48 protein-coding genes, 1 other RNA gene and 7 pseudogenes (1 of these 56 only partly in view) are annotated in these 56805 nt (G+C 60.1%); 31 read left to right on the forward strand and 25 right to left on the reverse strand.

Features of this window, described 5'->3' with window-relative positions; all coding sequences use genetic code 11:
- Nucleotides 1-253: 253 nt before the first annotated feature.
- Nucleotides 254-718, reverse strand: a complete 465-nt coding sequence (locus tag F0169_RS21535; RefSeq protein ID WP_152747571.1) for a TIGR02444 family protein — start codon at nucleotides 716-718, stop codon at nucleotides 254-256.
- A 50-nt stretch (nucleotides 719-768) separates the two neighbouring features.
- On the opposite strand from F0169_RS21535, the gene F0169_RS21540 reads away from it, so the two are divergent.
- The 5 genes and pseudogenes from F0169_RS21540 to F0169_RS21560 all read left to right on the forward strand — a co-directional run bounded on the left by F0169_RS21540 (nucleotide 769) and on the right by F0169_RS21560 (nucleotide 6576).
- Nucleotides 769-2679: an ATP-binding cassette domain-containing protein gene (locus F0169_RS21540; protein ID WP_099234939.1), complete on the forward strand. Its 1911-nt coding sequence runs from the start codon at nucleotides 769-771 to the stop codon at nucleotides 2677-2679.
- Complete coding sequence (locus F0169_RS21545) at nucleotides 2679-3251, forward strand: mechanosensitive ion channel family protein (RefSeq protein ID WP_152747572.1); 573 nt, start codon at nucleotides 2679-2681, stop codon at nucleotides 3249-3251. The genes F0169_RS21540 and F0169_RS21545 overlap by 1 nt, the downstream gene beginning before the upstream one ends.
- Nucleotides 3252-3339: 88 nt before the next feature.
- On the forward strand, nucleotides 3340-3972 hold the full coding sequence (locus F0169_RS21550; RefSeq protein ID WP_058413788.1) for a LysE family transporter: 633 nt from the start codon (nucleotides 3340-3342) through the stop codon (nucleotides 3970-3972).
- Between the two features lie 219 nt (nucleotides 3973-4191).
- Nucleotides 4192-6086, forward strand: a pseudogene (locus tag F0169_RS21555) (FTR1 family protein).
- Nucleotides 6087-6120: 34 nt separating this feature from the next.
- Nucleotides 6121-6576, forward strand: a complete 456-nt coding sequence (locus F0169_RS21560) for a YaiI/YqxD family protein (protein ID WP_058413786.1) — start codon at nucleotides 6121-6123, stop codon at nucleotides 6574-6576.
- Between the two features lie 38 nt (nucleotides 6577-6614).
- On the opposite strand, the gene elbB is transcribed toward F0169_RS21560, so the two are convergent.
- Together elbB and F0169_RS21570 are read right to left on the reverse strand one after the other, a co-directional pair.
- Nucleotides 6615-7280, reverse strand: a complete 666-nt coding sequence (gene elbB / locus F0169_RS21565) for an isoprenoid biosynthesis glyoxalase ElbB (RefSeq protein WP_058413785.1) — start codon at nucleotides 7278-7280, stop codon at nucleotides 6615-6617.
- A 350-nt stretch (nucleotides 7281-7630) separates the two neighbouring features.
- Nucleotides 7631-8278 (reverse strand): DedA family protein, encoded by a 648-nt coding sequence (locus F0169_RS21570; RefSeq protein WP_152747573.1) that lies wholly within the window; start codon nucleotides 8276-8278, stop codon nucleotides 7631-7633.
- A 207-nt stretch (nucleotides 8279-8485) separates the two neighbouring features.
- Here F0169_RS21570 and hemB point away from each other — a divergent pair, with 207 nt between their 5' ends.
- A complete protein-coding gene (hemB, locus tag F0169_RS21575; RefSeq protein ID WP_172979511.1) occupies nucleotides 8486-9499 on the forward strand; it encodes a porphobilinogen synthase in 1014 nt (337 codons plus the stop codon).
- A gap of 18 nt (nucleotides 9500-9517) precedes the next feature.
- Entirely contained in the window at nucleotides 9518-11740 is a 2223-nt protein-coding gene (ppk1, locus tag F0169_RS21580; RefSeq protein ID WP_058413782.1) for a polyphosphate kinase 1, read from the forward strand.
- A 77-nt stretch (nucleotides 11741-11817) separates the two neighbouring features.
- Here ppk1 and ppx read toward each other — a convergent pair whose 3' ends face one another.
- Nucleotides 11818-13320 (reverse strand): exopolyphosphatase, encoded by a 1503-nt coding sequence (gene ppx / locus F0169_RS21585; protein ID WP_058413781.1) that lies wholly within the window; start codon nucleotides 13318-13320, stop codon nucleotides 11818-11820.
- A 481-nt stretch (nucleotides 13321-13801) separates the two neighbouring features.
- Here ppx and F0169_RS21590 point away from each other — a divergent pair, with 481 nt between their 5' ends.
- The 4 genes from F0169_RS21590 to F0169_RS21605 all read left to right on the forward strand — a co-directional run bounded on the left by F0169_RS21590 (nucleotide 13802) and on the right by F0169_RS21605 (nucleotide 18319).
- Entirely contained in the window at nucleotides 13802-14449 is a 648-nt protein-coding gene (locus F0169_RS21590; protein WP_122250767.1) for a DUF1120 domain-containing protein, read from the forward strand.
- A gap of 121 nt (nucleotides 14450-14570) precedes the next feature.
- On the forward strand, nucleotides 14571-15269 hold the full coding sequence (locus F0169_RS21595; RefSeq protein ID WP_421555932.1) for a fimbria/pilus chaperone family protein: 699 nt from the start codon (nucleotides 14571-14573) through the stop codon (nucleotides 15267-15269).
- A gap of 7 nt (nucleotides 15270-15276) precedes the next feature.
- Nucleotides 15277-17778 carry a fimbria/pilus outer membrane usher protein gene (locus tag F0169_RS21600; protein ID WP_152747575.1) on the forward strand — a complete coding sequence of 834 codons (2502 nt, stop codon included), beginning with the start codon at nucleotides 15277-15279 and terminating at the stop codon, nucleotides 17776-17778.
- Complete coding sequence (locus F0169_RS21605; RefSeq protein WP_152747576.1) at nucleotides 17768-18319, forward strand: DUF1120 domain-containing protein; 552 nt, start codon at nucleotides 17768-17770, stop codon at nucleotides 18317-18319. The genes F0169_RS21600 and F0169_RS21605 overlap by 11 nt, the downstream gene beginning before the upstream one ends.
- On the opposite strand, the gene F0169_RS21610 is transcribed toward F0169_RS21605, so the two are convergent.
- The 4 genes from F0169_RS21610 to F0169_RS21625 are packed head-to-tail and all read right to left on the reverse strand — an operon-like array spanning nucleotide 18291 to nucleotide 21133.
- Nucleotides 18291-19028 carry an amino acid ABC transporter ATP-binding protein gene (locus tag F0169_RS21610; protein WP_058413776.1) on the reverse strand — a complete coding sequence of 246 codons (738 nt, stop codon included), beginning with the start codon at nucleotides 19026-19028 and terminating at the stop codon, nucleotides 18291-18293. The genes F0169_RS21605 and F0169_RS21610 overlap by 29 nt on opposite strands.
- On the reverse strand, nucleotides 19015-19665 hold the full coding sequence (locus F0169_RS21615) for an amino acid ABC transporter permease (RefSeq protein ID WP_058413775.1): 651 nt from the start codon (nucleotides 19663-19665) through the stop codon (nucleotides 19015-19017). Before F0169_RS21615 ends, F0169_RS21610 begins: the two co-directional genes overlap by 14 nt.
- Nucleotides 19662-20330: an amino acid ABC transporter permease gene (locus tag F0169_RS21620; protein WP_122250762.1), complete on the reverse strand. Its 669-nt coding sequence runs from the start codon at nucleotides 20328-20330 to the stop codon at nucleotides 19662-19664. The genes F0169_RS21615 and F0169_RS21620 overlap by 4 nt, the downstream gene beginning before the upstream one ends.
- A gap of 17 nt (nucleotides 20331-20347) precedes the next feature.
- Complete coding sequence (locus tag F0169_RS21625) at nucleotides 20348-21133, reverse strand: transporter substrate-binding domain-containing protein (RefSeq protein WP_058413773.1); 786 nt, start codon at nucleotides 21131-21133, stop codon at nucleotides 20348-20350.
- A 261-nt stretch (nucleotides 21134-21394) separates the two neighbouring features.
- On the opposite strand from F0169_RS21625, the gene F0169_RS21630 reads away from it, so the two are divergent.
- From F0169_RS21630 to F0169_RS21655, 6 genes and pseudogenes are all read left to right on the forward strand, one after another.
- Nucleotides 21395-22090: a FadR/GntR family transcriptional regulator gene (locus tag F0169_RS21630; protein WP_152747577.1), complete on the forward strand. Its 696-nt coding sequence runs from the start codon at nucleotides 21395-21397 to the stop codon at nucleotides 22088-22090.
- 120 nt (nucleotides 22091-22210) lie between these two features.
- Nucleotides 22211-22540: a thioredoxin TrxA gene (trxA, locus tag F0169_RS21635; RefSeq protein WP_058413771.1), complete on the forward strand. Its 330-nt coding sequence runs from the start codon at nucleotides 22211-22213 to the stop codon at nucleotides 22538-22540.
- A gap of 235 nt (nucleotides 22541-22775) precedes the next feature.
- Nucleotides 22776-24035: a transcription termination factor Rho gene (gene rho, locus F0169_RS21640; protein ID WP_058413770.1), complete on the forward strand. Its 1260-nt coding sequence runs from the start codon at nucleotides 22776-22778 to the stop codon at nucleotides 24033-24035.
- Nucleotides 24036-24191: 156 nt separating this feature from the next.
- Nucleotides 24192-26173 (forward strand): annotated as a pseudogene (locus F0169_RS21645) (acyltransferase family protein).
- Between the two features lie 59 nt (nucleotides 26174-26232).
- Complete coding sequence (gene ubiD / locus F0169_RS21650) at nucleotides 26233-27699, forward strand: 4-hydroxy-3-polyprenylbenzoate decarboxylase (protein ID WP_058413768.1); 1467 nt, start codon at nucleotides 26233-26235, stop codon at nucleotides 27697-27699.
- Nucleotides 27699-28666, forward strand: a pseudogene (locus tag F0169_RS21655) (CDP-6-deoxy-delta-3,4-glucoseen reductase). The gene ubiD and the pseudogene F0169_RS21655 overlap by 1 nt, the downstream one beginning before the upstream one ends.
- A 36-nt stretch (nucleotides 28667-28702) precedes the next feature.
- Here the strand turns inward: F0169_RS21655 and F0169_RS21660 are convergent.
- Nucleotides 28703-29179, reverse strand: a complete 477-nt coding sequence (locus tag F0169_RS21660) for a sn-glycerol-3-phosphate transporter (RefSeq protein WP_152747578.1) — start codon at nucleotides 29177-29179, stop codon at nucleotides 28703-28705.
- A 298-nt stretch (nucleotides 29180-29477) separates the two neighbouring features.
- Between F0169_RS21660 and F0169_RS21665 the strand changes: the two genes are divergently transcribed.
- A complete protein-coding gene (locus tag F0169_RS21665) occupies nucleotides 29478-31865 on the forward strand; it encodes a TonB-dependent receptor plug domain-containing protein (RefSeq protein ID WP_152747579.1) in 2388 nt (795 codons plus the stop codon).
- Nucleotides 31866-31892: 27 nt separating this feature from the next.
- Nucleotides 31893-32547: pseudogene (locus F0169_RS21670) on the forward strand (gamma-glutamylcyclotransferase).
- Here F0169_RS21670 and glpT read toward each other — a convergent pair.
- Both glpT and F0169_RS21680 read right to left on the reverse strand, forming a co-directional pair.
- On the reverse strand, nucleotides 32544-33881 hold the full coding sequence (gene glpT / locus F0169_RS21675) for a glycerol-3-phosphate transporter (RefSeq protein ID WP_152747580.1): 1338 nt from the start codon (nucleotides 33879-33881) through the stop codon (nucleotides 32544-32546). The pseudogene F0169_RS21670 and the gene glpT sit on opposite strands and share 4 nt — an antisense overlap.
- Nucleotides 33882-34100: 219 nt before the next feature.
- Entirely contained in the window at nucleotides 34101-35078 is a 978-nt protein-coding gene (locus F0169_RS21680) for an NADPH:quinone oxidoreductase family protein (RefSeq protein ID WP_152747581.1), read from the reverse strand.
- 149 nt (nucleotides 35079-35227) lie between these two features.
- Here F0169_RS21680 and F0169_RS21685 point away from each other — a divergent pair, with 149 nt between their 5' ends.
- Nucleotides 35228-35635, forward strand: coding sequence for a flagellar basal body-associated protein FliL (locus tag F0169_RS21685; protein ID WP_058413761.1), 408 nt, complete (start codon nucleotides 35228-35230; stop codon nucleotides 35633-35635).
- Here the strand turns inward: F0169_RS21685 and F0169_RS27950 are convergent.
- The 3 genes and pseudogenes from F0169_RS27950 to F0169_RS21695 all read right to left on the reverse strand — a co-directional run bounded on the left by F0169_RS27950 (nucleotide 35625) and on the right by F0169_RS21695 (nucleotide 38195).
- Complete coding sequence (locus tag F0169_RS27950; protein ID WP_341869110.1) at nucleotides 35625-36956, reverse strand: acyltransferase family protein; 1332 nt, start codon at nucleotides 36954-36956, stop codon at nucleotides 35625-35627. The two genes, F0169_RS21685 and F0169_RS27950, sit on opposite strands and share 11 nt — an antisense overlap.
- Nucleotides 36957-37032: 76 nt before the next feature.
- Nucleotides 37033-37620: pseudogene (locus F0169_RS27955) on the reverse strand (acyltransferase family protein); the annotation flags it as partial.
- Between the two features lie 122 nt (nucleotides 37621-37742).
- Complete coding sequence (locus F0169_RS21695; RefSeq protein WP_122250755.1) at nucleotides 37743-38195, reverse strand: EVE domain-containing protein; 453 nt, start codon at nucleotides 38193-38195, stop codon at nucleotides 37743-37745.
- A gap of 194 nt (nucleotides 38196-38389) precedes the next feature.
- On the opposite strand from F0169_RS21695, the gene F0169_RS27455 reads away from it, so the two are divergent.
- The gene (locus F0169_RS27455; protein ID WP_099234915.1) at nucleotides 38390-38539 is read left to right on the forward strand and encodes a hypothetical protein; all 150 of its coding nucleotides are present in this window, start codon (nucleotides 38390-38392) and stop codon (nucleotides 38537-38539) included.
- Nucleotides 38540-38546: 7 nt separating this feature from the next.
- Here F0169_RS27455 and F0169_RS21700 read toward each other — a convergent pair whose 3' ends face one another.
- The 4 genes from F0169_RS21700 to F0169_RS21715 form a co-directional block, all read right to left on the reverse strand.
- Nucleotides 38547-39176 carry a 5-formyltetrahydrofolate cyclo-ligase gene (locus tag F0169_RS21700; protein WP_122250754.1) on the reverse strand — a complete coding sequence of 210 codons (630 nt, stop codon included), beginning with the start codon at nucleotides 39174-39176 and terminating at the stop codon, nucleotides 38547-38549.
- A gap of 58 nt (nucleotides 39177-39234) precedes the next feature.
- A non-coding RNA gene (gene ssrS / locus F0169_RS21705) (6S RNA) lies at nucleotides 39235-39413 on the reverse strand.
- Nucleotides 39414-39443: 30 nt separating this feature from the next.
- Nucleotides 39444-39761 carry a cell division protein ZapA gene (locus F0169_RS21710; protein ID WP_029289530.1) on the reverse strand — a complete coding sequence of 106 codons (318 nt, stop codon included), beginning with the start codon at nucleotides 39759-39761 and terminating at the stop codon, nucleotides 39444-39446.
- Nucleotides 39758-39967: a TIGR02449 family protein gene (locus tag F0169_RS21715; protein WP_058413757.1), complete on the reverse strand. Its 210-nt coding sequence runs from the start codon at nucleotides 39965-39967 to the stop codon at nucleotides 39758-39760. Before F0169_RS21715 ends, F0169_RS21710 begins: the two co-directional genes overlap by 4 nt.
- A gap of 138 nt (nucleotides 39968-40105) precedes the next feature.
- On the opposite strand from F0169_RS21715, the gene F0169_RS21720 reads away from it, so the two are divergent.
- The 9 genes and pseudogenes from F0169_RS21720 to gcvH all read left to right on the forward strand — a co-directional run bounded on the left by F0169_RS21720 (nucleotide 40106) and on the right by gcvH (nucleotide 49592).
- Nucleotides 40106-40663 carry a YecA/YgfB family protein gene (locus tag F0169_RS21720; RefSeq protein ID WP_058413756.1) on the forward strand — a complete coding sequence of 186 codons (558 nt, stop codon included), beginning with the start codon at nucleotides 40106-40108 and terminating at the stop codon, nucleotides 40661-40663.
- Between the two features lie 20 nt (nucleotides 40664-40683).
- A complete protein-coding gene (gene pepP, locus F0169_RS21725; protein ID WP_152747582.1) occupies nucleotides 40684-42006 on the forward strand; it encodes a Xaa-Pro aminopeptidase in 1323 nt (440 codons plus the stop codon).
- Nucleotides 42003-43190, forward strand: coding sequence for a 2-octaprenyl-6-methoxyphenyl hydroxylase (ubiH, locus tag F0169_RS21730; RefSeq protein ID WP_152747583.1), 1188 nt, complete (start codon nucleotides 42003-42005; stop codon nucleotides 43188-43190). Before pepP ends, ubiH begins: the two co-directional genes overlap by 4 nt.
- Nucleotides 43183-43668 carry a DUF4442 domain-containing protein gene (locus F0169_RS21735; RefSeq protein WP_058413753.1) on the forward strand — a complete coding sequence of 162 codons (486 nt, stop codon included), beginning with the start codon at nucleotides 43183-43185 and terminating at the stop codon, nucleotides 43666-43668. The genes ubiH and F0169_RS21735 overlap by 8 nt, the downstream gene beginning before the upstream one ends.
- A 9-nt stretch (nucleotides 43669-43677) precedes the next feature.
- The gene (locus tag F0169_RS21740) at nucleotides 43678-44895 is read left to right on the forward strand and encodes a 2-octaprenyl-3-methyl-6-methoxy-1,4-benzoquinol hydroxylase (protein WP_172979512.1); all 1218 of its coding nucleotides are present in this window, start codon (nucleotides 43678-43680) and stop codon (nucleotides 44893-44895) included.
- Nucleotides 44896-45056: 161 nt separating this feature from the next.
- The gene (locus tag F0169_RS21745; protein ID WP_058413751.1) at nucleotides 45057-46061 is read left to right on the forward strand and encodes an extracellular solute-binding protein; all 1005 of its coding nucleotides are present in this window, start codon (nucleotides 45057-45059) and stop codon (nucleotides 46059-46061) included.
- Between the two features lie 240 nt (nucleotides 46062-46301).
- On the forward strand, nucleotides 46302-47918 hold the full coding sequence (locus F0169_RS21750; protein ID WP_152747585.1) for an ABC transporter permease: 1617 nt from the start codon (nucleotides 46302-46304) through the stop codon (nucleotides 47916-47918).
- 156 nt (nucleotides 47919-48074) lie between these two features.
- Nucleotides 48075-49156 (forward strand): annotated as a pseudogene (gcvT, locus tag F0169_RS21755) (glycine cleavage system aminomethyltransferase GcvT).
- A gap of 52 nt (nucleotides 49157-49208) precedes the next feature.
- The gene (gene gcvH / locus F0169_RS21760; protein ID WP_152747586.1) at nucleotides 49209-49592 is read left to right on the forward strand and encodes a glycine cleavage system protein GcvH; all 384 of its coding nucleotides are present in this window, start codon (nucleotides 49209-49211) and stop codon (nucleotides 49590-49592) included.
- A gap of 125 nt (nucleotides 49593-49717) precedes the next feature.
- Here gcvH and F0169_RS21765 read toward each other — a convergent pair whose 3' ends face one another.
- From F0169_RS21765 to F0169_RS21790, 6 genes and pseudogenes are all read right to left on the reverse strand, one after another.
- Complete coding sequence (locus tag F0169_RS21765; RefSeq protein ID WP_152747587.1) at nucleotides 49718-50860, reverse strand: DegT/DnrJ/EryC1/StrS family aminotransferase; 1143 nt, start codon at nucleotides 50858-50860, stop codon at nucleotides 49718-49720.
- A 164-nt stretch (nucleotides 50861-51024) separates the two neighbouring features.
- Nucleotides 51025-51339, reverse strand: a complete 315-nt coding sequence (locus F0169_RS21770) for a DUF2388 domain-containing protein (protein ID WP_152747588.1) — start codon at nucleotides 51337-51339, stop codon at nucleotides 51025-51027.
- 68 nt (nucleotides 51340-51407) lie between these two features.
- Nucleotides 51408-51854, reverse strand: coding sequence for an NfeD family protein (locus tag F0169_RS21775; RefSeq protein ID WP_058413745.1), 447 nt, complete (start codon nucleotides 51852-51854; stop codon nucleotides 51408-51410).
- A gap of 10 nt (nucleotides 51855-51864) precedes the next feature.
- A pseudogene (locus F0169_RS21780) lies at nucleotides 51865-52784 on the reverse strand (SPFH domain-containing protein).
- Between the two features lie 77 nt (nucleotides 52785-52861).
- Nucleotides 52862-54553: a GspE/PulE family protein gene (locus F0169_RS21785; RefSeq protein ID WP_152747589.1), complete on the reverse strand. Its 1692-nt coding sequence runs from the start codon at nucleotides 54551-54553 to the stop codon at nucleotides 52862-52864.
- 83 nt (nucleotides 54554-54636) lie between these two features.
- Nucleotides 54637-54975 carry a hypothetical protein gene (locus F0169_RS21790; protein WP_058413743.1) on the reverse strand — a complete coding sequence of 113 codons (339 nt, stop codon included), beginning with the start codon at nucleotides 54973-54975 and terminating at the stop codon, nucleotides 54637-54639.
- A gap of 126 nt (nucleotides 54976-55101) precedes the next feature.
- On the opposite strand from F0169_RS21790, the gene F0169_RS21795 reads away from it, so the two are divergent.
- Complete coding sequence (locus tag F0169_RS21795) at nucleotides 55102-55572, forward strand: Lrp/AsnC family transcriptional regulator (RefSeq protein WP_122250746.1); 471 nt, start codon at nucleotides 55102-55104, stop codon at nucleotides 55570-55572.
- A gap of 63 nt (nucleotides 55573-55635) precedes the next feature.
- Here the strand turns inward: F0169_RS21795 and F0169_RS21800 are convergent, their stop codons facing one another.
- Nucleotides 55636-56805 carry the 3' portion of a CYTH domain-containing protein gene (locus tag F0169_RS21800; RefSeq protein WP_122250745.1) on the reverse strand. Its footprint extends 198 nt past the window's final position, so the window shows 1170 of its 1368 coding nt (coding positions 199-1368); its start codon lies off the right edge, out of view; the stop codon is at nucleotides 55636-55638.

Consider the following 56805-nt stretch of genomic DNA (forward strand, 5'->3'; position numbering starts at 1 on the left):
CAAGCCAGCTGCAAAACCGCTGCTGCCAAGCCAGCCGCGAAGCAGTTGCTAAAACAACTGCTGCCAAACCAGCCGCTAAGCCAGTTGCTAAAACCGTTGCTGCCAAACCAGTCGCCAAGCCTGCTGCTGCAAAACCAGCTGCCCAGCCGGCCGCCGCCAAGCCAACTACCCCCGCAGCGTCCACCGCTGCAACTGCGCCGGCGAGCACCACGCCAGCACCGGCAGCGCCAAGCACTACCCCAACCAGCGCTTCCTAAGTGCTGGTGGTCACGACGCGCAGCGACAGCAGCGCGTCGTGGTGAAGGTTGGCGGCTTCGGCCGCCAAGCCTTCGAGCCATCTGTGTTGCCCCCTCGACTCACCTGTCTGCCATACCTGCGCCATTGCCTCCAGGCGCGCCAACAACGCTCGCTCGGCGTCCAGCTCCAGGGCTTTGACCCGCTCGCGTAACGTCGCCAATTGTTCATCCTGCTGCGCCATGGCCCGCCATTGCAGGCGTACCTGCCGCAAGGGTTCGACCACGTCTGCCTGCCAAGGCTCGGCGAGCTGTTTAAGCGCCTGCATGCGCTCGGCTGTCGGCGCCACACCTCGCTGCTCCAGCCACGCGCCACACAGCAACAGGCACACATTCGCGCCGTTTTCCTGCAGGCGCAGGCAAGCAGCCTCGACGCCCGGGCGAGCGTAAGTCGAAAGGGCAAAGCTCCACAGGTCAGCGCACATATTCACACCCAAGCCAGCGGCCAACGAAGCTGGTAGACTCCGCCGCCATTATGATCCGACTTCAAAGCCTAACATTACAGCGTGGCCCGCAACGTCTTCTTGAAGACGCCGAGCTGACCCTGCACGCCGGTCACAAAGCCGGCCTGATCGGTGCCAATGGCGCCGGCAAATCCACGTTGTTCGCCTTGTTGCTGGGTGAGCTGACCCCGGATTCCGGGGACTGCTTGCTGCCTGCCGACTGGCGCATTGCGCATATGCGCCAGGAGATCGATACGCTGGACCGCATTGCGGTCGACTACGTGCTCGACGGCGACCTGCGTTTGCGCCAGGTACAACGTGATCTGGCCGAGGCCGAGAACGCACAGGACGGCGCCGCCCAAGCCCGCCTGCACTCGGAACTCGACAGTGCCGACGGCTACACCGCCGACGCGCGTGCGCGCAAAATGCTTGCCGGCCTTGGTTTTACCAACGAACAGATGGACCGCCCGGTCGCCGACTTCTCCGGCGGCTGGCGCATGCGCCTGAATCTGGCGCAGGCGCTGATGTGCCCCTCCGACCTGTTGCTGCTCGACGAACCGACCAACCACTTGGACCTCGATGCGATCCTGTGGCTGGAAGACTTCCTCAAGAGCTACCCCGGCACGTTGCTGCTGATTTCCCACGACCGGGATTTTCTCGACGCAGTGGTCGATAACATCGCCCACGTTGAACAGAAGAAAATCACCCTTTACCGTGGCGGCTACACTGCCTTCGAGCGCGCGCGCGCCGAGCGTCTGGCCCAGCAACAGCAAGCGTTCGAGAAGCAGCAGGCGCAGCGTGCGCACATGGAAAGCTACATCGCCCGTTTCAAGGCCCAAGCCACCAAGGCGCGTCAGGCCCAGAGCCGGATCAAAGCCCTGGAGCGCATGGAAGAACTGTCGGCGGCCCACGTTGATTCGCCGTTCGACTTTGTATTCCGCGAGTCGGTAAAAATCTCCAGCCCGCTGCTGGACCTCTCGGATGCACGCCTCGGTTATGGCGAAAAAACCATCCTGGAGAAGGTCAAGCTGCAGCTCACACCGGGCGCACGCATCGGTTTGCTCGGGCCTAACGGCGCGGGCAAGTCCACGCTGATCAAGAACCTCTCGGGCGAATTGCAACCGCTGGCCGGCCGCCTGACCCGTGGCGAAAACCTGGTGGTGGGCTACTTTGCCCAGCATCAGTTGGATTCGCTCGATTCCAAAGCGAGCCCGCTGCTGCACCTGCAACGCTTGGCGCCGACCGAGCGTGAACAGGTACTGCGCGACTTCCTTGGCGGTTTTGACTTCCGTGGCGCGCGCATTGATGAGCCCGTGTTGAATTTCTCGGGCGGTGAAAAAGCCCGCCTGGCCTTGGCGTTGATCGCTTGGGACCGGCCGAACCTGCTGTTGCTCGACGAACCGACCAACCACCTGGACCTGGAAATGCGCCTGGCGCTGACCATGGCGCTGCAGGAGTTCAGCGGCGCGGTACTGGTGGTGTCTCACGATCGCCACTTGCTCAAGAGCACGACCGACAATTTCCTGCTGGTGGCTGACGGCAAGGTCGAAGAGTTCGACGGCGACCTCGACGACTACGCCCGCTGGCTGACGGATTACCGCCTGCGTAATGCACCGACCAGCAACACCCCGGTCAACCCGGACAAAACCGACAAAAAAGCCCAGCGCCAGGCCGCCGCCGCACTGCGCCAGCAGTTGGCGCCGCACAAGCGTGAAGCCGACAAGCTGGAAGCCGAGCTGGGCAAGCTGCATGAGCGCTTGGCCAAGATCGAAACCAGCCTGGGCGACAGCGCCGTGTACGAGGCCGCGCGCAAGGACGAGCTGCGCGACCTGCTGGCCGAACAGGCCAGGCTCAAGGTGCGCGAAGGGCAATTGGAGGAAACCTGGATGGAGGCCCTCGAGCTGCTGGAAACCCTGCAAGCGGAGCTGGAGGCGCTGTCCTGATGGAAGCGCTGCAACTGCCGTTGCCGACTCAGTGGGTCGAGCCATTGTGGGTCGGCGTGCAAATCCTGCTGATCCTGTTGGCCGGGTACTTCGCCCAGCGTTTCGTCGCCAAAGGCCTCAACCGCTTGGGTGAGCGCTACCCGTTCCCGCCGCAACTGCTGATGCCCCTGCGCGGCGGCTTGCGCTGGCTGATCATGGGCAGCGCGCTGATCTTCGTGCTGGGCCGCCTTGGCGTATCGGCCACGGTGTTATGGACGGCGCTGTCGGGGTTTGTCGCAGTTGCCGCCGTGGCGTTCTTCGCCATGTGGTCGGTGCTGTCCAACCTGCTGTGCGCCATCTTGATCTTCACCGTCGGGCCGTTTCGCCTCGGTGACATCGTCGAGCTGGTGGACACCGTCGACAAACCCGGCGTAAAAGGCCGCGTGGTGGCAATTAACCTGCTCTACACCACGCTGATTGAAGTGGCAGACGCCGGCACCGACAGCGCGATGGTGCAAGTGCCCAATAGCCTGTTCTTCCAGCGTTCGGTAAGGCGTTGGCCGGGCACTCACGTGTTCCCCGGCGATCACTAGCCTTTACGGCCGGTAAAAATAGATAGCCAGCCTTTGGTCGGCGGAGTTAGCTTTAGGCATAACCGCTGACTTCCCCCTGAGGTGTGTAATGGCACTCGACACATGGCTGGCATTTTTCCTGGCCAGTTGGATCATCTCCCTTTCCCCTGGCGCAGGCGCTATCGCTTCGATGTCCAGCGGCCTGCAATACGGTTTCCTGCGCGGTTACTGGAACGCCATTGGCCTGCAATTGGGCCTGGCGATGCAGATCGCCGTGGTAGCGGGCGGGCTGGGTGCCATTCTGGCGGCGTCTTCTACCGCGTTCTATGTGATCAAGTGGTTTGGTGTGGCGTACCTGGTGTACCTGGCGATCAAGCAATGGCGAGCGCTGCCCATGGACATGAGCGACAGCGCGGCGGTGCGCCCTATCGGCAAGCCGCTGGCGATGATGTTTCGCGGTTTTCTGGTCAACGCCAGCAACCCCAAGGCCTTGGTGTTCATGCTGGCGGTGCTGCCGCAGTTCGTGAACCCGCAAGCGCCTTTGTTGAGCCAATACCTGATGCTGGGCGCGACGATGATCTGCGTCGACATGATCGTCATGGCCGGTTACACGGGGCTCGCGTCGAAAGTCTTGCGGCTGCTGCGCACGCCCAAGCAGCAAAGGCGCATGAACCGTACATTTGCCGGGTTGTTCGTGGGGGCTGCGGGTTTTCTCGCCAGCTTGCACCGCGCAACGGCATAAGCCTCGATTTGGAGCCCGCTACGGGTTAGATCAAAAGCGCTTATTTGTGGGAGCGGGCTTGCTCGCGATGCAGACACCTCGGGCCATCAGGTACCCCGGGTTGATGCCATCGCGAGCAAGCCCGCTCCCGCATTGGTTTCGGCGCTGCAACATTCGCTTGGTGTTTTTCGCTTAACGTTCAACAATGTGTTACTTCTTATTTCCCCTTGAGATTGATTGATGATTGCGCCGTTCCGTTTTCTTGCATGGTTGCTGTTGCCGGCCCTTATGGCGTGCAGCAACACTCTGCTGGCCGCAACTGCTGAGGGGGCTCCGCAAGCCCTGCATTTACTGGACTACATTGGCGCTGACTACCCGCCGACGGTAGAGGCGGGCAAGGTTATCGATGAAACTGAATACCGCGAGCAACTGGAGTTCCTCCGTGTGTTGCAGAGCTTGGTGGCTGAACTGCCGCAAAGGCCGCAACGTGCAGAGTTGATCCAGGGCGTCGATGACCTGTTAGCGGCGGTGACGGCGCGCCAGGACGGCGCAACAGTTGCGCGCCAAGCCCGTCAACTGGGCGCCAGGCTGGCGGTGGCGTATGAAGTCAGCCAGGCCCCGGCGATCACCCCCGACCCACGCGTGGTGCCCCGCTTTACGCACAGCATTGCTCGGTGTGCCATGGCGCTGCCGGCGCCGGTGATGGCCCTGCCAGCGTGGGCATGACGCCAGCGCCCGCCAACCTGCGCGATGCTGCGCGGATGGACCGCCTGAGCCTTTACGCGATCTACAGCACCCTTGGTCTTGGCGTCGAAGGCACTGATATGCCGTCCTTCGCCGACCAATTGGATGACCGTCAGCGTTGGGACCTGGCCACCTACATCGCCAGCTTCACGGCGGACCCGGCTGCCGCAAAAACCGAACAACCGTTCAACCTCGCCGACCTGGCCCGCCAGACGCCTAATGAAGTGCTGGCTGCAAATGGCCCTGCCGCCGCTGCGACCTTCCGCGCACAGCGCGCGCAACCGCCGCAGGTCAAACGTGGCCCGGCGCAGTTGCTCGATTACACTGCCAGCACCTTGGACAAGAGCCTCGCCGCCTTCCGTAGCGGTGATCACGAGCAGGCCTACGACCTGTCGGTGGCGGCGTACCTGGAAGGTTTTGAGCTGGTCGAAAGCTCTCTGGACAACGTCGACGCGAACGTACGCAAGGACACCGAGAAAGCCCTGATGGCTTATCGGCAGTCGTTGCAGGACGGCCTGCCGGTCGAGCAGGTGCAATTGCGCCTGGACGTGGCCAAGGCCAAGCTCACTGAATCCGCCGGCTTGCTGGGCAGTGATGGCCTGAGCTGGTCGTTGAGCTACATCTCGGGCCTGTTGATTCTGCTGCGCGAAGGCCTGGAAGCGATTCTGGTGCTGGCGGCGATTCTCGCGTTCCTGCGTAACACCGGCCAGCAATCGGCGGTGCGCAGTGTAAACGTCGGCTGGGGCCTGGCGCTGTTGGCCGGTTTGGCGACGTGGGCGCTGGCGGCGTATGTGATTGACGTCAGCGGTGCCCAGCGCGAATTGCTCGAAGGCTGCACGGCGTTGTTCGCCAGCGTGATGGTGCTGTGGCTGGGCGTGTGGATGCACGACCGGCGGCACGCAGCGGCCTGGCAGGACTACATCAAGAGCAGCCTGGTGGGCGGTGGTGGGCGCTTCGGTTTTGCGATGCTGGCGTTCTTCTCGGTGTATCGCGAACTGTTCGAAGTGATCCTGTTTTACGAAACACTGTGGCTGCAAGCCGGCCCCGCCGGGCACAACGCGGTGCTGGCGGGTGGCGCCACGGCGTTGGTGCTGCTGGTGGGCCTTGCATGGGTGATCCTGCGGGGTTCGGCGAAGCTGCCATTGGCGTTGTTCTTCGGCATCAACGCGGCGCTGTTGTGCGCGCTGTCGGTGGTGTTCGCAGGCCATGGCGTCAAGGCACTGCAGGAAGCGGGCATCTTCGGCACGCGGCCGGTGGCGTTCTTTGACTTCGACTGGCTGGGCATTCATGCCGATGCGTACTCGCTGAGTGCGCAGGCCGTGGCGATCCTGGCGATTGTGCTGCTGTATGGCCGCAGCCGGCTGGCCGAGAAACGCCGCGTGACCGCTTAAGCGGGTACGGACCGTGTCGATGTGAGGAGTGTATATGCGCGTGTGGATCGATGCGGACGCCTGCCCTCGGGCGGCCAAGGACCAAGTGGTGAAGTTTGCCCTCAAGCGCCAGTTCGAGGTGGTGCTGGTGGCGGGGCAAAGCCAGATCAAGCCGAGCTTTGCTTGTGTGAAGCTGATCGTGGTGCCCAGCGGCCCGGACGCGGCAGATGATTACCTGGTAGAACACGCGGTGCCCGGTGAGCTGGTCATCTGCAGTGATGTGCCATTGGCTGACCGGCTGGTGAAGAAGGGCGTGACCGCGCTAGACCCGCGCGGCAAGGAGTTCAGCCCGGCGAACATGAGCGAGCGGCTGGCGGTGCGTAACTTGTTCACGGACCTGCGCGAGCAGGGGCAAATGGGCGGCGGGCCACCGCCGCATGGGGAAAAGGACAAGCAAGCGTTTGCCAATGCCCTGGACCGAATTCTTACCAAGTTGATGCGCCAGGCCTGAGCTGTGGCCATCAGCCACAGAAGGCCTTGTCACGCGGGTCAGTCGTTCTCGTGGGTCAGCTCCAACACGCGATCTACGAGTTTGTTAATGCCCGACGCAACCTCGCTGATGCTCTTGCCCACCATATACGCCGGGGTGCTTACCAATTTGCGTGCCGTGTCTTCGACAATATCCTCAACCGAGCATTCGCGGTGGGTGGCGCCCATCTTGTCGAGCGCGGCCGCAGTGTCGGCGTCATTGCCGATGGTGCAGGTGACGCCTGGGCCGTAGATCTTCGCGGCGAGCGCCGGGGAGATGCAGATCAGCCCCACTGGCTTGCCGGCTTCGGCAAAGGCTTCAGCCAGTTCCAGCACCTGTGGGTTAACGCTGCAACCGGCGCCTTCGACGGCAAAGTTCGACAGGTTTTTTGCTGCGCCAAACCCGCCAGGCACGATCAGCGCATCGAACGCGTCGGCGTTGGCCTGCGCAATGTCCTTCACCTCACCGCGGGCAATGCGTGCCGACTCCACCAGCACGTTGCGAGACTCGGGCATTTCTTCACCGGTGAGGTGGTTGATCACGTGCAGTTGCGCGATATTTGGCGCAAAACATTGGACCTGAGCACCGCGCTGATCCAGGCGCAGCAGCGTGATCACGCTTTCGTGGATCTCGGCGCCGTCATACACGCCACAGCCGGAAAGGATCACCGCAATTTTTTTGCTCATGAGTATGTCTCCCTATTTCTTGGCGTTAAATGTCTACTAATTTGTCATCGGTTGCCATTGGGATCTGCTGCCACTACCCCTAATTTGATGTAACAAAAAACATCGGGCTCAGCCCTGCACAGAACGCTCTTTACATGGATCGCAATGATGGCGGGGTGTTCATTATTTGCGGCTGACGGTTTGGCGTCGGCGCGGGGTCGCCCACCACAGCACTGGCCCGCGGGTGGGGCGTGATGGCGTTTGGACGGCTTACGTTGGGTGTGGCGCTGAATAGCCACGGGTGTGGCTGGCTGCGCTGTTGAGTGGCAGCCTGCTCTGCAGGGTCGGTCTCTACGGCTGCAGAGACCGGCTTACTCCACAGGTGTTTTGGGTGCGTCGCCCGCGGCAGGCTCGGTGGCAGGCTCGGCGGCGAGCCGGGCCTTGGCATCCGCGCAGGCCTGGCGGGCAATGCGCGCGTTCTTGAAACGGCGGCGCAACCACAGGCCCAAGCCCAACAGCACCAGGACGCCCAACACCCACAGCTCGTATTTCTTGACGCTGCCGAGCATGCCTTCCAGCACCGCGCCAAAGTGGTAAGCCGCAGCGCCCAGCGCTGCGGCCCAGACCGCTGCGCCGATACCGTTGAGGATCAAATAGCGCACCGGCGGATAGCCCGACAAGCCGATCGCCACGGGCATCACCGTGCGCAACCCGTAGACGAACCGGAAGCTCAGCACCCAGATGTCGGGATGCTTGCGGATATGCTCCAGGGCCTTGTCGCCCATCAATTGCCAGCGCGGTTTGCGCGCCAACAATTTGCGGCCGTGTTTGCGCCCCATGAAGTACCAAAGCTGGTCGCCGGCGTAGCTGCCAAAAAAGGCAACGACCACCACAAAATTGATGTCCATGTACCCACGGAACGCCAGGAAGCCTGCGAGCACCAGAATGGTCTCGCCTTCGAAGAACGTCCCGAGGAAGAGGGCAAAGTAGCCGAAGTCATGCAGAAATTGTTGAAGCATGGTCTAGGGTGCTGGCGAAATGAACGCGCAGCCTACGCCTTCACGAACATTCATGAAAGTATCGAGATGTGTCACGAAGTGAACAATTCTTACAGAAATGACGAATGCACCTACAGGTTGCGTCGATAAGCACAACTGTCATTCGTTCGTCATAATGGCCGCTTATAACTGCAACGCTCGCCCGTAACGCGGGCTCAGGAGTCTGTCGTGAGCTTTACCCCTGCCAATCGGCTATTCCCGGCCACGCGTCTGCGGCGCAATCGGCGTGATGATTTTTCTCGTCGCCTGGTGCGTGAAAACGTGTTGACGACGGATGACCTGATTTTGCCGGTGTTTGTGCTGGACGGCGAAAATCGTCGGGAAGCTGTGGCGTCGATGCCGGGTGTGGAGCGCTTGACGATTGATCTGCTGCTGATCGAGGCGGCGAAGTGGGTTGAGCTTGGCATTCCGGCGCTGGCGTTGTTTCCGGTAACGCCGCCTGAACTCAAGTCCCTCGATGCTGCCGAAGCCTGGAACCCGCAAGGCATCGCCCAGCGCGCTACCCGTGCGTTGCGTGAGCGTTTCCCTGAGTTGGGTGTGATCACCGACGTGGCGCTGGACCCGTTCACCACGCACGGCCAGGATGGCATTCTTGACGAAGACGGCTATGTTCAAAACGACATTACCGTTGATGCGCTGGTCAGGCAGGCGTTGTCCCACGCGGCGGCAGGTGCACAGGTGGTTGCGCCGTCGGACATGATGGACGGTCGTATCCAGGCAATTCGTGAAGCGTTGGAACTGGCCGATCACGTTAACGTAAGAATCATGGCCTATTCGGCCAAGTACGCCAGCGCCTACTACGGCCCGTTCCGCGACGCGGTCGGTTCGGCGCTGAACCTGGGCAAAGCCAACAAGGCGTCGTACCAGATGGACCCGGCCAACAGCCATGAAGCCCTGCACGAAGTGGCCGCCGACTTGGCCGAAGGTGCCGACATGGTGATGGTCAAACCCGGAATGCCCTACCTGGACATCCTTTACCGGGTTAAAGAGGAATTCAAAGTGCCGACCTTTGTCTATCAGGTCAGCGGTGAATACGCCATGCACATGGCCGCGATCCAGAATGGTTGGTTGAGTGAAGGGGTGATCCTGGAATCCCTAACTGCCTTTAAACGTGCTGGCGCTGATGGCATTCTGACCTACTTCGCCGCCCGCGCCGCCCAATTGCTTAGAGAGCAACAATAGCCCTCACAGGAACACTCGATGAATACCGAAGGCCTTTCAGAAGTTGCCGTAAAAGACGCTCACCCGGTGGTGGAAAAAGTCACTGAAACCCCACCGGAGCTGGAGCCGGCCCCGCCTGTAGTGGTGGCCGAAGCGCCCGCGCCGGCCCCGGTTGCCGCCGTCACCAACCTGGATGACAGTAGCCTGTACATCCACCGCGAGCTGTCACAACTGCAATTCAATATCCGCGTGCTGGAACAGGCACTGGATGAGTCCTATCCGCTGCTGGAACGGCTGAAATTCCTGCTGATTTTCTCCAGCAACCTGGACGAGTTTTTCGAGATTCGCGTTGCCGGCCTCAAGAAACAAATTACTTTTGCCCGCGAGCAAGCCGGGGCCGACGGCCTGCAGCCGCATCAAGCGCTGGCACGTATCAGCGAGCTGGTGCACGGCCATGTGGATCGCCAATACGCGATCCTCAATGACATCCTGCTGCCGGAGCTGGAAAAACATCAGGTCCGCTTCATTCGTCGTCGCCAATGGACCACCAAGATCAAAACCTGGGTGCGCCGCTATTTCCGCGATGAGATCGCGCCGATCATCACCCCGATCGGCCTCGACCCGACGCACCCGTTCCCGCTGCTGGTGAACAAGAGCCTGAACTTCATCGTCGAACTGGAAGGTATTGATGCCTTCGGCCGCGACTCCGGCCTTGCGATCATCCCGGCACCGCGTCTGTTGCCACGCATCATCAAGTTACCGGAAGAGGTAGGGGGTGCTGGCGACAACTATGTATTCCTTTCGTCGATGATCCACGCGCATGCCGATGACTTGTTCCAGGGCATGAAGGTGAAAGGCTGCTACCAGTTCCGCCTGACCCGTAACGCCGACCTGGCGCTGGATTCCGAAGACGTCGAAGACTTGGCCCGTGCACTGCGCGGCGAGCTGTTCTCGCGCCGTTACGGCGATGCGGTGCGCCTTGAAGTGGCGGACACTTGCCCCAAACACCTGTCGGACTACCTGCTCAAGCAGTTCAACCTGAGCGAAAGCGAGCTGTACACGGTGAATGGTCCGGTGAACTTGACGCGTCTGTTCAGCATTACCGGCCTGGACAGCCACCCGGAGCTGCAATACACGCCGTTCACCCCGCAGATCCCGAAACTGCTGCAAAACAGCGAGAACATCTTCAGCGTGGTGAGCAAGCAGGACATCCTGCTGCTGCACCCGTTCGAGTCGTTTACGCCGGTGGTCGACCTGCTGCGCCAGGCTGCCAAGGACCCGCACGTGTTGGCCGTACGCCAGACCCTGTATCGCAGCGGCGCCAACTCGGAAATCGTCGATGCCCTGGTAGACGCCGCGCGTAACGGCAAAGAAGTTACGGCAGTGATCGAGCTGCGTGCGCGGTTTGATGAAGAGTCCAACCTGCAACTCGCCAGCCGCCTGCAAGCCGCCGGTGCGGTGGTGATCTACGGCGTGGTCGGCTTCAAGACCCACGCCAAGATGATGCTGATCCTGCGCCGCGAAGCCGGTGAGATCGTGCGTTACGCACACTTGGGCACCGGCAACTATCACGCCGGCAACGCCAAGCTCTACACCGACTACAGCCTGCTGACGTCCGACGCCGCCTTGTGCGAAGACGTCGGCAAGTTGTTCAGCCAGTTGATCGGCATGGGCAAGACCTTGCGCATGAAGAAGCTGCTGCACGCGCCGTTCACCCTGAAGAAGGGCATGCTCGACATGATTGCCCGCGAGACCCAGTTCGCCCTCGACGGCAAACCGGCGCACATCATCGCCAAGTTCAACTCGCTGACCGATCCGAAGATCATCCGCGCGCTGTACAAGGCCAGCCAGTCCGGCGTGCGCATCGACTTGGTGGTGCGTGGCATGTGCTGCTTGCGGCCAGGCATTGTCGGGGTCTCGCACAACATCCACGTGCGCTCGATTATCGGCCGCTTCCTGGAACACACGCGGGTGTTCTACTTCCTCAACGGCGGCGAAGAACAGATGTTCCTCTCCAGTGCCGATTGGATGGAGCGCAACCTCGATAAGCGCGTCGAGACGTGCTTCCCGGTAGAAGGCAAGAAGTTGATCATGCGGGTCAAGAAGGAGCTGGAAAGCTACCTCACCGACAACACGCACAGCTGGAGCCTGCAGTCGGACGGCCGTTACGTGCGCAACACGCCGACCGGCAACCAAAACCCGCGCAGTGCCCAGGCAACCTTGCTGGAGAAGCTTGGCAGCCCGATTCTGTCGGTGAACTAAACGCCTGTTGGGTCTCAAAAATGTGGGAGGGGGCTTGCTCCCTCCCACATTTTTTTTGCAGTGTGTTTTAGATCGGCTTAACGCAAGTTCAGGCTGAACCCCACCCGCGTCAGCCAGTCGGCTTCCTGGGCGAAGTCTGCCTGGGTCAGTTGGTTCTCATCCAGCCAGCCTTTCGGGAACACCACGTCCAGGCTGTCGCCGTTGGCACGCAATGTCACTTGGGGCATTTCCTGGGTGCCACGGATGTGGTGGAACAGAATCGCAAAACGCAGCAGCACGCACAGGCGAATCAGCTTGATGCCTTCGTCGCCGAAGTCGGCAAACTTGTCCCTGGGGATGTTGCGGCGATGGCCGCGCACCAGCAACGCCAGCATCTGTTGGTCTTCGCGGGAGAAACCAGCCAGGTCCGAGTGCTCGATCAGGTAAGCGCCGTGCTTGTGATAATGGTAGTGGGCGATGTCCAGGCCCACTTCATGCACCTTGGCGGCCCAGCCGAGCAGCTCGCGCCACACGCCGTCTTCCAGGTCCCAGTCTGCGGCCACTTGGTCAAAGGCATGCAGGGCTTTGCGCTCCACACGGGCAGCTTGTTCCAGGTCAACGTGGTAACGCTCCATCAGCGAGCTGAGGGTGCGCTCACGCACGTCTTCGTGGTGATGACGGCCGAGCAGGTCGTAGAGCACGCCTTCGCGCAAAGCACCATCACAGTGGTCCATGCGTTGCAGTTCGAGGGCGTCGAAGATCGCTTCGAGAATCGCCAGGCCGGCCGGGAAAATGGCGCGACGGTCGGGCTTGATGCCGTCGAAGTCGATTTTCTCTGCATCGCCCAGCTTGAACAGTTTGCGCTTGAGCCACGCGAGGCCTTCGGCGTTGACCTCACCAGCGCCATGGCCACCCGCCTTCAAGGCCAGGCCGATGGCGCGAATGGTGCCGGACGAGCCGATGGCTTCATCCCACGTCAGGCGGTGCAGGGCGTGCTCGATGCTCATGATTTCCAGCCGCGCCGCGGTGTAGGCCTGGGCATAACGAGCCGGGGTGATCTTGCCGTCCTTGAAATAACGTTGGGTATAACTGACGCAACCCATTTGCAGGCTTTCGCGCAGGAGGGGTTCGAAGCGCTGGCCGATGATGAACTCGGTACTGCCGCCGCCGATGTCCGCCACCAGGCGTTTGCCGGGGGTATCGGCGAGTGTGTGGGATACGCCGAGGTAGATCAGGCGCGCTTCTTCACGGCCGGAGATGACTTCTACAGGGTGCCCGAGGATCTGCTCGGCGCGGCGGATGAATTCGCCGCGGTTGCGCGCTTCACGCAAGGCGTTGGTGCCGACGATTCGCACGGCGCCCAAGGGCATGCCATTGATCAGTTGGGCAAAACGCTTAAGGCAATCGAGCCCGCGTTGCATGGATTCTTCGTTGAGCTGGCGCGCGTCGTCGATCCCGGCAGCCAGTTGCACTTTTTCGCCGAGCCGCTCAAGGATGCGGATCTCGCCGTTCTGGGCCTTGGCCACGACCATATGAAAGCTGTTGGAGCCCAGGTCGATGGCGGCTATCAGGGACAGATTCTTGGCTTGGGATTGCGGCATGGTTTGGGGGTCTCGGTCGATAACCCGACCATCGTGCCACGATCGACCGCTGCCGCCAACGCGTAGTGCTTCAGTAATTTCGCTGACGCTCTCTATGGGGAATTCTTGTGGGAAGTGTAGGCGCGTTTTGTAAGTTGCCGACGAATAGAGCCTTCGCAGGTGTAGGGAGTTTTAACTCTGCACTGTTGTAAAGCGGTTTGTGAATTCTCCTACAGCGATGGAGTACAAGTTACCTTTGTTATTTTGTTAAGGACTACCTGGTAATTGAGTTAGAGCGACTGTTTATTTTTACAACTCCCACAGCGACTGGCGTGTTGTCTGATTCTTTAATGAAGTGCCAAAGCGGCAGACTTGCACCCGGCAATTTTGCCAGGGTGTTATTTATTTATCGTTGTGTATGTCCGGGAAGATAGACAGTGGGGCGATGGAGTCGCCAACACACAAATAAACAACGCCTGATAACTTTAGTGACAGGACCAACATGAAAAAAATCATCGGCTTGACTCTCGGTATTACATGTTTGGCTGCGGCCATGGGTGCGCAAGCCTCCACCAGTGCCCAGTTAGTGGTCAGGGGCACGATCACACCGGCCGCCTGTAACCTCAGCCTGGCGGGTAGCGGCGTGATCGACTACGGCACGATTCGCTCCGGCGAATTGTCCCAGACGGCGTTCAACCCGCGCGAGGAAAGGAGCACTGCCTTGACCGTCAGTTGCGGCACCACAGCGGCAAGGTTCGGGCTGACCTTTACCGACCTGCAAGCCGGTAGCAAGGTTACCGGGGTGCTTGGCGCAGGGTTTACCGAAGCGCAGAACTTTGGTTTGGGAGCGGTAGGCACCCGGCGTACCGGTGGTTATTCGGTCACCCTCAAGGACCTCAGAGCGGCGGGTACTACCTTGTTGCCCATCACGCGCACTGGCACCGGCGCCTGGCAGAGCAGTGATGGCAAAGTCGCCCAATCGCCTAGCCAATACTCGTGGCGCAATGGCAGCGCGGTTACACCTGCCTCGATTACGCACTTGACCGGTACTGTTGCGGTCAAGGCTGTGATCAACAGGGCACAGGACCTGGACCTGAGCCGCGACATTTCCATTGATGGGCGCGCCACGCTTGTATTGAGCTACCTCTAAAAAGCTGAAAACAGCCGACCAACAAACTAACGTTTTTGGTCGGCTGTTTTTTGTGGGCGCTTGACGGTCAATTATGAACTTCATCAAACGCGAGGAATACTGAGTGCCTGGGTTTTCAATAATAAGCAGCGCGTTATTGTGTTGTGCAAGTTTTTGTCTTTTTTTTAGTGCTGTTACTACGGCAGACGGCATGCTGCCGGAAACCACGGTGGTAGTACTGTATGAAGAAGAGGGCGAAGCCACCATCAATATCAAGAACACTGATGCCGGGCCGGCGCTGCTTCATTCAGTGGTCGAAAATGTGCCCGAGGACCTGGAACCCTTAGTCATTGTCACGCCGCCCATTACGCGCGTAGAGGCGGGCGACACACAACTGGTGCGCTTCATCAGCACCTTGAAGGCGCCGCTCAAGACTCAACGGCTCAAGCGCGTGTCCTTTGAAGGCATTCCGCAAGCGCGGGCTGCCGGCGGCGCAACCATCGGTATCACCCTTCGGCAGAACCTGCCGCTGATCCTGCACCCGCAAGGCTTGCCTCGGCATCACACGCCTTGGGAGTTGCTGAAGTGGAAGCGCGTGGGGGAGCGCCTTACGGTTCATAACGACAGCGCTTATGTCGTGCGCATGGCGCCAGAGGTGCAGCTCTTGCCACACAGCATCCCGGCCACGTTGCCGCGTACCTATATCTTGCCGGGTGAGGCGTTGACGTTGAAGGTTGATCGCCCCTTGGGCGCTGTAGCCGAGGTCGAGATTCAGCCGGCCACGGTCTATGGGTTTTCGGTGGATAACTACCGGGCACCGATCAGCACCGATGAGGGCTGATCGATTGATGATCAACCCATCGAGTCACAGCACTACGGCATCGTTCTGGCTCTGCAACCGCACGTTGCTCATAGGGTTTGCGACGCTATGTAGCTCGCCGGGTCTCGTATCTGCGCTGGAGCTTGGTGAGGGCTTCGACCTTGCGGCACTGGCAGCCCACGGGATTGACCCGAAGGTCTCCGAGTACTTTCGCAGCGCGGCGCGTTTTCGCGAAGGTATGCAGGTGGTCGGGTTGCGAGTCAATGGAAACCCGTTGGGGCTGGTGGATGCACGGTTCGACGCGCAGGGGCGATTGTGTTTCACCGCAGGGCTGCTGGACAAAGCCGGGCTGGTAAAGCCCAGCGCGATCATTCGCGAAGACGCCTTGCCGGACCAGGCCTGCCATGATTTTCTGGGTGCGTTCCCGACAACCAATGTGAGGTTGCGCCCTGGCACAGACGAGGTGGCGCTGGTGGTGCCGACCCAGTCACTGCGTGAGCCGCAGTGGGCCGCGGGGCAATTTACCAAGGGCGGAGCGGCGGCGTTATTCAATTATGACGTACTGGGTTTCGACAGCCGCTCGCGCAGTGGGCCCAGCCGGTTTATCTCGGCCTACACCGAGGCAGGTTTCAACCTGGAGGACTGGATTGTTCGCAGCCGCCAGTTCTATGTGTCCGACAACGGCAAGGCGCGCACCGAGCATCTGTACGCGTTTGCCCAACGTGATATTGCCACGCTGCAATCGACTTTCCAGGTGGGCCAGCTCTCCAGCAATAACCCGGTGTTTGGCGGCGTCCAACTGTCGGGCCTGCAGTTTTTCCCCGATGGCCAATCACGCGCTTCAGCGGGCGGCAACAGTGCGGTGGTCGAAGGCCTGGCCCAAAGCCAGTCGCGGATTGAAGTTCGCCAGTCCGGCGTGTTGATCCACAGCACGTTGGTGCCTGAAGGGCCCTTTCGGCTGACCGGTTTGCCGTTGCTCAATGGCACCAGTGACCTTGAAGTCAGCGTGATTGATGTGCGTGGCGCCAGGCGCAGTTTCGTGGTGCCGGCGGCATCGTTTGCAGGCGCAGCACCGGCGGCGCCGGGTTATTACTTCTCGGCGGGCAAGCTGCGCAAAGATAACGGCGAGGAGGGGCCGTCACCGGTGGTTGCCATGGGCAGCGGCACCTGGGGGCTTGGGCAGGATTCGTCTGCGGGTTTTGGGTTGTTGGGCACCGATGAGTATTGGTCGGCAGGCGGCACCCTGAGCAGCGTGTTTTTCCAGCGGGTTTCCGTGAGCGCACGTCATAACCTCTCGCGTGACGGCAAAAACGCAGTGTCCGGCGCGCGCAGCAGCGTGTCCGTGAGCAGCCCTGTATACGCCAATATCGACGTTAACCTCAGTGCAACCACGCAGACCCTGGGTTATCGCGAGGTCACTGAAGCCGGACGGTCAACCAGGGCCAATGAACTGGATTCGCGCTTCAAAAACCAATACACCGCTGGCATGAGTTGGGCCGATCCTGTGGCGGGTGTGTTTTCCCTGGGGTATACGCGCAGTTCGCAATTTGACGGGCGCGCGTCCGAACACGTATTTGCCTCGTGGAACAAGTCATTCAGCCGCGCCGACGTTGCGTTGATCGCTGATTCGCAAGTAGGCGGCACGCGAAGTCGCCGTGATGCCACGCCCGTTGACAGCCAGCGTGAGCGTGCCCTGGACAACGACCTGTCGGTGCGGCTGCAGGTCAGCGTGCCGCTGGGCAGCGATCGGCGTGTGACCAGTTACACCAGCCGCCGTGGCGACCAGTTCACGGCGGGCACAGCGCTCAGTGAACGCGTCAACGACTATGTGAATTACGAAGTGGGGGTCGAGCGCGACCTCAATGCCCGCGACCAATCATTTCGCGGGCAGGTCGGGCTGTTGCCACGTTATACACGGGTAGGCCTGGGTGTCAGCCGCGACCCATTGGGCAGCAGCTATACCGGGCAGTTGCAAGGTGGTGCGGTGGCTCACGCAGGTGGGCTGACCTTCTCGCCTTACACCGTTCAGGACACGTTCGGCATTGTCTCGGTCGGCGACATCGGCGCTGCAAAAGTCGAGACCCCGCAAGGCCCGGTGTGGACCGACTTCAGCGGGCAAGCGGTGATCGCCGGTCTGCCTGCCTACACACCTAGCCGAGTCCAGGTGCAAACCCCGTCCTTGCCCAAACGCGTCGACCTGAAAAACGGTACGCAGACGCTGACTGCGGGCCGTGGCTCCTTTAACGCGGTGGGTTTTGATGTCGTAAAGGTAAGCCGTGTGCTGCTCAACGCGACTGATCAGCAGGGGCGGCCGCTGCCTCAGGGCGCCGCCGTATTCGGCAAAGGCGACCTGTTCCTGACCAGCGTGGTGGGTGAAGGCATGATTTTTCTCAACGACGTCAGTGAGTCGCAAAACCTGCGCGTTTCATTGCCGGACTCTTCCACCTGCCTGTTGCGCATTGACCCCGGGAGCCAGCCTGACAATGACAAATTCTATGAAACCACCTCGGCGGTGTGCCATGGCCGTTAGGCTAAAAAGCCTGCCCCTGGCGTTGCTGTTCGCGGTGCTGGCAGCGCCTGACGCACAGGCAGAAAACTGCCGGTTATCGGTAAGCCAGCCGCGCATCGACTACGGCGCTATTCGCAGGGAAGCGCTGGTTGAACGGACCTCCATCGCGCTCGGCACTCGCTCGTTGCAGGTGAATGTTTTTTGCACTGAGCCTGCGGCAATCGGCCTGCGTTTTATCGGTGTGGCAGCCGATGGGCAGGGGTTTCGGTTTGGTCGCCAAGGGCGATTCAGGCTGAGCCTCAAACATGCCCAAGTGGATGGGCGGGCTGTCGCCTGGGAGGCGCAGCACCTGCCCGGCCAGCCTGCCGGAGGGCAGTTGCTGCCGGGCCAAAGCCTGGTAGCGCGGGCGGCGGGTATGCCGGTAACAGGCCGGCAATTGACCGCCCAAGTCGATATTGATACCGACCTGCCCGCCGATGCCCTGGAGGTGCGCAGCGAGACGCGCCTGGAAGGGCTGGGCAGTTTCGAACTGGTCAGTTCGGTTGTTCCACCGAGCCAATGAAGTTGGCGAGTTCGGGCGTTTTCGGGTTGGCAAATAATGTTTTTGGGTCGCCCACTTCATGCACCTTGCCCTGATGCATGAACACCAACTTGTCGCCGACCTCGCGGGCGAAGCGCATTTCGTGGGTCACCATGATCAAGGTCATGCCGTCCTTGGCCAGTTGGCGCACCACGCTGAGCACTTCATTGACCAGTTCGGGGTCGAGGGCCGAGGTGATTTCATCGCACAACAGCACCTTGGGCGACATGGCCAATGCGCGGGCGATCGCCACGCGTTGTTGCTGGCCACCGGACAGGCGATCCGGGAACGCGTCGAACTTTTCCCCCAGCCCGACCCGCTCCAACATCTGCCTGGCAAGCTGTGCAGCTTTGGCCTTGGGCACTTTCTGCACCACTTGGGGGGCGAGCATGACGTTTTCGCCCACCGTCAGGTGCGGGAACAGGTTGAACTGTTGGAACACCATGCCGACTTTCTGCCGCAGGCTGCGCAAGTCGGCGCGAGCGGCATCAAGGTACTCGCCGTCGACTTCAATCACCCCGTCGTTGATCGACTCCAGGCCGTTGAGGGTACGCAACAAGGTGGATTTGCCCGAGCCGCTACGGCCGATGATCGCCACCACCTGGCCTTCTTCAACGGTCAGGTCGATGCCCTTGAGTACGTGGTGATCGCCGTAATACTTATGCAGGGCGGAAATTCTAAGCAGAGGCATGCAGTCTCCTTTCCAGATAGCGCGCACTGAGTGACAAGGGGTAGCAGAGCAGGAAGTAACCGAGCGCCACCAGGCCGTAGACCATGAAGGGCTCGAAGGTCGCGTTGGCGAGCATGCCGCCGGTTTTGGTCAGTTCGGTAAAGCCGATGATCGAGGTGACGGCGGTGCCTTTAACCACTTGCACCGAAAAACCCACAGTCGGCGCCACAGCAATGCGCAATGCCTGCGGCAAAATCACGTAGCGCAGTTGCTCAAGCGGGTTGAGTGCCAGGCTGGCCGAGGCTTCCCATTGCCCGTGGGCGATGGACTCGACGCAGCCGCGCCATATCTCGGCCAGGTAGGCGCTGGTAAACAGCGTCAAGGCAATCGCCGCCGCCAGCCAGGGCGAAATATCCACCCCCAGCAGGGCGACGCCGAAAAACACCAGGAACAGCTGCATCAACAGCGGCGTGCCCTGGAACAGTTCGATATAAGTGCGCGCAAGATTACGCGGGAAGGTTTTGCGGCTGATGCGCATCGTCATCACCAGCAAACCAATGATGCCGCCACCGATAAACGCCACCAGCGACAGCAGCAGGGTCCATTGCAGGCCGATAGCGAGGTTGCGCACGATGTCCCAGAACGAAAAATCACTCATCGGCTGTTCCTCATCACAAATCGGCGGCCGATCCAGTTGAGCAACTGGCGAATCATCAGCGCCATGCACAGGTACACCAAGGTCGTCAGCGCGTAGGTTTCGAACGCGCGAAAGTTGCGCGACTGGATAAAGTTGGCGGCAAAGCTCAGTTCTTCGGTGGCGATTTGCGAACACACTGCCGAGCCGAGCATCACGATGATGATCTGGCTGCTCAGGGCCGGCCACACCTTGCCCAGTGCCGGCAGCAACACCACGTAGCGGAACGCCTCGAAACGCGTCATCGCCAGTGCCGCTGCGGCTTCCAGTTGGCCGCGAGGAATCGCCTGGATGCCGGCGCGGATGATCTCGGTGGAATACGCCCCCAAGTTGATCACCATTGCCAATACAGCCGCTTGCCACTCGGTGATTTTAAGGCCCAGGGATGGCAAGCCGAAGAAGATGAAGAACAACTGCACCAGAAACGGTGTGTTGCGGATCAACTCGACATACACGCCGAAGAACCAGGCGAACGGCTGGATCTTCCACGCCCGCACCACGGCGCCGACGATGCCCAGGGCCACCCCGAGGATCGCGCCGATGGCCGTCAGCTCAAGCGTGAACAGAGCGCCGCGCAACAGCAGGTCGGTATTTGCCAGCACCGGCACAAAGTCAAATTGATACGCCATGAATCAACTCCGTCGCGTCAAAGATCTGCGGGCAGCGGCTCTTTTAGCCATTGCATCGCGTTCTTTTCCAGGCTGCCGTCGGCCTTGGCCGCGACCAGAATCTGGTTGACCTTCTCAAGCAGCGCCGGCTCGTTCTTGTTCACGCCTACGTACACTGGGGAGTCTTTGAGTTTCACTTTCAGCACCGGCACGCGTTTAGGGCTCCGTTCGCTGATCGCCACCATCACCACGTTGCCGCTGGCAATCAGGTCGACCTGGCCGGCCAGGTAAGCAGCGATGGTCGAGTTGTTGTCTTCGAAGCGTTTGATGGTTGCTTCCTTGGGCGCTACCGCGGTCAACTCGATGTCTTCGATGGCGCCGCGTGTGACGCTGATGGTCTTGCCCTTGAGGTCGTCGGTGGTGCTGACGGTCGCATCAGGCGGGCCGAACACCGCCAGGTAGAACGGCGCGTAGGCCCTGGAAAAATCGATTACCTTTTCGCGCTCCGGGTTTTTGCCCAAGCTGGAAATCACCAAGTCGACTTTGCCGGTGGTAAGGAACGGAATGCGGTTGGTGCTGTTCACCGGGGTCAGCTCCAGCTTGACCTTGAGCTGGTCGGCCAGCAGCTTGGCGGTGTCGATGTCCAGGCCGCGGGGTTTCATGTCGGGGCCGACCGAGCCGAACGGCGGGAAGTCCTGCGGCACGGCAACTTTGAGGGTGCCACGGGCGACGATGTCGTCCAGACCATTGGCCTGGGCGGGTGCCTGGCTCAGCATCAGGCTGGCAAACAGGGCAGTGAGCAGGGCGCTGTAGCGCTTGGTCATGGCAACTCTCCGAAGGGCGAAGGAATTTTTTGTTTCTGCTCATGGCGTGATTGCACAGCGCATGCCATCACCGGCTGAATCGTCTGCAAGGCCGGGATTCGTTGAGGTTCGGCGGTCTTACTGGTCTGAACAGTTAGCTCGCTTTTCGCACCTTTTTCGAGCGCCGATAAAACCCCGCGAACCCCTTTGGGGCGTGGCTTGCCTAGGTCCCGGAATAGCTTTACAACTAGCCGCTCAGTTGTCTGGAACTACGAGTTTTTTATGAATTCCATCGCCCAAGCCGTACCGGAAGCGGCCCTGCAGGCCATCCGAAAACTGATCAAAGAGCAGGGCTTCGCAGCGGGCGATGCGTTGCCGTCCCAGCGCGACCTGGCGGTGCAGTTAGGCGTCAGCCGGGCATCGTTGCGCGAGGCGTTGTCATCCTTGAGTGCCTTGGGCGTGGTCAGCGTACAGCCGGGTAAAGGCGTGTTCGTGCAGGAGGTGCAAGAAGCACCGGGGTTTGCGTGGCCCTTCGCAGCCCAGGCTACGCCATTGGATATTTTCCAGTTGCGCTATGCCCTGGAGGGGTTTGCAGCGGGCTTGGCGGCAGTGACATTAACCCTCGATGAGCTGGACAGCCTGCAAGACAATGTCGAGGCGATGCGCAAGGTGCTTAAGGCCGGCGACTTTGAAGCGGCCGGCCGGCTCGACTTCGAATTCCATCAACGGATCTTGCTGGCCAGCGGCAACCAGGCGATGGTGAGTATCTTGAGTGCCAGTGCCGAGGTGTTTCTGGAGAGTCAGAAACTACCGTTCATCCGGCCGGAACGGGCCATGGAAACCTGGCAGGAGCACCGCAGGATTTTGCGTGCGCTGGCCCGGCGCGCCAGTGCGGCGGCGCAGAAAACCATGCAGGAACATGTACGCAATGCGGCCTTGCGCACCGGCATCGCCTTCGTCACGCCGGTTGCGCCGTGAGTGGGGTATACCCAAACTCATTCATCACCATAGCAAGACTCAATCAGCGGCGGCTTCCTGAACGGGGGAAGGGCGGCTATGATGGGCCACGTTTTTTTTGCTTACAATCCGGAGACATCCATGAGCAACGATCTTATCAAGCACGTCACCGACGCGACCTTTGAGGCCGAAGTACTCAAGGCTCAGGGCCCGGTGCTGGTTGACTACTGGGCTGAATGGTGTGGCCCTTGCAAAATGATCGCCCCTGTTCTGGACGACATTGCGACCACCTACGAAGGCAAGTTGACCATTGCCAAACTGAACATCGACGACAATCAGGAAACCCCGGCCAAGCACGGCGTGCGTGGTATTCCGACCCTGATGCTGTTCAAGGGCGGCGAAGTTGCGGCGACTAAAGTCGGCGCGCTGTCGAAGTCCCAACTGCAAGCTTTCCTCGACGCCAACATCTAAGCGTCGTCAAAAAAGCCCCGCAAATAGCGGGGCTTTTTCGTGAAACAGGGCTAGACGCTCCGAAACTCAGGTGGTACATTCGGCCCCGCACTGGTTTCTCCACTGCCCCCTGCAAGCCGTCGCCGACGCATTCCTTTTTGATTAGTACGCGATCCTGTCGCCTTCTCTGCGGCGCGGCCTCATTAAGCCAAAAGCTTAATTTCCCCCCCTCCATAAATGATTACGTCATTCCTATATGAATCTGACTGAACTCAAGCAAAAGCCGATTACCGACCTGCTCCAATTGGCCGAAGAGATGGGCATAGAAAATATGGCCCGTTCGCGCAAGCAGGATGTGATTTTCTCCCTGCTCAAAAAGCACGCAAAAAGCGGTGAGGAAATCTCCGGTGATGGCGTGCTGGAGATTCTCCAGGACGGCTTCGGCTTCCTCCGCTCCGCTGACGCTTCCTATCTTGCCGGCCCAGACGACATTTACGTCTCGCCGAGCCAGATCCGTCGCTTCAACTTGCGCACTGGTGACACCATCGTTGGCAAGATCCGTCCCCCGAAGGAAGGCGAGCGTTATTTCGCCCTGCTCAAGGTCGACACGATCAACTTTGACCGTCCCGAGAACGCGAAAAACAAGATTCTCTTCGAGAACCTGACCCCGCTGTTCCCGACCATTCGGATGAAGATGGAAGCCGGTAACGGTTCCACCGAAGACTTGACTGGCCGTGTCATCGACCTGTGCGCCCCGATCGGTAAAGGCCAGCGCGGCCTGATCGTCGCACCGCCGAAAGCCGGTAAGACCATCATGCTGCAGAACATCGCAGCGAACATCGCGCGTAACAATCCTGAAGTTCACTTGATCGTGTTGCTGATCGATGAGCGTCCGGAAGAAGTAACCGAAATGCAGCGCACCGTGCGCGGCGAAGTGGTTGCCTCGACGTTCGATGAGCCGCCAACCCGCCACGTGCAGGTTGCCGAAATGGTCATCGAGAAGGCCAAGCGCCTGGTCGAACACAAGAAAGACGTGGTGATTTTGCTCGACTCCATCACCCGTCTGGCGCGTGCCTACAACACCGTGATCCCGAGCTCCGGCAAGGTACTCACCGGTGGTGTTGATGCCCACGCCTTGGAGAAACCAAAGCGTTTCTTCGGCGCCGCGCGCAACATCGAAGAAGGCGGCTCGCTGACCATTATCGCCACCGCGCTGGTTGAAACCGGCTCGAAGATGGACGAAGTGATCTACGAGGAGTTCAAGGGTACCGGCAACATGGAACTGCCCCTGGACCGTCGTATCGCTGAAAAACGCGTGTTCCCGGCGATCAACATCAACCGTTCCGGCACCCGCCGCGAAGAGTTGCTGACCGCCGACGACGAACTGCAGCGCATGTGGATTTTGCGCAAGCTGCTGCACCCGATGGACGAAGTTGCGGCCATCGAGTTCCTGATCGACAAGTTGAAAACCACCAAGACCAACGACGAGTTCTTCTTGTCGATGAAGCGTAAATAATACGACGCTTCAGGTCCGAAAAATGGCGCCCTACGGGGCGCCATTTTTTTTTGTATCAAAAAAGGGAGGTTTGCAGCACCAAAGTGTCAGTTATGAAACAAAAAAGTTGAGCGACGCTACGCTCATCTCCATCCGTATCTGCCTGACCTTAAATTTATGACCACTTTTGCTTACCGAAGAGACATTGATGGCCTGCGCGCCATCGCTGTCCTGGCTGTTGTACTGTTTCACTTTGGAGTACCGGGCTTCACTGGCGGCTTTGTCGGCGTAGACGTGTTTTTCGTGATTTCCGGCTACCTGATCACCTCGATCATCTGGCGCGAACGCCAGGTCGGTCGCTTCAGTTTCGTCGATTTCTGGGCGCGCCGTGCCCGGCGTATCTTGCCAGCCCTGTTTGTGATGATGGCGGCCACACTGGTGGTGGGTTGGTTTCTGCTGGCGCCCAAGGACTACGAGGCATTGGGGCGGTCGGCGCATTACCAGGTGACATTCACCTCCAACCTGCTGTTTGCGCGCCAGCACGGTTATTTCGACTCGGCTTCCGACATCAAACCCTTGCTGCACACCTGGTCGCTGGCGGTGGAGGAGCAGTTCTATATTCTATTTCCACTGCTGCTGGCAGTGCTTTCAAGCCGCCTGAAACACTGGCGTCTGGCGTTGTTCGGCGTGCTGCTGGTGTCTTTCGGCATGAGCGTCTGGGCGGTCGCTCATCAGCCGCAAAAAGCCTTCTTTCTGTTGCACTTGCGGGCTTGGGAGTTGCTCGCCGGGGCAATGCTGGCGGTGATGCCGTTGCGTGAATGGCGCGCCTCGCCGGCCCTGGCGCAAGGGGTCAGCTTGGTGTCCATGGCGTTGATCCTGATAGCCGTATTCGGTTTCGACCGACATACCGCGTTCCCTGGCGCGGCCGCTTTGCTGCCGGTGTTGGGCGTGGTCGGGTTGATCTGGGCGAATGGGCAACAGCACACGGCGGTCGGGCGTTTGTTGAGTTCGCGGGTGATGGTCGGCCTGGGGCTTATTTCGTATTCCTGGTACCTGTGGCACTGGCCGGTGTTTGTGTACGCCAACTATGCCGCGGTGGACGGTTTGAGCGCGCTTGAGCTGGCCGGGCTGATGCTGCTGAGCCTGGTACTGGGCTACCTTTCGTGGCGATTTGTAGAAGCGCGTTTCGCGAAAAACGCCTGCTGGCCGGGCGCAAAGCGATCCTTGCGGCCGCCGCAGCCGGCATCCTGTGTCTGGGTTTTACAGGCCTGGCATTGCGCGAGGCGAAGGGTGTGCCTTGGCGCTTGTCCGAGCAGGCCCTGCGTTACGCCCAAGCGAAGACATGGAGCCCGGAACTGATGGCCTGCATGGCCAACAAAGACACCCCCGACGATCGGCTGTTCTGCCACTTCGGCCCCAAAAACCGCTCGACGTCTGCGCTGGTCTGGGGCGACAGCCATGCCACGGCGCTGGTTCCGGCGCTCGAAGACGCTGCCAAACGGCACACTATCAGCCTGGCCCAGACCAGTTTTGCCGGTTGTGTGCCGCTTGATGGTCTGGAGAACATCGCCCGCTGCGCACGTTTCAATCAACGCGTCGAGAAGGCCATGGCCGCGCAATCGTTCACTGATGTGGTGCTGGTGGCGCGCTGGAGCCTGTACCTGTACGGGCAAATGTCGGGGGACAAAGAGCACGCGCTAAAAGACCCGGGCACAGGCCAATACGTGCGTGCCATCGCCGAGCAGCGCTTCGCCGAAGGCCTGCGCGAGCGCATCAAAGGGTTGCGCGCCGCCGGGTATCACGTGTGGCTGGTCAAGGAAGTACCGTTGCAGGAAATCATCGTTCCCTACCGCCTCAGTCGCCTGGCCATGATGCACCGGCCGGTCGACGGTGAAGGGCTGCCGGTAGCGGAACATCAGAAGCGCCAGCGCTTTATTACCCAACTGTTCGACGAACTGGCCGCGGCCGACCGTGGCGTTAGCGTGCTGGACCCGGCGCCCCTGCTGTGTGGCGCCGATGGCCTGTGCCGGGTGGAGCTCAACGGCCGTGCGCTGTACACCGACGATAACCATCTTTCGGACGTCGGGGCGCGGCACATTGAGGCGTTCCTGGAGCCCTTGTTCAATTCGCTGCAATCGCGCGGGCTGACGGCCAATTAAGCTGCCAGCCGCCTTCAGAGCAGGTAGGATGTAGGCCTATTTTACGGGTGGCATGGTTAATGAAATTCAAGGATCTTCGGGATTTCGTGCAGCAACTTGAGCAGCGCGGAGAGTTGAAACGTATCCAGGTACCGGTTTCGCCGGTGCTGGAAATGACTGAGATTTGTGACCGTACCCTGCGCAGCAAGGGCCCGGCACTGCTGTTCGAAAACCCGACCGGCTTTGATATTCCGGTGCTCGGCAACCTGTTCGGTACGCCCGACCGCGTGGCCTTTGGCATGGGCGCCGAGTCGGTCAGCGAGCTGCGCGAGATCGGCAAGCTCCTGGCCTTCCTCAAGGAGCCCGAGCCACCCAAGGGCCTGAAGGATGCCTGGTCGAAGCTACCGATCTTTCGCAAGATCATTGCCATGGCGCCCAAGGTGGTCAAGGACGCGGTGTGCCAGGAAGTGGTGATCGAGGGTGATGATGTCGACCTCGGCATGCTGCCCGTGCAGACCTGCTGGCCCGGCGACGTCGGCCCGCTGATCACGTGGGGCCTTACTGTGACCAAAGGCCCGAACAAGGATCGCCAGAACCTGGGTATCTACCGTCAGCAAGTGATCGGCCGCAATAAAGTGATCATGCGTTGGCTGAGCCACCGTGGCGGCGCACTCGACTTTCGTGAGTGGTGCGAAAAACATCCCGGCAAGCCTTTCCCGGTTTCCGTCGCCCTGGGCGCTGACCCGGCGACCATCCTTGGCGCCGTCACGCCGGTGCCCGACAGCCTGTCTGAATATGCCTTCGCCGGTCTGTTGCGCGGTAACCGCACCGAACTGGTGAAGTGCCGCGGCAACGACCTGCAAGTGCCGGCCAGTGCGGAAATCATCCTCGAAGGCGTGATTCATCCGGGCGAAATGGCCGACGAAGGCCCTTACGGCGACCACACCGGTTACTACAACGAAGTCGACAGCTTCCCGGTGTTCACGGTCGAGCGCATTACCCACCGGATCAAGCCGATCTACCACAGCACCTACACCGGCCGGCCACCGGATGAACCGGCTATCCTGGGTGTGGCGCTGAACGAAGTGTTTGTGCCGATCCTGCAAAAGCAGTTCCCGGAGATCACCGACTTCTACTTGCCGCCCGAAGGCTGCTCGTACCGCATGGCCATTGTGACCATGAAGAAGTCCTATCCAGGCCACGCCAAACGGGTAATGCTGGGAGTGTGGTCGTTTTTGCGACAGTTCATGTACACCAAATTCGTTATCGTCACCGACGACGACATCAATGCTCGCGACTGGAACGACGTGATCTGGGCCATCACCACGCGCATGGACCCCAAGCGCGACACGGTGATGATCGACAACACGCCGATCGACTACCTCGACTTCGCCTCGCCGGTGTCGGGCCTCGGTTCAAAGATGGGCCTGGATGCCACCCACAAATGGCCGGGTGAAACCACCCGCGAGTGGGGCCGGGTGATCGTCAAGGATGAGGCTGTGACTGCCCGTGTCGATGCTATGTGGAAAGAATTGGGAATAGATTGATGCGTGTAACCCTGCAACCTTCCGGCGCGGTACTGGAACTGATCCCTGGCGAGCGAATCCTTGAAGGCGCGCGCGTCTGGGCTACGAGTGCCCTCAGGCGTGTCGCAATGGCGTGTGCCATGTGTGTGCGGCGTTGTTGGTTGAGGGCCGGGTGCTGCAAGCCGGTGAGGTGCTCGATCACGGTGAGTTTTACACCTGCATCGCCGAGCCGCTGGAAGATTGCATTGTGTTATGGGATGGCGTGCTGGCGCCGGGAGAGTTGCCGTTGCGCAAGTTGTCGTGCCAATTGAGTGAATGTGTGGAGGTCGGTGGTGATGTGTGGCGCGTGCGCCTGCTTGCCCCGGCCGGTAAAGCGCTGCGTTACCACGCTGGGCAATACTTGATGATCGAGCGGGAGAATGGCGAGAAGTCGGCGTTCTCGCTGGCGTCGGCGCCGCATTCCGGGCGTGAGCTGGAGTTGCATGTGCTGGTGCGGGAAGACAGCGCGCGCAACCTGCTTGAGCAGTTGCAGCGTAATCAGATGGCGCGCATCGAATTGCCTTTTGGCGACACGCACCTTGCCGAGCTACCCGACGGGCCGTTGGTGTTGATCGCCGCGGGTACCGGCATGGCGCAGATGCACAGCTTGATAGAGCATTGCCGCGCTTCCGGTTTCAAGCACCCGGTGCATTTGTACTGGGGTGTGCGTCGGCCGGAGGATTTTTACCAGATCGAGCACTGGGATCAATGGCTGCAACTGCCGAATCTGTTCCTGCACAAAGTGGTCAGCGACCTGTGTGGTTGGCAAGGGCGTTGCGGGCTGCTGCATGAAGCGGTGTGTGAAGATATTCGCGATCTCAAGGGTGTGCACGTCTACGCAAGTGGCTCGCCTGCGATGATCTACGGCACGCTGGATGCGCTGGTTGACGCCGGCATGGACGCGCATCAGATGCGTGCTGATGTGTTCGCCTACGCACCGCGCCCTTAATGTGGGAACCGGCGCCGACACAGATAGGCAGTGTCGTTAGAAACGCGCCCCCGCCGTCAGCATCGCCGCATTAAAGCCCAGCAACACCAACTCGCTGGTCACCGGGCCGAAATTCACGCCCACCGAGGGGATGATCGCCGGTGCCACGCCAAAGCGGTTGAGCGGGATTTTGTCGCGGTACTTGCCGCGATACCCCTGAAGCGCGCCTGCGGTCACCTTCATGTAGAACGGCGAGTCGCCAAGGTCATAGCGTTTACCCGCGTAAACATAATATGAGCGCTGGCTGAACGAGTTGCGAAAGGTCGCCCCGCCGTATACCAGCCCGGACGCTTCGTTGCGCTCCAGGTTGATCAAATCCTGGTTGTTGTTGTGCTTGGGGTTCGGTGAAAAGTGCTGGGTGTAGAGGCTCGTCTGGGCGTACCAGAAGCCCTTATCGCCTTTGACGGTCGCCTCAGAGGCCAGCGCAGTAGCGGCTTGTGCCATAAGCAGCAAGCCGGAATAAACGTACTTCATGGTTCGACCTCGATAGTCGTTTGAATAGGCGGCTAATGTGGGGTCGCTAAACTTCTACAGTTTGGCGGCTAACGTCCTGCGGGGCCTGAACCTGCGCTGAAGGTTTGGTCGCCTATGCTTATGCAATTAAGGTATTACTTATGTAGGAAAAATCTCATTAAGCTATAAGGCAACGGACTACCGCCTTTCATCAATCACCAATAACTGACCGCCACCGCCCGCCAGACGGATCGATCGTAAGCACTCAGAGCAGCAAGTTCTGATGTTTGATGCCTGGGTTTAAAGGAGTGGGAGCGGTATGGGGAGCTACAACAAACACGCGCTGTACACAGCGATTTTGTCGGCCAATTTGCTGACCGCTGTGGGATTTAATCCAGCCTTGGCGGCCGAAACAGCCGCTGCCGATGTGCCAAAACTCGACACCGTGATCGTCACCGGTACGCGCGCCCAAGAGCGCACCGCCAGTGCTTCGCTTTCGCCGATTGATGTGATTTCCGGCGAAACCTTGCGCAGCACCGGCTCCGATGAGCTGGGAGCAGTGCTGGCGCGCTTGATTCCGTCGATCAACTTCCCGCGTCCAAGCCTGGTGGATGGCGCCGAGCTGGTGCGCCCTGCGCAGTTGCGCGGCCTGTCGCCGGATCAGGTGTTGGTGCTGGTCAACGGTAAACGTCGCCACACCAGTGCGTTCGTTAACCTCGGCGGGGCCGTTGGCCGTGGCTCGGCACCGGCGGACTTGAATGCAATTCCGTTGTCGGCGGTCGACCACGTTGAAGTGCTGCGTGACGGTGCGTCGGCGCGCTATGGCTCTGACGCGATTGCCGGGGTAATCAACGTGATCCTCAAGCACGACGACCATGGCGGTTCGGTCTCGAGCAAATTCGGCGAATACAAAAAGGGCGATGGTATTCAACGCAATGTCAGCGGCAATACCGGCTTGGCGCTGGGTGACAACGGTTTTATCAACCTTTCCGCCGAAGGTGCCGACAACGATTACACCAACCGTGCCGGCGATGATTTCCGCCCGGCCAGCGTAGGTTCCACCACCTACGGCCAGCGTGTGTTCCGCCAGGGCGAGCCGGCTACCAATGAAGGCAAGTTGCAGTTCAACTCCGAGTATTCCTTCAGCGACGGGCTGGAGTTCTACACGTTCGGCGGCTACAGCAAGCGACGTGGCGAAACCGCAGCGTTCTACCGGGCCAGCAATGCGTCCAACAACATTGCAGCGCTCAACCCCAATGGCTACTTGCCGCTGATCAAGGGCAACCTTGAGGACACCTCATTGGTGGTGGGCTTGCGCGGCTTGCTGGCCTACGACTGGCACTATGACCTGTCGGCCAACTATGGCAAAAACCAGTACGAATTAAGCACCGACACCATCAACACCTCACTCGGCCTTGCTACGCCGCGCAAGTTCGACAATGGCACCCTGAGCAACGATCAGAAGCAAGTCAGCCTGGACCTCTCACGTGAATTCGACGTGGGCTTTTTGCCTTACCCGGTGTCGGTAGCTTTTGGTGGCGAATACCTGCACCAGGGCTATGAGATCGAAGCGGGCGAGCCTGCGTCCTATTACCAGACCGGCAGCTCGGGCCTCGGTGGTTTCCGTGATGCCGACGCCGGCAGCAGCTCGCGGCATAACTGGGCGCAGTACCTGGACCTGGAAACCAACTTCACCGAAAAGCTCAGCGCCTCGGCCGCCGTGCGGCATGAGGATTACAGTGACTTTGGCTCCAACGTCAGCGGCTCGCTGTCGGCGCGGTATGACTTCACCCCGCAGGTGGCGTTGCGTGGCAGCATTTCCAACGGTTTCCGCGCGCCATCCCTGGCCCAGCAGAATTTTGCCTACACCTCGTCGCAGTTGATCGGCAGCACCATTCAGGAGGCGGGCACCTTTCCGGCCGACAGCAAAGTGGCAAGACTGCTCGGCGCCGAAGACCTGAAAGCCGAAAAGTCACGTAACTACAGCCTCGGCCTGGTGCTGGAGCCTGCAGATGACCTGACCGTAACGCTCGACGTTTATCGCATCGACATCCGCGACCGTATCAGCCTGTCCTCCAACCTTAATCTGAACCCGGCGACCGTGGCTTACCTGCAAGCCAACGGTGTTGGCAACATCAACTACACCAGCGCGCGCTACTTCACCAACGCCACTGATACCAGCACCGATGGCGTCGATTTGGTGGCCAACTATCGTTATCAATTCGATAACGGCATTCGTTGGAACAGCACGGTAGGGTATAACTACAACCACACCAAAGTGACGGACGTGAAAGCTAACCCGGCCATTCTGGACAGTTTGGGCGCCAACCTGGTGCGGGTGGACCGCCGCGAGCGTATCGGTTTACTCGGCGACACCACGCCGCAGCACAAACTCAGCCTGGGTAACGATTTCACCTACGGCCGTTGGGCACTGCACAGCAACCTGGTGCGTTATGGTGAGTTCACCAGTTACCAGGCGGACAAGGTCAACGACCAGACCTTCAAGGCGGCTTGGGTGCTGGACCTGTCGGCGGACTACAAACTGAAGAACTGGACGTTCACCGTGGGCGGTGACAACGTCACCGACAAATACCCGGAGAAGGTCAATGCCTACGCCAGCAGTGGCGGCAATTTGGCCTATAGCACTTTTTCGCCGTACGGTTACAGCGGCGCGTTTTATTACGGTAAAGTTGCTTACAACTGGTAATACACAGGAGGCGCACCGCTTTTCGCCATGACCGCCATTGAAACCGATCTTTTGCAATTGGCTTACCCTCCGCGGCTCGATCTTGGGCCGCAACTCACTCACGAACAGTTAATGAGCTCGATGCAGGCCACGATGGCCCGGCATAAGGGTGGGCCGGTCTGGCTATTCGCCTACGGGTCGTTGATCTGGCGGCCTGAATGTTCGTCGACCGAGCGCGTGCGTGCGCGGGTTCACGGTTACCACCGGGGCTTGTACCTGTGGTCCCCACGAGCATCGCGGCACGCCGGAATTGCCGGGGTTGGTGTTCGGGCTGGACCGTGGCGGTTCCTGCAGCGGGTTTGCCTACCGTTTGCCGGAAGACCAGTTGGAAGCCTCGCTTTACGCCTTGTGGCAGCGCGAGATGCCTTACCCCTCCTACCGGCCGCACTGGCTGACCTGCCGTTTGGAAGATGGCAGCCAGGTTCAGGCGCTGGGTTTTGTGTTGGAGCGGCACTTGCCCAGCTATGCTGGCAACTTGCCCGACATCGTACTCAATCACGTGCTGCAAAGCGCTTGCGGGCGTTACGGCACGACTCGCGATTATGTCGAGCAGACCGTTAACGCCCTGCGTAGCCACGCCATGCCAGATAAAAACCTGGAGGCGCGGCTCAAGCGTTGTGCAAAGGATTGCTCAGGCGATTAACGCGCTGTGCTGACACTGTTGGTGTGCCACAGCGTTGGGATCAGGAACGCGATCGCCAATAGGCACGCACCTATCAGCAGGATAAAACCACCGTCCCAGCCGAAATGGTCAACGGTGTAGCCCATGGCCGCACTGGCTGCCACCGAGCCACCCAAGTAGCCGAACAAGCCGGTGAAGCCCGCCGCGGTGCCAGCGGCTTTTTTCGGCGCCAACTCCAGCGCCTGCAGGCCGATCAGCATCACCGGGCCGTAGATCAGGAAGCCGATGGAGAACAGCGCAATCATGTCGACCATCGGGTTGCCTGGCGGGTTGAGCCAGTAAACCAGGGTCGCCACGGTGACCAAGGCCATGAATACGATGCCGGTCAGCCCACGATTGCCACGGAAGATCTTGTCCGACATCCAGCCGCACAGCAGCGTGCCCGGAATACCTGCCCACTCATAGAAGAAGTACGCCCACGAGGTTTTATCCACGTCGAAGTGCTTGGCTTCCTTGAGGTACGTCGGTGCCCAGTCCAGCACGCCGTAGCGCAACAGGTAGACAAACACGTTAGCGAAGGCGATGTACCAAAGCATTTTGTTGCGCAGCACGTACTTGACGAAGATTTCCTTGGCGCTGAATTCGTCTTCGTGGCTGGCGTCGTAGCCTTCCGGGTAATCGTTTTTGTATTGCTCAATCGGTGGCAGGCCGACCGACTGCGGCGTGTCGCGCATGGTGATGAAGGCAAACGCCGCCACGGCCAGGGCCACGGTCGCCGGCACGTAAAACGCTGCATGCCAGTCGTTAAACCACGCCATGCCGAGCAAGAACAGCGGGCCGATCAGGCCGCCGCCGACGTTATGCGCCACGTTCCATACCGACACCACGCCGCCGCGTTCTTTCTGCGACCACCAGTGCACCATGGTCCGCCCGCTGGGTGGCCAGCCCATGCCTTGGGCCCAGCCGTTGATGAACAGCAAAATGAACATCATGGTCACGCTGGACGTTGCCCAAGGTGCGAAACCGAAAATGAACATTACGCCCGCCGACACCAGCAGGCCAAAAGGCAGGAAGTAACGCGGGTTCGAGCGGTCGGACACCAGGCCCATCAGGAACTTGGACAGGCCGTAGGCAATCGCAATCGCCGACATCGCCAAGCCCAGTTGGCCGCGGGTGTAGCCCTCGTCAATCAAGTACGGCATGGCCAGCGAGAAGTTTTTGCGCAGCAAGTAGTAGCCGGCGTAACCGAAGAAAATACCGGCGAAGATCTGCCAACGCAGTCGTCGATACGTGCTGTCTATTTTTTCTTCAGGCAGGGGCGCCTGGTGTGCGGCAGGACGAAAGAAAGCAAACATTCAAGAGCTCCAAATTTCTTGTTTTAACTGCGGATGCGAATGTTACAGTTTCGTTACCGAATATAGCATCATTGTCGTTATTGAATTTTTCAGGCCATAGAGATGCAAATGTGGGAGGGGGCTTGCTCCCGATGGCGGTGCTTCAGTCAACAGAAATGTTAGCTGAGCCACTGCCATCGGGAGCAAGCCCCCTCCCACATTGATTACATTTCAGGTCGGTTAGCGGACTTGAACCACCACTTTGCCCACCGCCTTGCGCTGCCCCAGGTCATTGATCGCCTGGGCGGCCTGTTCGAGTGGATAGACTTTCGACACCAGCGGCTTGAGCTTGCCCTCGGCGTACCACGTGAACAATTGCTGGAAGTTCGCCGCATTGTCTTGCGGCTGGCGCTGAGCGAACGAACCCCAGAACACCCCGACCACGGCTGCGCCCTTGAGCAACGCCAGGTTCACTGGCAGTTCCGGGATGCGCCCGCTGGCAAAACCGACTACCAACAGGCGGCCGTTCCAGGCGATGCCGCGGATAGCCTGGTCAAACAGATCGCCGCCCACCGGGTCGTAGATCACGTCGATACCGTTGCCATCGGTCAGGCGTTTTAGTTCGTCTTTAAGGCTGGCTTCGCTGTAGTTGATCAACTCGTCCGCGCCTGCGGCCTTGGCCACGGCGAGTTTATCCGCACTGCTGGCGGCGGCGATCACCCGGGCGCCCATGGCTTTGCCGATTTCCACCGCCGCCAGGCCCACGCCACCGGAGGCGCCGAGCACCAGCAAAGTTTCGCCGGGTTGCAAGCTGGCGCGTTGTTTGAGGGCGTGCATCGAGGTGCCGTAGGTCATGCTGAAGGCGGCGGCGGTGTTGAAGTCCATGCTCGGCGGTATCGGCAGTACGTTGTAGCCCGGCACCGCGACCTGCTCGGCAAAGCTGCCCCAGCCAGTCAAGGCCATCACGCGGTCACCGACTTTCAGGTGGCTGACTTTTTCGCCCACTTCGGTGACCACGCCGGCCGCTTCGCCACCCGGTGAAAAAGGGAAGGGCGGCTTGAACTGGTATTTGCCCTCGATGATCAAGGTGTCCGGGAAATTCACCCCCGCCGCGTGCACGTCCAGCAGGACCTCGTTCTTCTTGATCGCAGGGTTCGCAATCTCATCGAGCACCAGGGTTTCGGCGGGGCCGAAGGCTTTGCACAGCACAGCTTTCATCGGACTATTCCTTTTGGCATCGTGGCCGATAAGTGTAGGTGGGTGCGCCCGTGGGTCAACGAGCATGCCCGGGCCTGATAAGCCGCCATAAGCTTGTACTCAGCCTTGCTAGCGTTATGCTACCGGCAACCGAATTCGAGGAATGAACTGTGAAAGCGTGGATCCTGTTGATGCTCGCCCTGACTTTGCCGATGGCAGCCCAGGCCGAAGAAGCGAAAGAAGGCGAGGCCCCCAAGGTCAGTTATATCAGCCTGACCCCGCCGTTCGTGGGTAACTACGGCTTGGACGGCACGGCCAAACTCAAGGTATTCAAGGCCGACATTGCCCTGCGCGTGACCGGCACTGAAGCCGCCGCCGCGGTCAAAGCCAACGACGCGCTGATCCGTAACCAATTGGTGGCCCTGTTTACCCAGCAGACCAACGACGCCATGAGCACGGTTGAAGGCAAAGAAAAGCTGCGCCAGGAAGCCCTCAAGCAAACGCAACAAGTGATGAACGACGAGACCGGTAAACCGATGGTCGAAGACCTGTTGTTCAATAACCTGATCATTCAGTAACGGGTGGCGTCACGTTCCAGATTTTCAGCAATGCTGCGCTGAAGGCGGGCTCAAGCACGCGGTTGCCATGGCCGCTGAGGTGGTTGGAGTCAAAAAACAGGGGCTTGGCATGTTCGTCATAGGCCGAGCAGGTCGGGCCAGGGCACAGCAGCGGCAACGGGTCCCAGACGTGCAAGGCCGAGTAATCCACCTGCAAATTTTGCAGCAGTTGCATCTGCGGCGCGCGTAGCCGTTCAAGCTGGTCACGCGCCATGGTCATGCCCGGCTCGCAGATTGGGTTCATCCGGTTGAACCAGTCCGAGCAGCGGTTGGGCGCTGACTTGAACAATGGTTTGGGGGCGTCAATCAAGAGGTTGAGCTGTGCCGCTTGCAAGCGGCTTAACAATGCATCAGCGGATATTCGCGCCGCTTCGAGGTTCTCGGCAGTCAACTCACCCAGTGCCTCGTCGATCATCGCCGCTTCACCGTTCTGCCACGCGCGCCCGTCGAGTTCCGGCATGCGCAGCGAGGCCAAAAATACCACGTCACCCGGCTTGGCCTGCGCCTCGATTGCCTTGAGTTGGGCTTCGCGTGAAACGGCGCAATGCGCGGGGTCGGCGCCGATCAGGCTGACGAGCGCGCAGCCGCCTTGTTCGTATTCCACCACCGTGACGCCCAGTTTGAGCGAGACCAGTTTCAGCAAGGTGCGGTAGGCGGCCGTGTGCGAATCGCCGATGACAAACAGCTGCCGTCCCTCTAGGCGCGGGTCGTCGAGGGTCTCGAAAGCTTCCTGGGGATAGTGTTGATAGGCATACCAGGTGTAGCTGTCGCGGGTCTGGCTGAGTGACAGGGTTGATGCGTTGTTTGACACCCACTGCGCACCCAGCCACATCAGGCCCGTAACGCCCAAACCGCTCGCAAAGGTGAGCCATGCCGTGCGTTGCACCGCCGACTTGCCGCTGCGCACAGGCGTTTCTATCCAGTGGTAGGACGCCGCCGCGAGCGCGAATACCAGCACGGGGTAGAGCACTTGTACGGCCAGCAGCTCCATCCCGGTGGTCCACCGCAGGAGCACTGCAACCGGCCAGTGCCACAGGTACAGCGAATAGGACAGCCGGCCAATGTAGGTTGCCAGCGGGTGTTGCAGCAGGCGTTGCAGCATGCCCGGGGCGCTGTCGGCCTGCAGCACTATCCCGGCGATCATCGACAGCGAGCCTGCTACGGTGAGCATTGCCCACGGAAAAGGGAACTGGCTGGGGCTGGCGAGCAAGAAACCGGCGACCGCCAGGCCGATGCCGCCAGCCAGCATGGCCGGTGCCAGGCGGTTGAGGCGCGGCGTCACAATCGCGCGTACCGATCAGTTGAAACAGGATTGCACCGGCGGCCAACTCCCAGAAGCGCCCAGGCAGCAGATAAAACGCCGACAGCGGCTCGGCAGTTACCTGATAAGCACCGATGCTCAGCGAGGCAATCGCCATCAGCGGCAGCACCGCCCAGGCGCATGTCGCTTGCCGATAACGCAGCCACACAAAGAACAGGGCCGGGAAGATTACGTAGAACTGTTCTTCAACGCCCAGTGACCAGGTGTGCAGATAGGGGTTGAGTTCAGCGCTGGGTGAAAAGTAGGTGTCGGTGTTCCATGCGAGGACAAAATTGCTCAGGCCAAAAAATGCCGCGAGGCCGGTGCTGTTGATCATCTCGCTGAGCCAGAACTGCGGCATGAACATCGCCGAAAGCACAAAGCTGACACAGAGCACGGTCAGCAACGCGGGCATGATGCGCAGCAGGCGGCGCCGGTAGAAGTCTGCCAGGTAACGGCCGAAGGTCAGGTCACGACGCTGCCACAGTGATTGGCTGATCACGTACCCGGAAATCACGAAGAACATATCCACGCCGGTAAAACCACCGGGCAGCCAGTCTGCAAAATTCAGATGGAAGATGATCACGCTGAGCACGGCAATGGCGCGCAGCCCATCGATAGCGTGTCTGTAAGTGGGAGTAGACACGCGACCTTCCTTGCTGATGGGCGGGGCAGTGATTCTGCCCCAACCTACGGTGAGCGGCGACTAGCCGTTCGGACAGGTTTGAGTCGGCGTGTTTCGTTATCTGCGCACCGAGTGTGTGCTGATCAATCAACTAATTGAAGGATGGCGGCCCACTGCTCGGCAGTGACCGGCATCACTGAAAGCCGGCTGCCTTTTTGCACCAATGGCAGCTCCGCGAGAGCGGCCTGCTGTTTCAGATAGCCCAAGCCCAGCACCGCGGGAAAGGTCTGTAGGTGCGCGACGTTAATTGCGCTCCACGGATTTTTTTCGGCGCTGGCCTTGGCGTCGAAATAGTGGCTTTGCGGCTCCAGAGCGGTGGGGTCCGGGTAGGCCGCCTGGGTGATTTTGCCGATGCCGGCAATGCCAGGCTCGGGGCAACTGGAGTGGTAGAAGAAAAACTCATCGCCCACTGCCATGGCCCGAAGAAAATTGCGTGCCTGATAGTTGCGCACCCCGTCCCAGCGGGCTTCGCCAAGTGTGTGCAGGTCTTTTATCGAGAGTTCATCGGGCTCGGATTTCATCAGCCAATAGGCCATTTTTGGGCTCCTGAAAAAGGCAGTGGGGAAGTTGCGGGGCAATTGCATGACAAACCGACAGTCGGTTGGCGTCAAGGTTTGCGTGTTGGTTCACGTTACCGCAGAATGCCCGCTTTTAAGCTTGACGCAGCTGCAACGGACTACTTTGGAACGTTGTTGTCATCGTGTACGAGGTGCCTGCAGGGGGGCAATCGATGCAACGTAAGCCGGATTTACTATGGATTTTGGTTATTTTGTTTGGTCTGGGCGTCGTGACCACCGGTTATGCCCAGAGCTTGTGGTCGAACAAGACCGATGCGCCGATTGAGCTGGCTCAGCAGCAGCCACAACTGTTCAAGCGTTAATACGACTTCAAGGCGTCGCTGACTCCAGCGGCGTTTCTGCGACATACCACTGCTTATCGGTAACGGTGCCTGCCAGTGGCACGTCCCAACTCGCCTGTGCCAGGCGTTCGACTTTCTGACATTCGTGGGCCAGCCCCAGCAGCGTCGGCGCACGCCAGTTTTTGCGCCGGGCAAGGTAGGCCAGGCTGCGATCATAAAAGCCGCCGCCCATACCCAGGCGACCGCCCACATCATCAAAGCCCACCAGCGGCAACAGCACCAGGTTCAGTGCCCACACGTGGCGCTGGCGATGGGCATTGATGCGGGGCTCAAGAATGCGAAAGCGGTTGGGCAGTAACGTATCCCCAGGCCGCACACGCTGGAACACCATCTTGGTTCGCGGCCAGGCACTCAGCACCGGCAGATATGTCGCCTTGCCCCGGCGCTGAGCGGCGCGCAGCAGCAGGCGCGGATCGATTTCGCCGTCCGTCGGCAGGTATAAAGCAATATGTTTGGCGCGGCGAAACAGCGGGTGCTGTGCCAGCTGGCGATACAAGCCTTGGGCTGCCTGGCGCTGTTCACTCGGCGTGAGGGCGCGGCGGGCTTTGCGCAACATGCGTCGAAGTTGCGGACGAGAAAGCGGCGCAGGTTCGGTCATGGCTTTTCGGCTCATAAAACAATGCCAGTCCTGAGACTGGCATTGAGTTTGGATATTCAGGCTCCCCGACAGAGTCGCTGTCGACTAAGCCCTTGAACCCGAAAGTTCAAGGTGGAAGATGCAGTAGGCTTTAAGGCTTTCCGTCTAGCGGACATGCACACCAGCCCAACGTGCAACTTCCAGGGTAGTGCGAATCGGCTCCGGGACATCGCCGACTGGCAAACACGCCAGGGAGTGGGGCGAGTATACCTTAAACGTGCGCGGCAATCAGCCCTTGGGTGGCTCTTGATCGGTAGACAGCACCAGATCCACGCGCTCCAGCAGGTCACGCACTTGCTCCCGTGTCGAGCCGCTGGCCTGTACGTCAGGCCGTTCCTGCTTATGCAGCAAGTCGTGGGTAATGTTGAGTGCAGCCATCACGGCGATGCGGTCGGCGCCGATGACTTTGCCACTGCTGCGGATTTCACGCATTTTGCCGTCCAGGTAGCGGGCAGCACTCACCAGGTTGCTGCGCTCTTCCTGGGGGCAGATGATCGAATATTCTTTGTCGAGGATCTGCACGGTTACGCTATTGCTTGAACTCATGAGTCTTGCTCCAGGGCCTTCAGGCGCGAAATCATCGATTCGACCTTACGCCGGGCGATTTCGTTTTTTTCAATGAGGTGAGCGCGTTCCTCGCGCCAGGTCTTTTCCTGAGCTAATAGGAGTCCGTTTTGGCCCTTTAGTTGCTCGACCCGGGTAATTAGCAATTCGAGTCTGGCCATCAGCGCTTGCAGGTCGGTGTCTTCCATTGGGTTCCACTGGATTTGTCTGATGAATGGCGACTGCAGGATAAACGATCTGACGCCCTTGATAGTCTTGGTACGTATGCCGGTGCTAGGATACAGCGCTTCATTCTAGACATTGCGCCGTCTGGCGCCTAGCTCACCATGCCTATTCAGAACTCCCCGTACGATGCTTTTTCCAAACTGCTGAGCACCAGTGGCCATCCTTGCTCGCCTGCCGAACTGCACGGCGTGTTGTTGGGCCGCAGTTGCACCGGCGTAGGCTTTGACGCCGACAACTGGCTGGCTGACGTCGCCGAACTGCTGGAGACCGAGCCGACCGAGAACGTGCGTAATGCGTTGATCGGCCTGCAAGAAATGGTCAAGGGCGAGCTGACCGGTGATGACGTCACCGTGGTCTTGCTGTTGCCGACCGACGATGCGCCGCTCACTGAGCGCGCCGCAGCGCTGGGCCAATGGTGCCAGGGTTTCCTCCACGGCTTTGGCGTGAACGCCGGCGGCCTGGAGCTGAGCACTGACGCCAAGGAAGTGTTGCAAGACTTGGCCGCCATCTCCCAAGTGCAGGATGCCCTGGAAGAATCGGAAGACGGCGAAGGCGACTATATGGAAGTGATGGAATACCTGCGCGTCGCGCCGTTGTTGCTGTTCACCGAGACCAAAAAGGCCGCTGAGCCAACCGCAACCAAGCCGTCGCTGCACTAAAAAAGGAAGCCCAACTGCCCATGATTCATATCCCAAGAGCGGAATACACCCGTCGCCGCAAGGCGCTCATGGCGCAGATGGAACCCAACAGCATCGCGATACTGCCGGCCGCCGCCGTGGCCATTCGCAATCGTGATGTCGAGCACGTTTACCGTCAGGACAGCGATTTTCAGTACCTGAGCGGGTTCCCTGAACCTGAAGCGGTGATCGTGCTGATGCCCGGTCGCCTGCACGGTGAGTACGTGCTGTTTTGCCGCGAACGCAATGCCGAACGCGAATTGTGGGACGGCCTGCGCGCCGGCACCGAAGGCGCTGTGCGTGACTTTGGCGCCGACGATGCGTTTCCCATCACTGATATTGACGACATCCTGCCCGGCCTGATCGAAGGTCGTGACCGGGTCTATTCGGCCATGGGCAGCAACGCCGAATTCGACCGGCACGTGATGGAGTGGATCAACGTTATCCGCTCTAAAGCGCACCTCGGCGCACAGCCGCCGAACGAATTCGTTGCCCTGGACCATCTGCTCCACGACATGCGCCTGTATAAATCGGCGGCAGAAGTGAAGGTGATGCGCGAGGCTGCGCGAATTTCCTGCGCCGCGCATGTGCGGGCGATGCAGGCCAGTCGTGCCGGTTTGCACGAGTTCAGCCTCGAAGCCGAGTTGGATTACGAATTCCGCAAGGGCGGCGCCAAGATGCCCGCCTATGGCTCCATCGTCGCGGCTGGGCGCAACAGCTGCATCCTGCATTACCAGCAGAATGACGCCGTGCTCAAGGACGGCGACCTGGTGCTGATCGACGCCGGTTGCGAGATCGACTGCTACGCCAGCGACATCACGCGGACCTGGCCGGTCAACGGTAAGTTTTCGCCGGAACAAAAGGCCATCTATGAAATCGTGCTGGCCTCGCAGGAAGCCGCCTTCGCCGAGATCGCGCCGAACAAACACTGGAACCAGGCCCACGAGGCGACCGTGCAAGTGATCACCGCCGGGCTGGTAAAGCTGGGGCTGTTGCAGGGTGACGTTGACGCGTTGATCGCCAGCGAAGCCTACCGTGCGTTCTACATGCACCGCGCCGGCCACTGGCTGGGAATGGATGTGCACGATGTGGGCGATTACCGGGTGGGCGGCGAATGGCGTGTGCTGGAAGTCGGCATGGCATTGACCGTGGAGCCAGGCATCTATATTTCGCCGGACAACCAGAGCGTGGCGAAGAAATGGCGTGGTATTGGCGTACGTATCGAGGACGACGTGGTGGTGACCAAGCAAGGCTGTGAAGTTCTGACCGGCGGCGTGCCCAAAACCGTCGACGACATTGAAGCGCTGATGGCGGCTGCGCGATGAGCCGGGTCAACCTGGCGATCATCGGCGGCGGCCTGGTCGGCGCCAGTCTGGCGTTGGCGTTGCAGGCGGGCGCGAAGGCGCGTGGTTGGAGCATCGTGCTCATCGAACCGTTCGCCCCCGGTGACACTTACCAGCCGAGCTACGATGCGCGTTCTTCGGCGTTGTCCTTCGGCGCGCGGCAGATTTACCAGCGGTTGGGTGTGTGGCCGGAGATTTCCCGTCGCGCCGAACCGATCAAGCAGATTCACGTGTCGGACCGTGGGCGCTTCTCTACCGCGCGCTTGTCCGCCATCGAAGAGGGCGTACCCGCGCTCGGTTATGTGGTGGAAAACGCCTGGCTGGGCCAATGCCTGTGGCAAGGGTTGGACAAAGAGGTGGTCAGTTGGCGCTGCCCGGCGGAAGTCACGCGCATGGAGCCGCTGCCGGATGGCTATCGCCTGACCCTTAACGATGAAACCGTGCTGGAATGCGACCTTGCGGTGCTGGCCGACGGCGGCCGCTCGGGTTTGCGCGAGCAATTGGGCATCGGCGTGAAAACCCGCCCATACAACCAGAGCGCGCTGATCGCCAATATCACCCCAAGCGAAGCGCATAACGGCGAGGCGTTCGAGCGTTTCACCGATGACGGGCCGATGGCTTTGCTGCCGCTGCCGGACAACCGCTGCGCGCTGGTCTGGACCCGCATCGGCATGGACGCGCAGCGCCTGGCCAACCTTGATGAATGCAGTTTTTTGAGCGAATTGCAGGGTGTGTTCGGCTACCGCCTGGGCACCTTGAAACAGGTGGGGGCTCGCCATTTGTACCCGCTGACGTTGGTTGAGGCCGAAGAGCAAGTACGCTCGCATTTGGCGGTCCTCGGCAATGCCGCGCACAGCCTGCACCCGATTGCCGGGCAGGGTTTCAACTTGTCCCTGCGCGACGCGAATGCATTGGCCGAGGCCTTGCTGGCCGGGCCGGCGGTGCCAGGTGATTTGGCGACCTTGCAGCGCTATCGCGAGCGCCAGCGCCAGGACCAGAACCTCACCGTGGGTTTCTCTGATCACGTCACGCGTTTGTTTGGCAGCGCTCAACCGTTGGTCGCGCTGGGCCGAAACATGGGCTTGCTGGGCCTGGATGTGTTGCCGCCGGCCAAACGCTGGTTTGCCCGTCAGGCCATGGGCCTGGGCACGCGCCCGGATGCGTAACTGGCTGATCAAGCGGTTCGGCAAGGCGCGGTTGTTGCGTTGGATCATGACCCTGTACCCGCCGTACTTGGGCGCCGGGGTCAGCGTGCAGCACATGAGCGCGGATTTTCGTCACGTCAAAGTGCGCATGGGCTTGGGCTGGTACAACCGCAATTACGTTGGCACACAGTTTGGCGGCAGCCTGTATTCAATGGTCGACCCGTTCTACATGCTGATGCTGATGGAGAACCTTGGCCGCGATTACATCGTGTGGGACAAGGCCGCGAGCATCGACTTTATCTCGCCGGGCAAAGGCCCGGTGTACGCCGAATTTTCAATCGACGAAGCCTTGCTGGATGAGGTTCGTCGACACACCGAAGGCGGCGATAAGTACTTGCCCCACCTTGAGGTGCAGATTCATGACGGCTCCGGCACCCTGGTGGCGCGGGTCGACAAAACCCTTTACGTGCGGCGCAAGCCGCCAGCGAGACAGGCTTAAAGCATGGACATGCGCGCAGATGTGCTGATTGTCGGGGCCGGAATGGTCGGAAGCGCCTTGGCGCTGGCGTTGCAGGGCAGTGGCTTGCAGGTGCTGCTGGTCGACGGCAGCCCATTGAGCGTCAAGCCGTTCGACGCTGAAGCGGCCTTCGAGCCCCGCGTCAGTGCCCTGTCTACCGCCAGCCAGCGCATTCTGGAGCGTCTTGGCGTGTGGGATGGCGTGGTGTCGCGCCGCGCCAGCCCCTACGGCGAGATGCAAGTGTGGGATGGCAGCGGCACCGGGCACATTCATTTTTCGGCGGCCAGCGTGCACGCTGAAGTGCTCGGGCATATCGTTGAAAACCGCGTGGTGCAGGATGCCTTGCTCGACCGCTTGCATGAGTGCGACCTGGGCTTGCTGGCCAATGCACGCCTGGAACAGATGCGCCGCTCCGGCGATGAGTGGCTGCTGACCCTCGCCGACGGCCGCAGATTGCGCGCGCCGCTGGTGGTTGCCGCCGACGGCGCCAACTCCGCCGTGCGCCGCCTGACTGGCACGGTGACGCGCGAATGGAATTACCTGCATAACGCCATTGTTACCAGCGTACGCAGCAGCCAACCACACCAGCGCACCGCCTGGCAGCGCTTTACCGACAACGGCCCGCTGGCGTTTTTGCCACTGGTGCGCGATGGGCAAGAAGATTGGTGTTCGATTGTCTGGTCGACCACGCCCGCCGAATCCGAACGCCTGATGGCGCTGGACGATGAACGCTTCTGCCATGAACTGGAGCGCGCCTTTGAAGGGCGACTCGGCACAGTTATCAGCGCCGACCCACGCCTTTGCGTGCCGTTGCGTCAACGTCACGCCAAGCGCTACGTGGCCGAAGGCCTGGCGTTGATTGGCGATGCGGCGCACGTGATCCATCCCTTGGCTGGGCAGGGCGTGAACCTTGGTTTTCTCGATGCGGCGACCCTGGCCGAAGTGCTGTTGGCGGCGAACGAACGCGGCGAGCGTTTGGCGGATGTAAAGGTGCTGAGCCGTTACGAGCGGCGGCGCATGCCGCATAACCTGGCGCTGATGGCGGCGATGGAAGGGTTTGAGCGGTTGTTCCAGGCTGATCAGTTGCCGTTGCGCTGGCTGCGCAATGCCGGGTTGAAGCTGGTCGACCAGATGCCCGAAGCCAAGGCCGTGTTCGTACGCCAAGCGCTGGGCTTGACGGGTGATCTACCGAAACTGGCCAAACCCTGAACCTGAAATACAAACCCCTGTGGGAGCGGGCGTGCTCGCGAAGAGGCCACTCGCTCCACTGCACATGCCGGCCATGCAACATCTGGTAACGCCTCCATCAAGCGTTACCAAATGTGAGTCCTTATCATTTGCCCTCTTTTTGCAAATGAGAGACCGCACCCATGTTGGCACCCAAGCGCCTCCTGACTGCCCTGGCACTCACCCTAATCGGCAGCACCACCGTGCAGGCAGCCGACGAAGTCGTGGTCTACTCCTCGCGCATCGACGAACTGATCAAGCCGGTATTTGACGCCTACACGAAAAAAACCGGCGTACAGGTGAAGTTCATCACCGACAAAGAGGCTCCGCTGATGCAGCGCATCAAGGCCGAAGGCGAAAACGCCACGGCCGACCTGCTGCTCACCGTCGACGCCGGCAACCTTTGGCAGGCCGAGCAAATGGGTATCCTGCAACCGTTTACCTCCGATGTGATCAACAAAAACATTCCGCTGCAATATCGCTCATCCAACCACGCCTGGACCGGCTTGAGCCTGCGTGCGCGGACCATCGCCTATTCCACCGACCGCGTTAAGCCGGCTGACCTGACCACGTACGAAGCCTTGGCCGACAAGCAGTGGGAAGGCCGCTTGTGCCTGCGCACTGCGAAGAAGGTCTACAACCAATCGCTGACCGCCACCCTGATCGAAACCCATGGCGCGGCCAAGACCGAAGAAATCGTCAAAGGCTGGGTCAACAACTTGTCCACCGACGTGTTCTCCGATGACATCGCAGTGCTTGAAGCGATTAACGCCGGGCAGTGCGACGTGGGCATCGTCAACACCTACTACTTTGGCCGCCTGCACAAAGAGAAGCCGGACCTGGCGGTGAAGCTGTTCTGGCCGAACCAGGGCGACCGTGGCGTACACGTGAACCTGTCGGGCATTGGCCTGACCCAGCATGCGCCGCACCCGGAAGCGGCCAAGGCGTTGGTGGAGTGGATGACCACGCCGGAAGCGCAGAAGATCTTTGCCGATGTGAACCAGGAGTTCCCGGCTAACCCGGCCGTACCGCCATCGGCGGAAGTGGCGACCTGGGGCAAATTCGTCGCCGATACCTTGCCGGTGGAAGTGGCGGGCAAGCGCCAGGCTGAAGCCATTCGTTTGATGGACCGCGCCGGCTGGAACTGAATGTGTAAAAGGTGCGAGGCTCCCCTACAGCCTTGATGCAGCGCCGTCGAAAGCGCTTTTTTGTGGGAGCGGGCTTGCTCGCGATTGCGGTGTGTCAGATCAGTATTTTTCAACTGGCGAACCGCAATCGCGAGCAAGCCCGCTCCCACATTTTATCGCGTTCGGCTTTTGAGCATGGCGGGGCTTGCCCGTCACTGTTTTGTGTCTGCCTTTAGATAACCCACTCACTGAGAATCCCTTTTGGCCCACCCCGCCCAACGTCGCTGGTACCTGCCGGTGTTCAGCGTCGCCGCCCTGGTGCTGCTGCCGCTGAGCGTGCTGTTGCTGTCCTGGCAAAGTATCGATCAACAGATCTGGGCGCACCTGTGGGAGACCCAGATGCCGCGCCTGCTGGGCAACACCTTGACGCTGGTGCTGGGTGTCGGTGTCGGCGTGACGCTGTTGGGCGTGAGCCTTGCGTGGTTGACCAGCCTTTGCGAATTCCCTGGGCGGCGCTGGCTCGATTGGGCGTTGATGCTGCCCTTCGCGATTCCGGCCTACGTGCTGGCCTTTGTGTTTGTCGGCCTGCTGGACTTCGCAGGCCCAGTGCAAACCCTGCTGCGTGAATGGTTCGGCACGGGCTTGCGCCTGCCGCGCGTTCGCTCTACCAGCGGCGTGATTATCGTGCTGGTGCTGGTGTTTTACCCGTATGTCTATCTGCTGGCGCGTAGCTCATTTTTAGCTCAGGGCAAAGGCCTGATGGAAGCGGCGCGGGTACTCGGGCAATCACCCTGGCAAGCGTTCTGGCGCGTGGCGCTGCCCCTGGCGCGACCGGCAATTGGCGCGGGTGTGGCGTTGGCCTTGATGGAAACCCTGGCGGATTTCGGCGCCGTTTCGGTCTTCAACTTCGATACCTTCACCACCGCCATCTACAAAACCTGGTACGGCTTTTTCAGCCTGTCCAGCGCGGCCCAACTGGCGAGCCTGCTGCTGTTGGTGGTGATGCTGGTGCTGTACGGCGAACGGCGTGCGCGGGGTGCGAGTCGACCGAGCAATGAGCGGCCACGCGCCAAGGCGTTGTATCACCTGCGTGGGTTCAAGGCGGCAGCGGCCAGCGCGTGGTGTGGGGTGGTGTTTGCCTGCGCCTTCGTCATCCCGATGCTGCAACTGATCGCCTGGTTCTGGCAGCGTGGCCGGTTTGACCTGGACGAGCGCTACACCGGCTTGATCATCCACACCCTGTATTTGGGTGGTATTGCCGCCCTGATCACTGTCAGCGTGGCGCTGGTACTGGCCTTTGCCAACCGGCTGGCGCCAACCCGGGCGATTCGCTCCGGCATCAGCCTGGCCAACGTCGGCTATGCCTTGCCGGGCTCGGTGCTGGCAGTGTCGATCATGCTGGCGTTCAGCTACCTGGACCGCGCGCTGGTGGTGCCGCTGTCGGGTTGGTTCGGCGGCGCGGGCAAACCCTTGTTGCTCGGCAGCCTCTTGGCGCTGGTGCTGGCGTATCTGGTGCGTTTTCTGGCGGTGGCCTACGGGCCATTGGAAAACAGCTTGGCGCGAATTCGTCCGTCGTTACCGGAAGCGGCCCGCAGCCTCGGGGTGAGCGGCCCGCGACTGTTTTACAAAGTGTATCTGCCGTTGTTACTGCCAGGCACATTGAGCGCGGCGCTGTTGGTATTCGTCGATGTACTGAAAGAGATGCCCGCGACCCTGCTAATGCGCCCGTTTGGCTGGGACACACTGGCGGTACGGATCTTTGAAATGACCAGTGAAGGCGAGTGGGCGCGGGCGTCGCTGCCGGCGTTGACCCTGGTATTGGTGGGCTTGTTGCCGGTGGTTGGCTTGATCCGGCGCTCAGCCCGTCAAATCGGCTAGGTGTCAGTCCTACGGCTTGCGGCTACAATGCGCGGCATTCGGTGCGCTTCGTCTTTCGGGGTGAGTCGCTGTATGCCGCTGCAGGCCTCGTAATTCGGGGCGTATAGCGCACATGGCAATTCTGCGCATCTTCGCCAAGCCCGGAAGGAGAAACCCATGGGACAGCGTACGCCTCTGTATGACCTGCATCTCGCCCTCGGCGCGAAAATGGTCGATTTTGGCGGTTGGGATATGCCTCTGCACTATGGTTCGCAAGTTGAAGAGCACCATCAGGTGCGACGCGACTGTGGGGTGTTTGATGTATCTCATATGACCGTGATTGATGTCACAGGCCTTCAGGCCAAGGAATGGCTCCAGCATTTGCTGGCCAATGATGTTGATCGTTTGCAGGGCTGCGGCCGTGCGCTTTACAGCGCCATGCTCAATCAGCAGGGTGGCGTGGTGGACGACATGATTGTCTACCGTACCGAAACGGGTTATCGGCTGGTGGTCAACGCCGCTACGCGCGACCAGGATATGGCCTGGATGCAGGCACAGTTGGGCAACTACTCGGTGCAATTGCATGAACGGTCCGAGTTGGCCATGCTGGCCATTCAAGGCCCGCATGCGCGGCAAAAAATCGCCGAGTTGGTTACCCAGTCGCGCGGCACGCTTATCCACGCGCTCAAGCCCTTTGAAGGCCAGGCGGATGGCGATTGGTTTATCGCCCGCACCGGTTACACCGGTGAAGACGGCCTCGAAATTGTGCTGCCAGCCGATCAGGCGCCGGGTTTTTTCAACGACCTGGTCGGTGCGGGTATTTCACCCATCGGCCTCGGCGCCCGCGATACCCTGCGCCTGGAAGCCGGCATGAACCTGTATGGCCAGGATATTCACCAAGGTGTTTCGCCGCTGGCGGCCAACATGGCCTGGAGCATTGCCTGGGAGCCTGCTGCGCGCCAATTCATCGGGCGCGCGCCCTGGAGGCGGAAAAAGCCGCCGGTGTGCAGTCCAAATTGGTCGGGCTAGTGCTGGAAGAGCGGGGTGTTTTGCGCGCTCACCAAGTGGTTCGTATCGCCAATGTTGGCGAAGGGGAGATCACCAGTGGTAGTTTCTCTCCTACGCTGAGCAAATCCATTGCCCTGGCGCGCGTGCCGACGGCCACGGCTGATCGGGCCGAAGTGGAAATCCGCGGCAAGTGGTACCCGGTTCGAGTGGTCAAACCGACCTTCGTGCGCCATGGCAAAACCTTGATCTAACTATTTCCGGCAGGCCAAAGGCCGCTGACATTTCTTCTTGAGGACACAGACTATGAGCAATATCCCTGCCGACCTGCGTTTTGCCGAAAGTCACGAATGGGCCCGTCTGGAAGCTGACGGCAGCGTGACCGTCGGTATCTCCGACCATGCTCAGGAAGCGTTGGGTGATGTGGTGTTTGTTGAGTTGGCTGAAGTTGGCGCCACCTTTGGTGCGACCGACCAGGCTGGCGTGGTTGAATCGGTGAAAGCCGCTTCGGATATTTACGCCCCGATTGCTGGCGAAGTGATCGCCGTCAACGAAGAGCTGAGTGCCAGCCCTGAGCTGCTGAACTCCGACCCGTACGGCGCCTGGATCTTCAAGCTCAAGCCAAGCAACCCGGCAGACCTTGAAAAACTGCTGGACGCTGCCGGCTACAAATCCGCCATCGGCGAATAAACGCACAACCCCTGTGGGAGCGGGCTTGCTCGCGAATGCGGTCTGTCAGTAACAGATGTACTGATGGATACAGCGCATTTGCAAGCAAGCCCGCTCTCACATTGTGCTGCGCCTGCCGTAAATGATCAGTTTGCTTTCAATACCGCTTTCACCGCCGCAACCGACCGCTCGACGTCCGCCTCTGTCATCGCTGTAAACATCGGCAACGACACGATCAAACGCCCAACACGCTCCGCTACCGGGAACATACCTTCCTTGAAACCCTGTGCCCGATAAAGGCTGAGCAGGTGGATCGGCGGGTAGTGATAGCCAATGCCCACGCCGTGAGCCTGCATCTGTTCCATGAACGTTGCGCGCGCAGGCAAGCCATCCTGACGCTCTGGCAGCACCAGTTGGAACAGGTGCCAGTTACTGTTTTCGAAATCCGCCGGCGGCAACTGCGCGCCGTATTGCGCTTCAAAATCACTGCCGAAGCACTTGAAGTAGTGGCGTGCCAGGTTCTGACGGTGCGCGGTGATCTTCTCGATGTGCGCAAACTGCCCCAGGCCGATGGCGGCGGCAATGTCGGTCATGTTGAATTTGCCGCCCAACACATCCACGTCCAAGCCATCGAAGCCGGTACGGGTCACACCTTGCAGGCGGTACTTTTCGGCCAGGCGCGCTTCTTCGGCGTTATTCAGCACCAGGCAGCCGCCCTCGGAGGACGTAATGTTCTTGTTCGCCTGGAAGCTGAACGATACGAAGTCACCGGTCGCGCCGATACGCTCACCGTCCCAGCTGGAGCCCAAGGCTTGGGCGGCGTCTTCGACGATACGCAGGTTGTACTTGTTGGCCAGTGCATACAGCATCGGCATGTCCAGCGGCAGCCCCGCCAGGTAAACCGGAATGATCGCCTTGGTGCGTGGTGTGATCGCGGCTTCCACCTGGGCCAGGTCGATATTGCGCGTGATCGGGTCGATGTCGGCAAACACCGGCGTGGCGCCGACTTCCAGAATCACGTTGGCCGTGGCGACCCAGGAAATCGGTGTGGTAATGACTTCATCCCCAGGGCCAATCCCGGCGATGCGCAAGGCAATCTCCATGGTGCACGTGCCGGAGTTGAATGTGCGTACCGGCCGGCCGCCAAAGTATTCCGACAGTTGCGCTTCGAATGCCTGCACTTTCGGTCCGCTGGTGATCCAGCCCGAGCGTAATACATCGCCGACCGCCGAGATGGTGGCTTCATCAATGGTAGGTTTGGAGAACGGCAGAAAGGGCTGTTGGCTCATAACGACGAAGGCATCCGTTTCAGATAGGCGATGAGTGGGGTACGTATCAGTACCCGCATGGTTACACGACTCGACTGAATATAGCCTGTCACCCGTGAATGAATCGTCATGCCGGGCACAAAAAAAAGCCGCTCCCAAAGAGCGGCATTTCTTATGCGGGGTGGTTACTCGGTCACAGCGTTTTTCGCCAGGATCGCGCTGGCCAGCTCCATGTCCGTTGCCTGCAGGGTAGGGTTATCGGCGCGGACTTTTTGCATGGCAGCTTCCAGATACGGGCCACGGATACCGCCGTTGCTGGCAACAAAGCTGCCCGCGTCGTCTCGGGCGGCTACCACTAGCTTGTGGTCCTTGAAGGTCAGGTATGTCGAGCCAGTAGTGGCGCCCGAGGAAATGACATTGCGCCAGAAGCTATCGGCCATGGCTGAACCGACAGGTAGGGAAAGCACAGCGAGGGTCGCGACAGCATATTTGAGACGCATGGTGGGTAACTCCGGTGGGTTATCTGTACGTTATGATTGTGTTTAGCCCAACTGAGTTCCCTCACGGGCTAAACCGTTTCGACCTTCAACATCGTCCCATCCTGCCCAATCACCCGTACTTGGGTGCCTACAGGGCTGTCTGGTCCGCAGGCGATCCATACACCATCGCCGACTTTTATCTTGCCTCGGCCATCGACAATCGCCTGATGCACCATAAACGTGCGCCCGATCAACTCGGAACCACGCATGTTCAGCCCCGGCTGGTCGCTGACCTTTGCGCTGCTGCGCTGGCGCTTCCACCAGTACACCGCCGTCAGAATCGACAGCACGGCGAATAGCAGCAGTTGCCATTCCAGGCCAAGCGGCGGCACCAGAAACTTGATCACGCCCACGGCGGCTGCGGCGATGCCCATCCACAACAGGTAACCACCGGTGCCAAATACTTCAAGAATCAACAGCACGGTGCCCAGTGCCAACCAATCCCAAAACGATAGATGCTGCAGGAAATCCCACATGGCGATTGCCTCAGCCTTTTTTGTTTTCGAAGGTTGCCTTGACGATTTCGCCGATACCACCGACGGCGCCAATCACCTGGCTGGCTTCCAGCGGCATCAGGATGACTTTGCTATTGTTGGCCGAGGCGAGTTTGCCCAGTGCATCAATGTATTTTTGCGCGACGAAGTAGTTGATGGCCTGCACGTTACCGGTGGCGATTGCTTCGGAGACCACCTGGGTCGCGCGGGCCTCTGCCTCTGCCTGACGTTCACGCGCTTCAGACTCGAGGAACGCGGCTTGGCGCCCACCTTCGGCTTCTAGAATTTGTGCCTGCTTCTTGCCCTCTGCCGTCAGGATCGCCGATGCGCGCAAGCCTTCGGCTTCCAGGATTTGCGCACGCTTGATGCGCTCGGCTTTCATCTGGCCAGACATTGCGGCCATCAGGTCGGCAGGCGGGCTGATGTCCTTGATCTCGATACGCGTGATCTTGATGCCCCACGTGCCGTGGCTTCGTCGACGGTACGCAACAGTTTTTCGTTGATGCCGTCGCGCTGGCTGAGCATTGCATCCAGCTCCATGGAGCCCAGCACCGTGCGGATATTGGTTTGCAGCAGGTTGCGAATGGCGTGCTCGAGGTTGTTCACCTCGTACGCAGCCTGTGCCGTATTGACCACCTGAAAGAAGCACACGGCATCGATTTGCACGGTAGCGTTGTCGGCGGTGATCACTTCCTGGGGCGGTATATCCAGCACGCTTTCCATCACGTTGATCTTGCGGCCGATACGGTCCATGACCGGGATGATGATGTTCAGGCCAGGCTTTAGGGTGTTGGTGTAGCGGCCGAAACGTTCGACCGTCCACTGGTAGCCCTGAGGCACCACTTTAAAACCCATGAACAGGATGGCAATCGCCAAACCCACGAAAAGAAGCAGTACGGTTCCAATCTGCATAACGATTCCTTATCTGGTTGTGTCAGTGAAACAACGTTGGGCCGATTGTAACGGTCTGCTCACCGATAAGGAGGGTTTCACGGCCTGACACTAAAAGCATTTGTATCTGAATCCCCAGGCGTGACCCGTAATGCCTCTGCCATCGTGGTCAGCCCGGCGTTGACTTTGCCGATGCCGGCCATGCGCAGGCTGCACATACCTTGCCCGAGCGCTGCACGACGTATTGCCTGCACATCGGCGCCGGGCGTGATCAGCGCTTTCAGCGTTTCGTCCATCGGCATGATTTCGTAAAGCCCGGCGCGGCCTCTGTAACCGCTGTCCCGACATTCCGCACAGCCTACGGCTTGGTAAACAGTACCGAGCGCATTCTCTGCGCGTTTGCAGTGCGGGCACAAAAGCCGCACCAAACGCTGTGCCATCACGCCGACCAACGTAGCCTTGATCAAATAATGAGCAATGCCAAGCTCTTGCAGACGACTGATGGCGCCGGGTGCATCGGTGGTGTGCAGGGTCGACAGCACCAGGTGCCCGGTCAGCGCGGCCTGGATCGCCATTTCTGCGGTTTCCTGGTCGCGGATCTCGCCAATCATGATGATGTCCGGGTCTTGGCGCAGCAGGGCGCGGATACCGCTGGCGAACGTCAGGTCAATGTTGTGCTGCACTTGCATCTGGTTGAAGGCCGGCTCAACCATTTCGATTGGGTCCTCCACCGTGCACAGGTTGACCTCCCGGGTCGCCAGTTGCTTGAGCGTGGTGTAGAGCGTGCTGGTTTTGCCCGAGCCGGTGGGGCCGGTGACCAGGATGATGCCATTCGCTTGGCGGGTCATGGCGTGCCAGCGCTGTTGGTCCTCGCGGGATAAACCCAACTGGTCAAAATCCTTGAGTAGCACCTGCGGGTCGAAAATCCGCATCACCAGCTTCTCGCCAAACGCCGTCGGCAAGGTTGAAAGGCGCAATTCGACTTCGGCGCCCGTCGGGCTCTTGGTTTTGACTCGCCCGTCCTGGGGTTTGCGTTTTTCCGCGACATTCATTCGGCCAAGGCTTTTCAGGCGGCTGACCACCGCCATGCTGACCTGAGGCGGAAACTGATACACGTCGTGCAGCAGGCCATCAATACGAAAGCGCACACGGCCTTGGTCGCGGCAAGGTTCGATATGAATGTCGCTGGCCCGTTGGCCAAAGGCGTACTGCAGCAGCCAGTCGACAATATTGACGATGTGCGCGTCGTTGGCGTCCGGCTCTTTATCGCTGGCACCGAGGTTGAGCAGTTCACTATTGCCCGGCGCCGCCACCTTTTGCTCTGCGCCGCTGACCGACTTGGCCAGCCGGTAAAATTCGCCGATGCAACGTTGAATGTCGTGAGGGTTGGCCACCACCCGTTTGATCGAGCGTTTGAGCACATGTGCCAGCCCTGCTTCCCAGCCGGTGATGTAGGGCTGGGCGCTGGCGACGGTAACGGTCTGCGCGTCCACGGCCACCGCTAGAATAGCGTGGCGTTGGGCGAAGGCGTGGGACATCAGTGGCACCACCGTCGCCACATCGATTTTCAGCGGGTCGATACGCAGATAAGGCTGCCCGACATGCAGGGCCAGCCAGTGGGTCAACGTTTCCAGGCAAGGCCCTTCAGCCGCGATGCATTCCAACGCATGTTGGGTAGGCGTAACGCTCGACAACCGTTGCGCCCTGTCCGCTGTTATCAACCCCTGCTCGACTAACGCAGGCAGCAGCGCTTTTAGGTCCAATCGACGATCTTGCAAGGCAGCGGACATTAAGGTGTTCCTGATCGGCATTGGGCTTAATCGCAGGCTAGTCAGCCTTTGGCGTTCCACCTCCCGCCGTGTGTTGCAGGTCTTTACTGCGCGACGGTCAGCACTGCCTCAGGCCGCGCAGAGTCAGCCGACCACACGTCCAGCGAACACACGCTGATCAGGTTTCGAATCTTTTCAGCGATGACTTGAGCGCGGTGCCAGCTCAAACCGTCCATCACGATAGTGATGTTCAGGCGATCTTCTTGCCGGTGCACATTTACCTGTTGCGGCGTTAAAAACTGCAGCGCGAAATAGTTGAGCACCCGGCACAGCACGTCCGGTTCTGCTTCGGCAACAATCCGGTAATGCGCCTGGCAATGGGGGCTGTTGACGGCCCACGCATCGACGCGGGTAACGGGGTGAGTGGTTTCGACGACGTGCATGCGCGTTCTCCGGTTTCATTGGAGAAATTTTTACATCCGACGTTGGGTATTTCTTATCTAAGATGGGCTTTAATGACGATTAATCGAATCAATCAATTCAAGATCAGCGCTATATAAGGTTTTTTTATGCACAGTGAGTTGGACGTCTATGACCGCCGTATTCTGGCCCTGTTGCAAGAGGACGCCTCGCTCTCCAGCGCGCAGATCGCCGAGCAGGTGGGCTTGTCGCAGTCGCCATGCTGGCGACGCATTCAGCGGCTCAAGGAAGAGGGTGTAATTCGCGGCCAAGTCACTCTGCTGGACCGAAAAAAGATCGGTCTCAACACGCAGATTTTTGCCGAGATAAAACTCAGCGCCCACGGCCGATCCAATTTCACCGAGTTCACCGAAGCGATTCGCGGGTTTCCAGAAGTGTTGGAGTGTTATGTGCTGATGGGGTCGGTGGATTTTCTGCTGCGCATCGTCACCTCCGACATTGAGGCGTACGAGCGGTTCTTCTTCGAGAAACTGTCGAGGGTGCCGGGGATTCAGGAGGTTAACTCGATTGTGGCCTTGTCCGAGATCAAGTCCACCACCAGCCTGCCGGTTTTGCGCTGACAAAGAGGGCCTCATCGGGAGCGCCCCTCCACAGGGGGGCGGGGCTTGCTCCCGAGGGCGGTATTACAGACGCAGCAAGGTTTTCCAGGCGCGGTTCTGATACACCGCAATCGCCTGATGCATGCGCGCATCCAGTGACTCATCGGTGATCGGCTGGTTGGCCAGTTGCACCAGCTTGTTCAGCTCGCCGTACAAACGGTCCAGCTCTGCAACGTCGAGCACTTGGCGCGCGTGATGCAGCCAGGCCTGGATGCGCTCGATGCGCGGCAGTTGCTCGGCCAAATCTTCGGGTTGCTGCTGGTAGCGCGGCAGTTGCAAGGCCACGGCGTCGTCGGCCAACAGGCGCGGCAGCCAGTTGGCGATTTGCGCAGCGCCCTGGCGGTTGCCACGCACGGTGCGGTCGGCGGTCCAGGTGCGAGCCAGCAACCAACGGGAGGTGTTCAGCGAGAACAAACCCCAGCGCACGTCGTCCAGTTCTTCAGCAAACTGTTCCGGTGCGGCTTTGCGGATGTCTTCGTCGTCTTCACCGGCTTGCACCAGCGGGCGCCAGTCTTCCAGCAACGCGTCCAATGCACTGCGCAGCTCGCTGGTGGCCTGGCGCGGTGCGGCTTGGCCGAGGCTGCCGATCAGGGCACGCAGTTCGCCGAGGTTGTCGACCCAGTCTTGCAACAAGCGCCAGTGGCCATTAAAACGGTATTGCTCAGCCAGGCGCTGGCTGCTGCCGAGCAAGTGCCACATGATCGCGGCGAAGGCATCGTCCAGCGGCATTTCGGCGTGAATTTCAGGGGCTGGCAGGCTCAGCGAGTAGCTGCTCGCGTCGTACAGGCGGTAGCCGCGCTCGGCCTTGCTGATGTCGCAGGGCATCAGCGCCAGGGTGGCGGCCAGTTCAGCGGCCAGCTCCAACAGGGCGGCGGGTTCGCCTTCGCGCAGTTCCAGTTCCAGCTCGCAGATTTCTTCTTTCTGCTTGCCAACCACAACCTGGCCCAGGTCCAGGGCGGCCTCGATCACCACCTTGGCCTTGCCACGGCCCCAAGCGATTTCGGCGCGCTCACGCACAAAGTCGGTGGTGAAGATCGGCTTGAGGGTCTTTTTGTCCAACTCGGCCAATTGCTCGGGCCAGCACTCGCCGTCGAGTTTCTTCACGTCGAGCTTGGCTTTGGGCAGGTCCCAGTTGTACTCGTTGCGTTCCGACAAGCCGGCAACGCTTTGGCCACGGGTTTTGAGGGTCTGGAT

Source organism: Pseudomonas kitaguniensis (genome assembly GCF_009296165.1).
GTDB lineage: Bacteria > Pseudomonadota > Gammaproteobacteria > Pseudomonadales > Pseudomonadaceae > Aquipseudomonas > Aquipseudomonas kitaguniensis.

Bases quoted from the DNA above. Each gene is read 5' to 3' on its own strand.
- F0169_RS21535 (WP_152747571.1), bottom strand. From the start codon at position 718: ATGTGCGCTGACCTGTGGAGCTTTGCCCTTTCGACTTACGCTCGCCCG.
- F0169_RS21540 (WP_099234939.1), top strand. From the start codon at position 769: ATGATCCGACTTCAAAGCCTAACATTACAGCGTGGCCCGCAACGTCTT.
- F0169_RS21545 (WP_152747572.1), top strand. From the start codon at position 2,679: ATGGAAGCGCTGCAACTGCCGTTGCCGACTCAGTGGGTCGAGCCATTG.
- F0169_RS21550 (WP_058413788.1), top strand. From the start codon at position 3,340: ATGGCACTCGACACATGGCTGGCATTTTTCCTGGCCAGTTGGATCATC.
- F0169_RS21560 (WP_058413786.1), top strand. From the start codon at position 6,121: ATGCGCGTGTGGATCGATGCGGACGCCTGCCCTCGGGCGGCCAAGGAC.
- elbB (WP_058413785.1), bottom strand. From the start codon at position 7,280: ATGAGCAAAAAAATTGCGGTGATCCTTTCCGGCTGTGGCGTGTATGAC.
- F0169_RS21570 (WP_152747573.1), bottom strand. From the start codon at position 8,278: ATGCTTCAACAATTTCTGCATGACTTCGGCTACTTTGCCCTCTTCCTC.
- ppk1 (WP_058413782.1), top strand. From the start codon at position 9,518: ATGAATACCGAAGGCCTTTCAGAAGTTGCCGTAAAAGACGCTCACCCG.
- ppx (WP_058413781.1), bottom strand. From the start codon at position 13,320: ATGCCGCAATCCCAAGCCAAGAATCTGTCCCTGATAGCCGCCATCGAC.
- F0169_RS21590 (WP_122250767.1), top strand. From the start codon at position 13,802: ATGAAAAAAATCATCGGCTTGACTCTCGGTATTACATGTTTGGCTGCG.
- F0169_RS21600 (WP_152747575.1), top strand. From the start codon at position 15,277: ATGATCAACCCATCGAGTCACAGCACTACGGCATCGTTCTGGCTCTGC.
- F0169_RS21605 (WP_152747576.1), top strand. From the start codon at position 17,768: ATGGCCGTTAGGCTAAAAAGCCTGCCCCTGGCGTTGCTGTTCGCGGTG.
- F0169_RS21610 (WP_058413776.1), bottom strand. From the start codon at position 19,028: ATGCCTCTGCTTAGAATTTCCGCCCTGCATAAGTATTACGGCGATCAC.
- F0169_RS21615 (WP_058413775.1), bottom strand. From the start codon at position 19,665: ATGAGTGATTTTTCGTTCTGGGACATCGTGCGCAACCTCGCTATCGGC.
- F0169_RS21620 (WP_122250762.1), bottom strand. From the start codon at position 20,330: ATGGCGTATCAATTTGACTTTGTGCCGGTGCTGGCAAATACCGACCTG.
- F0169_RS21625 (WP_058413773.1), bottom strand. From the start codon at position 21,133: ATGACCAAGCGCTACAGCGCCCTGCTCACTGCCCTGTTTGCCAGCCTG.
- F0169_RS21630 (WP_152747577.1), top strand. From the start codon at position 21,395: ATGAATTCCATCGCCCAAGCCGTACCGGAAGCGGCCCTGCAGGCCATC.
- trxA (WP_058413771.1), top strand. From the start codon at position 22,211: ATGAGCAACGATCTTATCAAGCACGTCACCGACGCGACCTTTGAGGCC.
- rho (WP_058413770.1), top strand. From the start codon at position 22,776: ATGAATCTGACTGAACTCAAGCAAAAGCCGATTACCGACCTGCTCCAA.
- ubiD (WP_058413768.1), top strand. From the start codon at position 26,233: ATGAAATTCAAGGATCTTCGGGATTTCGTGCAGCAACTTGAGCAGCGC.
- F0169_RS21660 (WP_152747578.1), bottom strand. From the start codon at position 29,179: ATGAAGTACGTTTATTCCGGCTTGCTGCTTATGGCACAAGCCGCTACT.
- F0169_RS21665 (WP_152747579.1), top strand. From the start codon at position 29,478: ATGGGGAGCTACAACAAACACGCGCTGTACACAGCGATTTTGTCGGCC.
- glpT (WP_152747580.1), bottom strand. From the start codon at position 33,881: ATGTTTGCTTTCTTTCGTCCTGCCGCACACCAGGCGCCCCTGCCTGAA.
- F0169_RS21680 (WP_152747581.1), bottom strand. From the start codon at position 35,078: ATGAAAGCTGTGCTGTGCAAAGCCTTCGGCCCCGCCGAAACCCTGGTG.
- F0169_RS21695 (WP_122250755.1), bottom strand. From the start codon at position 38,195: ATGGCCTATTGGCTGATGAAATCCGAGCCCGATGAACTCTCGATAAAA.
- F0169_RS27455 (WP_099234915.1), top strand. From the start codon at position 38,390: ATGCAACGTAAGCCGGATTTACTATGGATTTTGGTTATTTTGTTTGGT.
- F0169_RS21700 (WP_122250754.1), bottom strand. From the start codon at position 39,176: ATGACCGAACCTGCGCCGCTTTCTCGTCCGCAACTTCGACGCATGTTG.
- F0169_RS21710 (WP_029289530.1), bottom strand. From the start codon at position 39,761: ATGAGTTCAAGCAATAGCGTAACCGTGCAGATCCTCGACAAAGAATAT.
- F0169_RS21715 (WP_058413757.1), bottom strand. From the start codon at position 39,967: ATGGAAGACACCGACCTGCAAGCGCTGATGGCCAGACTCGAATTGCTA.
- F0169_RS21720 (WP_058413756.1), top strand. From the start codon at position 40,106: ATGCCTATTCAGAACTCCCCGTACGATGCTTTTTCCAAACTGCTGAGC.
- pepP (WP_152747582.1), top strand. From the start codon at position 40,684: ATGATTCATATCCCAAGAGCGGAATACACCCGTCGCCGCAAGGCGCTC.
- ubiH (WP_152747583.1), top strand. From the start codon at position 42,003: ATGAGCCGGGTCAACCTGGCGATCATCGGCGGCGGCCTGGTCGGCGCC.
- F0169_RS21735 (WP_058413753.1), top strand. From the start codon at position 43,183: ATGCGTAACTGGCTGATCAAGCGGTTCGGCAAGGCGCGGTTGTTGCGT.
- F0169_RS21740 (WP_172979512.1), top strand. From the start codon at position 43,678: ATGCGCGCAGATGTGCTGATTGTCGGGGCCGGAATGGTCGGAAGCGCC.
- F0169_RS21745 (WP_058413751.1), top strand. From the start codon at position 45,057: ATGTTGGCACCCAAGCGCCTCCTGACTGCCCTGGCACTCACCCTAATC.
- gcvH (WP_152747586.1), top strand. From the start codon at position 49,209: ATGAGCAATATCCCTGCCGACCTGCGTTTTGCCGAAAGTCACGAATGG.
- F0169_RS21765 (WP_152747587.1), bottom strand. From the start codon at position 50,860: ATGAGCCAACAGCCCTTTCTGCCGTTCTCCAAACCTACCATTGATGAA.
- F0169_RS21770 (WP_152747588.1), bottom strand. From the start codon at position 51,339: ATGCGTCTCAAATATGCTGTCGCGACCCTCGCTGTGCTTTCCCTACCT.
- F0169_RS21775 (WP_058413745.1), bottom strand. From the start codon at position 51,854: ATGTGGGATTTCCTGCAGCATCTATCGTTTTGGGATTGGTTGGCACTG.
- F0169_RS21785 (WP_152747589.1), bottom strand. From the start codon at position 54,553: ATGTCCGCTGCCTTGCAAGATCGTCGATTGGACCTAAAAGCGCTGCTG.
- F0169_RS21790 (WP_058413743.1), bottom strand. From the start codon at position 54,975: ATGCACGTCGTCGAAACCACTCACCCCGTTACCCGCGTCGATGCGTGG.
- F0169_RS21795 (WP_122250746.1), top strand. From the start codon at position 55,102: ATGCACAGTGAGTTGGACGTCTATGACCGCCGTATTCTGGCCCTGTTG.